The following is a 53,747-nucleotide window of genomic DNA, read 5'->3' on the forward strand; positions in this document are numbered from 1 at the left end:
CTGGCTTTGTCTGGTCAGATCCAACTCATGGACGGCAAATTCGTAATTAGCAGGTCGCATTCACGCTCGGTTCAGAAAAGTACTGGTTCGGTCAAGGTCAAGTCACCCTCCGGAAACCAAAAATATCAAATAATATCAGAGTTTTGCGCCCCAACGCATCTGGGGCACTTTGCGTTCTGGCCTCGCCGAAAACTCTGTGGCAGCATTACGCCATGATCGAGTTCCGACCCCTTCCCGATGACCATCCCGACCTTTAGCGTTCGTCCCGTTGCGTGCGGCGCTGCTGACATTGCGCTACGCGCAGGAGCACGGCGCTATCGGCTTGACCAAGACCAAGGCGTTCAAGCGTGTCTTCGTGCATTGGGCGGTCGAGAACTTTGACTGGCCCGGCAACAGCGCCGAGAAAATGTTCCGCTATAACAAGGTCATCAATGAATATGAATTCCCGCCGCTCGAGGTGCTGCTCTCCCTTTGCCTCGGGCGTTACTTCAGGGGCCGCCGATCTAAAAGGAATCCGTTTTTTAATTCTACATAGAGCGAAGAAGATTAAATGCTTTGTAGGAATGATTGGGACGGTGAATTGAGATCGTTTGTGCATCTCGTCCACTAAAACGTTCCTGTAACGTCATCAATCATGACGTGCCATCGCTACCTGGGACGAGGAGCGCGAGCGTGGGCCTCACTGCCCCTTCCAAGAGTGCCCGTTCCGATCCTACCCTTGCAAGTACACGGACGCCCATCAGGATACAGAGCAAGTGTCGCGCCAAATCCTCCGCTGCGTGTGACGTGGTGATCGAGCCCTCTGCCTGACCTCGGCTGACGCAACGTAAGAAGAAGGCCTCGACGCTCGACAGCATGCCGACGACAGCCTCCTGGAACCTCGGATCGTGAGGCGCCACGTCAAGCACCGCATTCACGAGCATGCAGCCCTTAAGATCCTTGTCGTCGAGCGATCGCTTCACGATCTCCGCGAAGAATGCCTCAATAGCGTCGGAAGGCTCCATGGTCTCACAGTGTCGAATACGCTTGCCGATATTTCCCTCCACATAATGGTCGAGCGCGCGCTGATAAATGGCGCGTTTGTCGCCGAACGCATTGTAGAGGCTTGCGCCAGCCAAGCCCGTTTTCTCAATCAGATCACGGATCGACGTCGCCTCGTAGCCGCGGCTCCAGAAACATTGCACTGCAGCGTCGAGCACTGCGTCCTCGTTAAACTTCCTCGGTCTGGCCATTCTGTTTCCTCTTGGTTCGCATTGACCGCATCTTGTCATCGAACGCTTTTCCATGCATTTTAGAACAACCAAACAAAAATACAAGGCGGCCCCTCGTTGGATCGCGGAACTGCTTCGGAAGGGAACCCTCAATGAACCTCGAACATGAGCTGGCCGCTTACAGGGCCGATTTTGCACGTACAGCGCCGTGCGGTCGGCCGGGTCTGTTCGAGGCCAAGATTGAAGATCTCCGCGCGAATGGCAAAGCGTTGTCGGCGATCAACGGCGACGAGAACTGGGAGCTTCCCGTCCCCGCGACCTATGTGATCGCAAAGGACGGTCGTGTCACGCTCGCTTACCTCGACGTCGACTACCGCAAGCGCCTTGAGCCCGAGATTGTCCTGGCCGCCCTGCGTCTTGCGGGGGCCTGACCCATGTCCGGAACCGAGGCTCCCAATGCAACTCTTGCACCTGACTCATCGCTCGCCAGCTCACGCAACCGCTTCGCTGGCCTCTTTTGGGCGACCCTCACCGTTGCAATCTTCTCTGGATGGTTCGTGATTACGCGCTTCAGCGTCACGCGTGAGCTCAGCATCTGGGATATTACGGCGTTGCGCTTCGGGATTGGGGCGACTTTGCTTGCACCTGTCCTGATCCGGCGTCGAGCCACTCTTCCTCCCGCGGCCTGGCGTGAGGGCCTGGTATTCGCCATGCTTTGGGGCATGCCTTTCGTGCTACTTGTCGCGTTGGGTCTCAGCCTGACCTCGGCTGCACAGGCTGCTTCAATTGCGCCGACCCTCATGCCGCTATTCGCTGGCATCTTCGCCTGGGTTTTCCTCGGTGAGTGGCAGGGCCGTCAACGCTGGATTGGATACGCGGCGATCTTTGCCGGGTTGTCTCTGCTCTTACTGGCAGGAGCCGCCGCCCACGGGCCGCCCAGTCTGGCAGGACTTGGCGCGCTGGCCGCTGCCGCAGCGATGTGGGCAGTCTACACATTGCTGTTCCGGAAGAGCGGACTGACTCCGATCGAGTCCGCCGCCCTCATCTGCTTTTGGTCGGCGACACTCTTCCTGCCTGCGTACCTCCTTCTAGGTCTTAGCCGTCTGAGCCATGCCTCAGCGGCCGAAATTGCGCTGCAGTCAATTTATCAAGGCGTGCTGATGAGCGGTGTCGCAATCTTCACGTTCAACCGCGCCGTCTCACTGCTTGGATCAGCAGCGGCCACTGCTATCATCGCGCTCGTTCCCGCAGTCGCGTCGCTTCTCGCCATTCCCGTTCTCGGCGAGATGCCGTCTGGCGCCGAGTGCGTCGCGATCGCAATCATCGTCTCCGGCGTTCTGTTGGCGTCTCGTCGGCCCGACATTGCCAAACCATCCCAAACCCCACGAAGAACTCTCTGATCCTCTTTTATTTCCATCCGAAACCGAACCCGGCGAAGATCGCTATGTTTCTGGAAGAAACGGGACTGTCCTATGAGGTCATTCTCTTTGATAGCAGCAAGCGCCGACGCTCTGCGCGGCAAAGTCGACATGCGTGCCGTTGCCAACGCTTGCCGGTTGGCCATCAAAAAGCGGCAGAAGCACAAAGGCGATCCGCTCACGCCCGGAGGCGGCAAGGCCGTCTCCTGTGGCCAGACAGGTGACACCCAGCGGTTCGAACAGGCGGGCATAGAAACCGCGAGCGGCGGCGATGTCGGCGGTGCCGAGGCTGAGATGATCGATCATGGTCATGGCATCTCCTTTCGGCTCGGACGGGTGGGTGATGTGCCGGTGCACGGGGTCTCGAGGCGAAATTTGAGAAATCGCGCGGTTTCATGCAGCACTTCGCCAAGCGGCTGCGCGCCTATCCGCGCGAGAGCTCCAAGATGGCGGCGCGAAGGCGGCAGCAGAAAAGTGACGTAAGGGATGCGCACATCGGCGCGGGCGAAGTCCAGAGCTTCTCGTGCGATCGCGAGGCCAAGGCCAAAGGCATCCCCCCGCAGAACAAGGCCGAAATCCCATTCCCCACCGTCGTTCTGGAACCCACCCCAGCCGATATAGCGGCCACCGGATAGGATCGCCCAATGGCCTAATCCGTCACGCTGCCAGTAGGCTTCCTTGGCAGCGACGAAGCGTTGCGCTGTTTCGGCATCCCAGGGTTGGACCAAAAGTGGCATGTGCTGCGCGACGCGCGGATCGGACATGTGATCTACAAGCAATGCAAGCGGAACCTGTGCAAGGCGCGAAAAGGTCAAATTGCGATCTGAATTGGGATAACGCATGGCGCAAATCGGCTCAGGCAGTTCCAAAGGGTCGCATCCGCGCGACCAATACGCCGTCGCGGCGGATCAAGAAGGCACGCAGTTGAGCGTTGAAATCCTTGCCCACTGCATCTCGCACCGACGGTCGGGCCGCAAGAAGCAACCGCCAAGCCTGAACTTTTGGCAGGCCTTCGAAGACGTCAAAACCGTCGATTTCGCTGAAGACATCAAAATAGCGGAAGACCGGTCCGAATGCCACATCTACAAGGCTAAAGTTTACGCCCGAAAACCATGGCTCCGCGCTCATATGGTCTTCGATCAGTCTGAAACGACGGCGCAGCGCGGCGATGCTCGTCTCGAACGACGCGACATCACGCGCAGAATAGACGTCGGCAATTGTCTCGAGCACCTCTGAGGCGAACCCGAGCCATGCGCGATGGCGCGCACGTTCGACGGGATCGACCGGATGCAACGGGTTGGGTTGCGTCTCTTCGAGATATTCAAGGATTGCAGAAGACTCGAAGAGCGCCGCGCCCCCAACCGTCAGAACCGGCGTGCGCCCGAGCGGCGAAATCTCCAGAAACCACTGCGGCTTGTTGCCGAGATCCACAACGCGCAGCTCATGCGCGACGCCCTTCTCGGTGAGTGCGATGGTGATGCGCTGCACATAGGGGCAGAGCGCATGGCTGATGAGTGTGATGGACCGGGTCATGGCATTCTTCTCCTGCCGGGTTCTGAAATCGTGTCATCCATCGCGGTTGCGTACCAGAACGGTGCCCTTCATGTGCGGGTGGAAGGTGCAGACATATCGGTATTCGCCCGGTTCGTTAAAGGTGACCCGGCGAAACGCGGCCCGTTCCAGCGGTCCGGTGTCCCAGGTTCCGTCGAGCGAGGTCGCGGTATGTGGCGCGTGATCACCATTCTCCCAAGTGACATTGTCGCCCACGAGGATTTCAGCCGTTGGTGGAACAAAGGTGAAATCGTCAATCCGCACGGCGACCTCGTGCGATCCGCCATGCGCGAACGCGAGATTCGCCTCTCCGGTCAGGGCGATGGCCGCGCCAAGGCCCTGACCGAAGCGGCGACGCGTGATCTCGCTCAGTTTGCGCATTTCAATCCCGCGACCATGTGGTCAGCGTGTTGTTCATGCGCGCGGAACGTTGCAAGTGCCTCTTCAAGCAGATCCTTCAGCGGCGCCACTGTGACGGTAGGGATAAAGGACTCGGCCACGGTCTTGTTGACGATCTGGTGATAGCCAAGCTCGTTGGTGGCATAGGCGCAATCAAAATCCTTGCCGCGCAGCGTCACGAGTTCGGCCCGCTTGGCGGCAGCCCCCTCGATCAGTGCCTTGCTCAGCGCATTGTCCTGCGGGGTAACGTCCAACTTGGAGATCAGAGCCACGGCTGCGTCATTGACGGCCGAGTGATCGCGGATCATTGTCTGCGCAAAGTTGCGCACAGCATCGTTCTCCGAGATTGCCAACGCGAGATGTGCATAGCGGATATCGAGCCCGCCCGCGGTATAGGCGGAGTGCGCGATCTCCAGATCGTTCATCGGCTCACTCGTGTGGGCCATGAGGGCCGACGAGGCGATGGCCAGACCAAGGGCGAGGGACTTGCAGAGGGTTTTCATCGTTCATTCTCCTGAACAGGTTGCGATGTCTGTCAATTGCCCCGAATTTTCCGGCGTTTGAATGCGGGTGCGTTCGGTTTTTTTGCGCAATCGTCCGGAATAATCGGCGTTTCCCTCATCGATCGATCATCGCGGGTCATGCTCTGGAAGGGGTGGCATGGCCCCTTCCAGAGCTGCAATGCCCGCGCTTCAACGACGCAGTGCCGGATAGCCCTGAAGATAGATCAGCCCCTGATCGCGGACCGGTTCATGGCAGGCCAGGCAGGCATCGCGGTAATCTTCGGTGTTCGTGATCCGGGTCTCCTGTCCCGGAAAGAAGGCCCAACCCCAGCCGTCGCCAAAGCGTGGCCCCTGGCCCAGCTTGCCCTCGCTGTCCCGCACCATAACGAAACGACCCTTGAGCTTGTCGGCATAGCTGGCGCGCCCGGTCGTCAGGTCCTCTGTCTGGGTACCCCACACTTCCTTGACGATCCTCGTCTCCTCAGCAAATTCGCCGTCGCGCAGATAGGCCTCGAGTGCGGGTTTGTCGATGTAGACGGTGTGGATCTCATGCGCGCCGTCGGCAGGGGTGTCCGCGAGTACCGAAAAGGCGCCGATCTGCACCCAATCGGTGCGAAAGTCCTCGGACGGAACCTCAAGCACGGGCTCGACCTGAATGGCGTCGGGCTGCGTCGCCATCTGGGCGAATGCGGGCAGGCTTGCGGCGGACATGATCAGGGCAAAGGCAGAGAATCTCATCTGGGCGTCTCCTTGTGACACTGTGAACGAAAACCGCATGAGCAGGCGGGACCGTCACCTTGCGAATCGTCCGTCGCCCCACGGCAATGCCTGTTCACAGCAAAACTCCTGCGTGATAAATGGCCCTCCGTCCGGAATTCATGCCCGATCGTCCAGGCCTCTGGATTCTGTGGACCGAACCTGTAGGTTGTGTCGCATGTTGGACCTGCTCAGCGATATCCTCACCCGCCTGTCGTTTCGCGGCACGCTCTATTTCCGCACGAGCTTCACCGAACCCTGGGGGGTGCGCGTGCCGGCCTATCGAGATGTGGCCCGTTTCCACTATGCCCATCGCGGTGAGGCGCTGGTGCGTGTTGCGGGCCAGCAGGCGCCGGTGATCCTCGCGCAGGGCGATCTCGTCATCATTCCGCATGGCGAGCCGCATGTTCTCTCATGCCGCCACACCGGACCCGAGGAGGCCTTGCCGCTCGACGACGTGTTGTCCCGCTCGGGGTTTCCTGGATATGGCACACTGGTCTGGGGCGGAGAAGAAAGCCCGCGCGACACGCAACTCATCTGCGGGCATTTCGCGCTGGCCGAGGGCTCGCGACACCTGCTCTTCGACCGGCTCCCGCCGTTCATCCATCTGCGCGGCTATGGCGAAGAGGCCGGGCCATGGCTCGACGCGACACTCAAGGTCATCGGGGCCGAGGCGGGGGGCGCGCGGCTTGGTGGCGATCTTATAGCGCTCAAGATGTCCGAGGCGATCTTTGCCCAGGCCATCCGTGCCTTCATCGAACAATCGCCTGAGGGGATACCGGGTATCGCGGGTTTCGCCGATCCAAAGATCGCGCGCGCGCTGTGCATGTTTCATCGCGACCCTGCTGCCGATTGGACCGTTGCCAGCCTCGCGCGCGTTGGAGGTTTGTCGCGCACCGGTTTCGCCGAACGGTTCTCGGCCCGGCTTGGGATCACTCCCATGAGCTATGTGACTGCATGGCGCATGCAGATCGCGCGTGAGGCTCTGGCGCAGCGCGGCCTGTCGGTGGCTGAGGCTGCCGAGGTCTCGGGTTATGCCTCGGAATCGGCGTTCAGCCGGGTTTTCAAGAAAGAAATCGGCGTTACGCCCGCAGCAGTCCGGCAAAGCCGAGCGTGACGTCCTTAATACGGTGTGACGGCGGCGCAACCAGCAATAATCCGTCAGGCGCGACCAGACGATGCCGCAGCCCTTGCTACCTGTCGTACGCGCTGGCGTTTCATGCCGCAGATCACGATCCCGACGGCGACACGTCGCTGATTGTCGAGGACTGTTTCGGACACGAGCGATGGCTAGACGTCCTTGAGACTGAACTTGGTGACGTGATCCCCTATGGCCGCCACTTCGAACTTCATACCCGACAAAAGACCCTCTGACCCGCCGATCTGATCGTGGCAGAGGGCGCTAGGGGGCAGGGGGTGGAACCTTTCTGGGGCAGGCGGTCAGCCGCCGCGCGTTGGAACTTTGGGTCTGCGACGTCTCTGCTCGATCTTTTTACGACCGCGCGGGCGCCCATAGGGTGATCGATGTCGAAATTCGGGTGATCGATCTGATGTCGCGGTGAGGGTCGTCGCAGCAGTGGACGAGCATTCAGAAACGGAATTGTCCAACCGTATTTCTGGACGATTGCGCATTCTTTCTGGATTTTCTGACATTCACCGTCCCCGTGATTGGGCCTATCTCGTTCTTGCGGCGAGCTGCCGTTTCTGAAACCACGATGAAAGGACCCTGCGCGATGCGCTTTGTTACAAAAAACATTCACGCTTGGCTCGATTACCCGGTTGCCTTCGCGCTCATTGGTCTGCCATTCCTGCTCGGGCTCGGTGTGTCCAATCCGCTGGCTCTGACGATCTCACCCATGATCGGGCTGGCGGCTTTTGTGCTGACGGTTTTCACCGATCACCATCTCGGGATCATCCGGGTGCTGCCCTACAAGCTGCACCTCGCAGTCGATCTTGCGGTCGGGCTGCTCTTTCTGGTGCTGCCATTCGCCCTCGGTTTCTCCGGTCTGGACGCCGTCTATTACTGGCTCAACGGCGCGGCAGTGGTTTCTGTCATAGGGCTGTCCGAGCCCGAACCGCAGATACCCACGGCCTGACGCTCTGCTTTCCCAACTGCCAACGAAAGGACATGATTCCATGGCACGCATCACCCAAGTCTCCGACTCCGCCGCCACCCCTGAGGCAAATGCCCTCTTCAGCGCGATCAAGAGTAAGATCGGCATGGTGCCGAACCTCTATCGCGTTGCGGCGAACCAGCCATCGGTTCTGGCCGCCATGCTCGGCCTGAATGAGACGCTGGCTGGCGGTGGTTTCGATGCCCGCACCCGCGAGGCTATCGCCCTTGCCGTGGCCGGCACCAATACCTGCGATTACTGCGCCTCGGCTCATTCCGCGATCTCGGCCGGGCTCAAGGTTGCGCCAGAGGCGATCAAGGCTCATCTCGCCGGACGGTCCGAAGACCCACGCACGGCGGCGATCCTAAAGCTCTCCGTGGACATCGTCACGGCAAAGGGTATGGTGTCGGACACCGATCTCGAGGCGGCTCGTGCCGCAGGGCTGAGTGAGGCCGACATTGTGGAGACGCTCGCCAATGTGGTGGCGAATATCTTCACCAACTACCTCAACCACGTCGCGGAAACGGACATCGACTTCCCGGTCGTCTCCACCACTCAGGTCGCAGCCTGAGCAAGCAGGCCCGTCGAACCTTCGGCGGGCCTCTCCCAGATCGCCCGCTCATGCAGAAGAATAACCCGTCATGAAACGCGATGCCGAGTCCTGACCCCAGGTTTCTGCGCGTGCTAAATCAAGCGATGTGCATCCTCTGGTGCGACAGGGCTTGCCATTCAGCATTGTCAGACCGCCGTCCGTCCAATCCAGCGTTCGCGTGTGGCGGCCTCGATCGCACGGTCGGTCTGCGTGACCAGCGACAGGTCTGCTTTGCGTTCAACGTCCAGCGGTTCGCGGGAATAGTTCATCGCCATGGCATCGGTGACGTCTGCCGGACTTTCGGAAAATCTCGCAAGCGTGCACATGTCGGGCGACGTTGTGGTGTCCTGCATGGTTTTTCCTCGTTCCTGCGGGCTTCGTTGATCCCGGAGGACCCTTGTTGAAATTAATCGTAGACAAATCACACAAAAGTGCAAAACTACACAAATATCCCCATTCCCGACAGGATCGGGCGCGGCAATCAGAACGGGTTTTCAGCAAAACCCGCACCTGTCCGGGGCAGGCCCGGGCGCAACTCATGTGGACCGACAAGGAGAATAACATGACGATCTGGAGCAAACTCACCACAACTTCCCTGCTGACCCTCGGGGTTGCCTCGATGGCTACGGCCGGGGAGATTACCGTCTATACCGCGCTGGAAGAAGAAGAGGTCGCGGCCTATGTCGAAGCCGCGCAGAAGGCATTGCCTGACACCGAGATCAACGTGTTGCGCCTGTCAACCGGCAAGTTGGGCGCGCGGATCTTGGCCGAAGCGAGCAATCCGCAGGCCGACGTGATCTGGGGTTGGGCGGTGACTGCAATGATGGATCCGCAGATCCTCGAGATGCTGGAACCCTATGCAGCCGAGGGCGTGGACGTGCTGCCCGAAAGGTTCCGTGACGCCGACGACCGCTGGTTTGCACCCATCGGCTATATGGGTGCCTTCTGCGTGAACACAGCCCGGCTAGAGGAAAAGGGGCTGCCAATGCCGAAAAGCTGGAAAGACCTTGAGAATCCGGCCTTTGAGGGTGAAGTTCTGATGCCTGATCCGAATTCATCTGGCACCGGGTACCTGCATGTGAACGCAGTGCTTCAAAGCATGGGAAAAGAGGCCGGTTGGGCACAGCTGGAGGCGGTCGATCCGAACATGGCTCAGTACACCTCTTCGGGTTCGAAGCCCTGCAAGTCTGCGCGTGTGGGCGAATACACGGTCGGTATCTCGCTGGCCTTCACCGCGATGCAGTCCATTCAAGAGGGATATCCCCTAGCGATGGTCTTTCCCGAGGGCGGTGTCGGTTATGAGCTTGAAGCTTCGGGCTTGATGGCAAGCTCGGACAGTAAGGACGAAGCAAAAGCATTCCTCGACTGGACTATGTCAGACGAGGCGATCGGTCTCTATCAACAATACAAGGCGCTGATCACCGTGCCGGGCGTGGATGCGTCGAATGCGTCCAAGGATGCGGGTCTGCCGGCGGACATCTCCACTGTTCTCGCGGATATCGATTTTATCGAGTCGGCCAAAAACCAAGTCGCTGTCAAGGAGACCTGGAAAGAAAAGCTGGGGCGTTAATCCTGGACCCGAGGAGAGGCAGACCACACCCGTGCGTGGGCTGCCCTCCCGCAGCCCGCGCCACCTGAACGAAAGACCCGATCACGATGTACCTGTCTGTCCGCAACGCCACCAAGACCTTCGGCATGTTTACCGCTCTCGACAAGGTGTCAATTGACATCGAGCGGGGTGAGTTTGTTTGCCTGTTGGGGCCGTCGGGCTGTGGTAAAACAACGCTTCTGCGGCTGATTGCGGGGTTGTCCGACCTCGACGGAGGCGAAATCATGGTGGAAGGCGAAGCGTTGTCGTCGCTGCCAGCGCGCAAACGGGGCTTTGGTATCGTGTTCCAGTCCTACTCGCTCTTTCCGAACATGACGGTGGCCGAGAATATCGGCTATGGTCTGAAAATCCGCGGAACGCCCATGGCAGAGGTGACAAGGCGCGTGTCGGATCTGCTGGATCTGGTGAAATTGCCGCGTGCGGCTGACGCCTTTCCTGGACAGCTGTCGGGTGGCCAGCAGCAACGGATTGCGCTGGCCCGAGCAATCGCTGTCGACCCGCGGGTGCTGCTTCTGGACGAACCGCTTTCGGCGCTGGATGCCAAGGTGCGCGCAGAGCTACGCGGCGAGATCCGGCATGTGCAGCGCTCGCTGGGTATTCCCACACTGATGGTGACCCATGATCAGGAAGAGGCGCTGGCGCTGGCCGACAGGATTATCTGCATGAACCACGGTGTCGTGGTGCAGGTAGGTACGCCGGAAGATCTGTACCACCGCCCCGCGACGCGGTTCGTTGCCGATTTTATGGGCATCAGCAACCTTGTGCCAACGGAAGTGGTGCGCCGTGGATGCCACAAGTTGCTGGCGACGCGCCCTGTAGGGTCGGACGCGGCATACATCGCCTGCATCCGACCGGAACAGATCGGTCTGATCCCGGCAGAGGATGGCGAGGCCACAGTGTGCAACATCAGCTTTCTCGGCAACCTGCGGCGGCTGGAGGTCGACAGCCCGCTTGGCATGCTGGTGGTCGAGACCCATGGCGGCAACCCCTTTCGCGAAGGCGACCGGGTGCGTTTAAGTATTGAGCCAGAGGCGTGCACCTGGGTCGCAGATGACATTGCCGGACCCTCGGCATGAGCACGACAGAGACCACGATGCCGAGCGCCCGGAAGGGTGTGGATGCCGACCGCGCGCTGACTCTGGTCTGCGTTGGCTTGCCGCTGCTGGGGTTGGTCCTGTTCTTCGTCTACCCGATGATGATTGTATTCCTGCGTTCGGTGACGGTCGAGGACGGCTACGGGCTTGCGAACTACACTAAGGTTCTTAGCTCGGCCGGATTCTGGCGCGCTACGGGTAATTCGCTGGTCATGGGAGGCGCCACCACGGCGCTCAGCGTGCTGCTTGGATTCGTTATTGCCCAAGGGCTCTATCGTTGTGCATTTCCCGGCAAATGGTTGATCCGGACTGTGATTATCCTGCCGCTTCTCGCGCCCTCACTTGTGCAGGCCCTAGGGCTGATTTTTCTGCTCGGACGCAACGGCCTCGTCAGCCGCGCGCTCGGGGTAGAGATCGAGATCTACGGCTTCTGGGGGTTGCTGATCGCCAACACGCTCTATGCGCTGCCGCAGGCGGTGATGATCATCGGCGCGGCGCTGGTCCTGCTGGACGCGCGCACCTACGAGGCGGCGGAGGTCATGGGCGCGTCGCCCTCCCGTCAGTTCCTCGACCTGACACTTCCCGCTGCGCGGTTCGGCATCCTCAACGCGGGCTTTGTCTGCTTCACCATCACGATCACTGATTTTGGCAATGCTGCCGTCATCGGCGGGGACTATTCCGTGCTCGCCACCGAGATTTATTCCCAGGTGGTCGGGCAACGGAATTTCAACATGGGGGCCGTCGTAGGCATCATGCTGCTGCTACCCACCGTGATCTCATATGCCATCGAGCGGCAGGCAATGAAACGCCAGCAGACCGGGTATATCACCGGCCAAGTGCCCTTTATCCCAAAATTCGCGCCGCTGCGCGACATGTCCATTGCCGTCTTCTCGCTACTGATCTGTGGAGCCATCGTGTCCGTCATCGGCATCGTAGTCTATGCAAGCTTCGTCACACTGTGGCCCTACAACATGGCCCTGTCTCCAAAGCACTACGACATCACGCTTGCGGGGGGATATTCGTCGCTCTGGATCACAATTGTGATCTCAGTGATGGCGGCGGCGGGGGGCACGCTGGCGGTGTTTTTTCTCGCGCTTGGCCTGCGCCGCTTGCCGCAGGCCGTGGCTGCACCGATTCAGCTGCTCGCGGCGATGCCAGCTGCGGTGCCGGGCATGGTGCTGGGATTGGCCTATATCCTGACGTTCAACTCTACCGCGACGCCGCTCTACCTTCTTTACGGGACGGCTGCTTTGATCGGGATCATCAACTTCTATCACTACCACACGCAAAGCTTTCTGACCCTGATGACCGGCTTTCGCCAGTTGCCGCCAGCGCTGGAGGAAGCGGCCGGCAGCCTTGGCGCCGGCCTGGGCCGGGCTGCTATAGATATCGTCGCGCCCTTTGTCGCACCGATGCTGGTATCGGTATTCTTCTTCCTCTTCATGCGGTCGATGGTAACCCTGTCAGCCGTGGTTTTTCTCACGACGCCGGATCTCAGTGTCGCGGCCGTGACCATCATGCGACTGGACGATGCCGGTCTCACTTCGCAGGCGGCGGCCTTTTCAACCTGCGTGATGGCGGTGGTCTGCGTGGCTCTACTGGGCATGAAGGGTTCTTTGGCTTGGCTGCAACGGCACAACCGGCTCAAGGGCGCGGTCTGATGTGGGCGAAGGAGCGTCATCAACGTATTCTGGCGATGCTGGCAACGAACCAGCAGGTCAACGCCAATGATCTGGCCGGGATATTGAGTGTCTCACGCGAGACGGTGCGTCGCGATCTGCTGGACCTTGAAGAAGCGGGACAGGTGAACCGCGTGCATGGCGGCGCGGTGCTGCCCGAGCCGCGATCCGAAGAGCCGTTTCGCCAACGGATGAGTGCACGAATTCGCGCCAAGAAGGAAATTGCTAGGAAGGCGGTTGACCTGATTCAACCCGGACAGACGATCATGGTCGACGCGGGCACGACAACGGCCCTCTTTGGACAGGAACTGGCCAAGTTGACGGGCGTGTCGGTCATTACAAACTCGTTGGACATTGCCATGACACTGCAAAGCGCGGGAAAAGAGGTGCTGATGCTGGGTGGTCGGATGGCGAGGGACGTGCCTGCGACGGTCGGAGAGCTCACTCTGTCCGAGATTCGGCGTTTCCACGCCGACCTCTGCTTCTCCGCGCCGGTAGCGGTGCATCCGACAAAGGGCGCCTTCTTTTATGACCTTCAGGAGGCCGAGATTGCCATGGCCATGTTCGCGCAGGTGCGCAAGGCGATCATCTTGGCGGACCACAGGAAGCTGGGAGAGACCAGCCGGGTACAGTCATGGGAAATTGGTGCCATAGGTGCCCTTGTCACGAGTCGCGGTGCGCGTCCGGAACACATTGAAGCCTTCCGCCATGCGGGTGTGCAGCTTCTCCAGTGACAGTGAAAGGCGCTTCCCGGTGCAGCCCAAGCCGGTATTCATGCGCAAGTACTAACCCAAGCGTCGGCGTTTCATCGCACGGCGACAAAGCTATCACGGCAACATGCTGGGTGCGCTCTCGACCGGGGGAAATGCGTGGCGACGCGCGCCCTTTGCCCGCTTGATGATTGAAACCAGCCATATATCGCCTTGCTATGAATACCGTGGCCGCGAACCGGGCGAGACGCCAGAAGCCTACGGTTTGCGGATGGCGGGTGAGCTTGACGCGGAGTTACAGCGCCTTGGGCCAGAAACGGCCATCGCCTTTGTGGCGGAACCGGTGGTTGGGGCCACGCTGAGTGCGCCGCTCGAAAGTCGATCATCCGGCGCTGCCGGTGACCCTGCCCGAGATCATCGAGACGGCAAAAGTTGTTAAACAGCGGGGGCTGATGGCTACACCTGCACCTGTGCGATGGCGCTGAACTCTGGCGCACGGCTGGTGTCCGTGGCGCTATGTGAGATGGTTCAGGACACCGACGATGCGGTTGCTAAGGCTTCTTACATGGAATGCCGAACGCGGAACTTCGCGGTCCAGCATATCCTGCACAATTCCGCCGATTTCGATCTCTTGGTGCGCCTTTTGTCCCTCAAGATGTTGCATAAACCGGGGAGTCAACTCATTTTTGTGCTGGAGTGCCAGGCCAACGATCAGGACAGCAGACCCAGTGACCTGCATTCGGGCCTCAATCGAATGAACGGCCTGGGCCTTAGCCGGACTGGGCCACTTGCGCTTTTGGCAGAGCGGAAACGACTGCCTGACAGAGACGCTTCGTTTGGGTAGTAAGGTGAGGTTCGGTTTCGAGAACTCGTTGTGAAATGCCGACGGCGGGGTTGCTCAGAACAATGCCAGGCGTGTTCGGGAAGTTCGACGTGCTTTAGGCTGATTGTCGCATTTGACTGAACGGTCTGAATTGATGCCGTTGATGCCCCCCTCCCAACGGCATCAACTCAGCCACTCTCCAAGGCGCAGGTTTTTCTCAAGCCACGCAGAATTTGCAACAGACCCTCGCGCTCTGGTTTTGCTGCTTTTTTACTTAAAAAGAAAATAACTTGCCTATTAGGAAAAAGACGATAACCTGAATCTCGCGTTTCCACGAGTGAAACGAAATCAGGGAGGAGAAAATGGCTCAGGATATCACGAGCCGGATTGAAACGACCTATCGCAAGGACGTGATCTTTGCCCTCGGCTTTGTCGGGGTATTATGGCTGGTCGTTCTGTTCGTGCTTTTCAGTATTGGTTCACATGTGGGCGGCGGAGGCATCCAGATGGTGCTTATCGTATCGGCTGCATTGGTTCTGTTGTTCAATACAGCCGCAATTATCGCCATGGTACGTCACTACGCTCATGACAAGGATGCGATCTATCGCATCGACATCATGCATTATGACGAGATGCAAGCCGCCAAGCGGAAAGGAAACTGAATCATGGGCAAACGTTACGATCCCCCAAAGCAAAGCGGCTTCGGTCAGCTCTTTGATTCTATTTTTCTGTTGGCATTGGTTTATCTGGTGCTTTTCATTCCGTTGATTTTCGGCCTCACCGGGGCTGACAGCACCAGCGTTTTGCCCGACACCGTCAACTGGGAAACACTTGGCCAGAACACGGTAATGCAAGAGCAGTGGGAAAAGCTTGGCTATACCCCCGAGAGCGCGGCAGAACTGATCACTCAGCGGTTCGATTACACCATCGACCCTCTGATGCTTATTCTCACCGCTCTGATCATCATCGGATATTTCGTGTTCCTCGTCCGGGTCTCGGACAAAGAGTTGCGTGAAGTCATCCGTGAAAAATTTGATACCTGAGCCAGAAGGGAACTCTGAAAATGTGGGTTGCATTTGAATATCTCGCCTGGGCTCTCTCGGCGATCATGCTGTTGTGGATGCTGGCCGATGCCATGCGCGTCAACCGCGAATTTGACGAAGATACACTGCTTTCGTCTAAGGAAGGAGTCGATGAACTCTTGGAGCACGGTGCCCTAAACGCCAAATCGGAGGGCAAGCCATGACTGATCAAACATCGACTGCCGGTGATGGTGAACGCATCGGCCTGTTGCGTGTGCTCGGCCCCGTCCATGTCTGGGCGCTTGGGGTCGGAATCGTGCTTGTGGGCGAGTTCATGGGGTGGAACTTTTCGGTCGGCAAAGGCGGCGCGTATGGGGCCCTGATTGCCTGCTGGGTGATCGGCCTGCTCTACACCTGCGTGGCCATGATCGACTCCGAGGTGACATCGACCGTTGCCGCAGCCGGAGGCCAATATGCCCAAGCTAAACATATCATGGGACCACTGATGGCCTTTAACGTGGGCCTATACCTCGTGATGGCCTACACCATGCTCGAAGCCGCTGATGCCCTCATCGTCGGAGATCTTCTGGTCATTCTGGCCGAACAGACAGGATATGATGCGCTGGACCCCAGACCCTTTGTGGTTCTGGTTATCGCCTTTCTTGCCTTTCTGAATTATCGCGGCGTTTTCATGACGCTGTCGCTCAACTTCGTGATCACCGCTGCGGCATTCGTGTCGATCATCATCCTGTTCATCGGGGTTCAGCCTTGGATACCCGGCGCGGTTCTGAAACATTCCGAGCTTTTGACTGACTTGCCTTATGGCTGGATCGGCGTCATCGCCTCGTTTCAGTTTGGCATCTGGTACTATCTTGGCATCGAAGGCACTTGCCAGGCTGCGGAAGAAGTGCGCTCGCCGTCGCGGTCGCTGCCTCTTGGGACCATGACCGGTATTATTACCTTGCTGATTGCGGCCACGTTGACATGGTATATCTGCACCGGACTGATCCCTTGGGAATATCTCGGGCAGGCCACCGTGCCGTTGTACGATGCCGCGCGTCTGACCGGGTCAAGCATGCTTCAGGTATTCTTGTTCGTGGGTACGCTCTTTGCGGCGACCGCCTCGGCCAATGGCTGCATCAACGATGCGTCGCGGGCCTGGTTCTCGATGGGGCGTGACCGGTATATGCCGCAATGGTTTGGGGCTGTGCACCCGCGCTATCGCACGCCGTACCGTTCGATCCTGTTCCTGATCCCGATTGCCGTATCCTTTGCCTTTACCGGGCTTCTGGATCAGGTCATCACCTTCTCGATCCTGTCGGGGCTTCTGGGCTATACGTTCATGCCGATCAACATGATCCTGTTCCGCCGAAAATGGCCCCTCGGGTCGATTAAGCGGGGCTATGTCCATCCCTTCCACCCCCTGCCTGCGGTCGTGCTGATGCTGCTTTGTATCACCACGTTCTTTGCCACCTATCTTGGCTTCGGGTTGCAGCTTTTGGCGATGATGGCCTTTTATGTTGTGGTTTCGGTCTGGTTTGCCAAACACCGCTACAAATACGTCCGGCGTGCGGATCAGTTCACGATGAATTGGCCCAAACCGGTCGGTTATTAAGGAAAGGACCAGATCATGTTCGACAAGGTACTCTGCGCCATTGACGGTTCCAAAGCCGCAGATCGAGCCGTCGCCTTCTCGGTCGGGCTTGCGGCCAAGTTTGGTGCCGAACTGCAGTTTGTTACGGTGACCACCGTGACCCAAAGCAGCGCCGCCAAAAGTCCGTTCTGGGATACCCGCCTGTTCAATGCGGGTGAAGACCTGATTGCAAAAGAGCTATCCGATGCGATGCGGGCCGCCCAGATTGCCGGGCTGGAAAAGGTTAGTTGCGTTACCATCTCGGGGCGCGACATCGCCGATGCCATCCTCGGCTATGCCGATGAGCAAGGCTTTGACCACATCGTGATGGGGTCGACCGGGCATTCCGCCTTTGGTCGGCTGCTGACCGGATCTGTGGTTGATGACGTACTCAACCACCGCCACCCTCCGGTGACGGTCGTATGACGGCAGGCGTGGCGGCAGCATTCGCGGTGGCAGGCACCGCCGCGCTTGGCTGGTTCTACCGCCGCGACCATCGGCGCGCTCAGGCGCGCCGACATGGTTTTTTTGATGACTGTCGCGGCTTGCTTGATCAAGCGGAGCTGGCGCAGGATGCGATAGATTACCCGAGCTTGAGTGGCTACTACCAAGGTCACAGTGTCGAACTGCGCGCACTTGCCGATACGATCCAGTTGCGCAAACTGCCAGTCCTTTGGCTGCTCGTCACCATTCATCGTCCGATTGCCGTTCACGGAATGCTCGATGTGATGATCCGCCCGGACAACACCGAATATTATTCGCACCACAACAATCTGCGCGATTGGCACGCAACCCCACCCGACTGGCCGCAAGAGGCTGTGATACGCACAGACGACCGCGCCACAACCGCGTCTCTGATACCGCCGCTTACGCCGTATGTGGCCCGCTTTACCTCGGGTCAGCGTGGCAAGGAGATCTTCCTGAGCCCCAAGGGAATCCGCCTTGTCTATCGCCTTGATGAATCCCAGCGTGGCCATTACCTCTTGATCAGGCAACCGCTGTTCGACTGCGCGACACTTGAGCGTGGCATTGCGCAGGAGTTGTTGCAACTTGGCTTTGACATTGCCCATTCCTTGGATACAGCCCAATGAGCGATAAACAGATCGACACACGCCCGCCGTATCACCCCTATCTGGTTCTTGCGGTTTCAAGCGTTCTGACTGGAATGGGCCAAGTCATGAACAATCAGGCGCATCGCGGGCTTATGCTGGCCTTTACTGCGCTCACTCTCGCTTGGGTCAGCTATAACCTTACCACCCCGGAGCATAGCTTTGTCGGCCGCTATGCCGGTGGTTTCATGATCCATGCCATCGCCTTGATGGACGCCTACAAGGTCGCACGCATTCGGCGCGCCGAATGGGAACGCGCGCGCCAGAAGTGAACATGCAGGCCCACTTACGATCCGCAGCTTCGCCATGGCGAATGAGTGCTTCACCAAAGATCATAGGGCCAAGATCGTAGAGGCCGCAGGCCGGTTGGTTCGCCCAAACAGCTTGATCTCGAAATCAAGCTCAGGATCTTGGATCACTTTTGTTGCATCGGGTTGCGAACGTCCCAGATTGCACGCAGCATTTTGGGTGTTTCCGTGTAGGCCTATCGCGACCGGCAACCTGAGTTGGAGTAATTTCAGGCAGGTCAGGGCTTGGTCAACATTGCGGGGATGATATCGGGCGCCTCAGTCTCGCCTCAGGTTGTGATAGGCGCGCAGCGGCGCTTGATCGCGGAAATGACACTCATCGCTGCAAGAGCAGAGCTGCGCGGATTGTCTGGCAGTGCCTTGCCCTCTATCCGAAAGGAAAAACTGCCGAAACTGCCCGTGGCCTGAATTTCGTGAATATTGGCGGTCACGTCAGGGTCCGCAATCAATTTGACCTTCGTCTGATCAAACCCCAGCCCTGCAATGGCCACAGCGGCGGCGACATTCGCATTTTTTGGGTATCCGCTCGCCGCCTGTCGCGCGGTGCCTTCGAAATGTGTTGCTGCGGCTGTCAGTCCCATCAAGTCAATACGATCCTCCGCCGGAGACCCCTGCCAGCCCTCAGGAGGCTTGCGGCCTGTGTATGTAACCTCGGTCAAGCCGCCAACCCGCGCTGCCTGTAGACAATCCAGTGCCCCAATGGCCCCGCTGGCCAAATGCAGCTGCGCATTACCGTCCAACGCGGCGCGCGTCAGGTCTTGCTCCAGATCCTGATCCGCAAGTGCGCCCAGCGACACCGTGATCAGATCTATCCCGCGGCGCAGGATGGCCGACCCGTGCTCGACCAGGGCCGCATGTCCGGCACAATCGACCATGAGGTCAATGTCATCAGGAATATCAGACAAGCTCGCGACGCGTGGCACCTGCCCACTATTCGCCTCGTTCAGCCGCGCAAGACGCACCAGCAAAACATGCGGACCAAGCCCAGTTGAAACAAGATGTTTTGTAACATAACGCCCGATAGCACCGTCACCAATCAATCCAATCTTCATGCGCATCTCCTTTGACAGGCCCAAGCATCGAAGCTCTGGCCACATTGGTATCGAATTTTGGATATCCCTTCAGGGTAATCGTGTTGGCTTTCTCGCCTTTGCCAGACTTAGTAGCCGCAAAACAACCGCTCAATCGCATGCCGGAGACTGTTCCTTAAAAAATGTTGAATACAATGCCAAAGCTTATGCCCGCGAAACCATGCGCGGTATCTGGGTGGCGGCACTGAACTCATTGTTGAGGATCTGGCGCTGAACGAGGCAGGACTTCGCCGCAACATCCGGCACTGGATTGATGATCGGGGCATTCAAGGCCTGTTCATTGCAGGTAAGCAGGGTGAGTTATGGTCAATGACGCTGGAAGCGCGCAAGCGTAACACGGCCAATTCTGGTCTCGACTTCGACCGAGTATGACTGGGTTGGCAGGTGTATCTGTGCTCATCGCCACCCTACAATATAGAAATTGGCGCGCAAAACTTTTTCCAGCCAGAACTGTGCGGGAGGCGAGAGAGATAGTTTTGGGGAGTAGACAAAACTTGGGGGCATGCAGGGGCCCTGCGGTATGCGCCAGTTAACCTGCCATCGAGAACAACGGCCCGGACAAGAGCGCCTCGGTGAGCCCCCTTTGGTGACCTCAGATCGGTGGCGCGGCGCGTTCGGTGATCAACTGTCTCGCGGTGACTCTCTCGCGATGGATCATATAGAGGCCTGCGCCGATGATGATGGCGATGCCCGTGAGGGTCAGCACATTGGGAAAATCGCGGAACACCAGATAGCCCAGCAAGGTGGCCACGGGCAGTTCCAGATATTGCAGCGGTGCCAGCGTGGCCGAGGGGGCCAGCGACAATGCATAGGTCATCATCATATGGCTCAGCGTCGCGAAAAACCCGACACCCAGCAGCCAGAGCCATGCAATGCCTTGCGGCCAGACCGGATCAAGCAGTTCAGCCCCCGTGCCTTGGGCCAAGATCATCACAGGCAGGCACAGCAGGCTGGCGATAAGGCCGGTGTGAAATTGCAAGGTCACGGGATGAACCCGTCGCGATAGCCCACGTGTCACAAGAATATAGAAGGCAAAGCCTACCGCCGTGCCCAGTGGAAAGAGCGCCACCGCGCCAAAGGCCGCGAAACTGGGCTGGATCACGAAAAGAACACCGACAAAGCCCACCAGTGCCGCGCCCACGCGGCGCGGGCCGACATCCTCGCCCAAATAGAACTTGCCCACCAAGAGCACGATGAACGGGGCCACGAACACAATCGCCAGCGCATCGGCCAGCGGCATGACGCGGATTGCGGCGATGAAACAGAAGGTCGAAACAAAGAGCAGCCCTGAGCGAAACAGCAGCGCCAGCCATTGCTCCCGTGGCACCCGCAACGACAGCCCCATGATCCAGACAAACGGTGCCATGAGCGCGCATTGCACGATAAACCGTGCCGCGGTGATCTGTCCCACCGGCACGCTGGTCGATGCCAGTTTGGCGGCCACATCCAGAAGGGGGGCGGTCACGCAAAACCCCAGCATCAGGGCGACACCGGCAAGTATGCGGTCGGGGGGCGGGGGGGCGGAGGTAGTGCTTGTCATGGACCCCGCATAGGGTGTCCACCCTCACGCGTCTATCCCCTTTACGACGCGTGATCGCGCTCAAAGGGCCGTACCTCCGCATCGGCAGTTTGCAGTCGTTGGCATGCAATGGAGGGATCGTTGTTTGGGGATGCCGCAAGGCCGCAGCCGCTTCTGCATCAGCTTGTGGTGCCTCAGGGCAATGCTTGGATGTAGCACGGGGGTAAACCCCAATCCTAACGAGGTGCATTCCTGGAACTTATACAACCATTTTCAGGGTCATGGCGGGTATGATGCCTATGTTTGGCTGGTCATTGCTCTTGGTCCAGAGCCATTGCCACACTACAGGATTTCCGTGCGACACGCGGCCCCAGATTGACGTGTCAGGAATGCCTTGCTGCCACGTAAACAACGGGATCAAAGCAACACAAAAAAAGGCGATGTTCCCAAATGGACAGTTTAGAAAAAGATATCCGCCAATTCGGCCTCCGCATCTTGCGAGGCGATTTCCAGGGGAAAGGAATGCTCTGGCATACCCGAGAAAACGCGGTCGTGAATTCGACGTTCGGAGTCCATCGTGTAGATCGCGTAAAGCTGGTTCAGCCGGTCCTGTTCTGATGGCAGTATGTCATAGGCGGTGCGTCCTGCGTTGGCGGAGCTAATCAGCCCTCGGAACCCTGAAATGAAGTTTCCAAGTTCTGATTTGGCCGTTTCGAGAGAGGACAGTGAGGTTTGGCTCGCGCACAGGGCGGTACTGAGCGCGTGGCCCTTGATGGCACAGCCCTGTTTGGCCGCGTGGACCGCCTGATCTGTGACGTGAAGTCGGTCGGAAATATCCTGTGCGAATGCAACCGTGCGCAACATCTTTTCCGCAGCTTGCGAGATATCGGGCATGATCGTTGCAGCCAAGGCGCCTGTCGTCGAGGCAATCTGGTCGAAGATTTCGTTGGAAGTCTTGGTTAACGACAACACTTGGCGAGAAAGTTCCTGGAGAGCCCTGGCCTCGGGTCCCATGTTGCAACACACGATGAAGGTATTGAGTCCGAGCACCCGAATATGATGATCCAGTTGCCCCATCTCGGCGGCAATGGTTTGAATCTCTTCGATATGCTTCTGTGCCGTAAGGCCGATCCGATTGAGAGTGTCCAGATTTGAATTGGAGGACTGCAAGGCGGACGACAGTCTCTTCGCGCAGTTGATCATTGCAGAGACCCGTTTTCTCTGCGTGTCGTTCGGATCGAGATAGACCTGTTCGGCGGTCTTCAGAACTTGTTCAGATTTGGCGCGTATATCCGCAAGCCGATGTAGGACGGAGCCGACATCGCGCGCAATCTCGTCCCGGCTTCCTTCGGCCTGACAGATCGCGAGATAGGCCAGAGAGTCGCTGGCGTCTGGCCGCTCTTGAGCGACTGCGGCACTCCGAGAGGCGCGTGCGATGACGTCAGTATGCTCCAGACGCTGCCGGACGGAATCGCCTGTCTGAAGTTCGCCCACAATTGCCGAGACTTCGGCGAAGATATCACGCATTCCTTTCTCGATCACGGCGTTGCCAGAAGCCAACTCATGGCGGTCATTCTGAATTTCGCAAACCTGGGTTTCCAGACCGCCAAGGGCGGGAACGATCGTGTCTGCCATGTCCCGTGAGAGATTCAGGGAAATCAGATCAAGGTCCGTCATTTCAGCCTCGATGATGTCAATATGGGTTTGCAGCGATTTGAGCTGCTCTCCGGCAGAAGCTGCGATGCGCGCCAGTTCGATCGAGAATTCGTCGATCTTTGGTTCCTGAGTCGTCAGGGATTTCCCCAAGATGCGCGAAATGGGCGCAGAGGCAGACATGGTGCGGATCACCACGGACAGATGGCTGACGTTGCTCTGGATTTTGCAGATCCCCGCGTGAAAGGTCTCGGCCATCCGAACAAACGCCAGCACGTCCTCGTTGATCTCGGAACTGTTCTCGACGGATTGGAGGCATAGCGCACTAAGCGCTTGGGTTTCGTCCGGACCCAGAACCACACTGAGGCGGGACAGCACCTCGCGCAATTGCATCAAATCCTCAACGCTCATCCCGAGTTCCCGCCCGGTTTTCAGAAAGATTGTCTCGATGTTGCAGGTCGCCTTGTGGAGCGAGAGCAGATAGTCGTTGGACAGAAGGGTAAGCACTGGAAGATGCATTGGGCCTACCTCGTGCGAAGTTGGTGGCTGCTGGCAAAAGATGCAATAGCGCCAGGAACCTCGGAGAGGGCGACAACACGCGTTGCGGCCCCCATGCGGATCGCTTCGCGCGGCATGCCGAAAACCACGCAGCTTTCTTCAGTCTGGGCGAGGGTTGTGGCACCGGCATCGCGCATTTCACGCAAACAGCGTGCTCCATCATCGCCCATGCCTGTCAGGATGACCCCGAGGGCATTTGGTCCGGCCGTCTGGGCGGCAGTGCGAAACAGGATATCGACGGAGGGGCGATGGCGACAGATATAGGGCCCCTCCACGATCTTGACAGCGTAGCCGCGCCCGTGCCGCGCAAGCATCATGTGATAATTGCCGGGTGCAATCAGAACCTCGCCGGGGGCGCAGACATCCCCATCGGACGCCTCCTTGACGTTGACTTGGCACAAGCCGTTGAGGCGGCGCGCGAAGGCAGCAGTGAACCCGGCGGGCATGTGTTGCACGATAACGACGGGCGGGCATGTCACCGGCAGGTCGACAAGGATGGATCGGATTGCCTCTGTGCCCCCGGTTGATGCACCGATACAGACGATCGGTGACGTGTGGGCAAAGTTTTTGGGTCGTGCGGGCGGGATCAGGGCATCCGCCAAAAGCTTGGTGCCGGTCTCTCTGGGAGTGGTATCTTGGCGGGTCTTATTGACGCCCGTTTCTGCGGCGGCGTGGATCGCGTCACAGATGGCGATTGCGGATTCCTGAAAATCGGTGTCGGTTTTGGGCGCCGGTTTCGAGACAACCTCGACCGCGCCGCTGGCAAGGGCTGTCAATGCAAGGTCGGATCCGGCTGCGGCATGGCTGGAGCAGATCACCACGGGAATGGGCCGTTGGGCCATGATTTTGCGCAAAAAATCGAGCCCGGACATGCGCGGCAGTTCCATATCAAGCAGCATGACATCGGGCAGGCCCGATCGCATTTTTGAGACGGCGATGAATGCATCTGCCGCCGTGCCGAAGAGTTTCAGTGTCGGATCGGTTTCCACAATTCGCATGAGCATGGCGCGCGCTGAGGCGGAATCGTCCACAATCAAGACAGAAATCTGAGGTTTGCAGGCTATGTCCAGCATCGCGGGGTCTACTCTTTTTGAAACACAGCCGTGGTTAGCTGTTTGAGGTTAGGCTGCTTCACGGACATGGATTCCGAATGCCCGACCACCAGATAACCTTTGGGCGCAAGGTGGCGTGTGAGGCGTGTGATCACCTTGGTCTTATCCTCAGGGTCGAAGTAGATGAGGACATTGCGCAGAAAGATGATGTCCACGTCCTGATCTACGGGGTAGTTTTCGTCCATCAGGTTGAGATGCGTAAAGTGTGTCTTGGCTCTGAGGGAGGGCACAATTCGTGCCATGCCACGCATGTCCTCAGTCTGACCTTGCATGGCGTAGCGCGTGCGCAGCGGTGCGGGGACTGGCGCGAGGGCCTGGGCTGAATAGATCGCGCGTCTGGCTGCTTCGACCATGCGGGTGGAAATGTCGGTGCCAAGGATGGCGTATTGAAAGGCTGGCCCGCTACGCGAGGCTTCTTCGAGCAGCATGGCTGCCGTATAGGCCTCAGAGCCGTCCGAACAGGCCGCGCTCCAGAACTTGAGCGCGATGGCCTTGTTGTTCTGTTGTTTGCGGTGGATGATGTCGGGGAGCATGTTATTGATAAGACACTGGAAATGGGACGGTTCCCGGAAGAAATCGGTCTTGTTGGTAGTGATCAAGTCAATGACATTGCTGCGTTCCGCACCAAATCCACCGTCCTCGAAGAGGTGGCGTAAATACTCCTCGAGCGAGGTGAACCCGAGCGTGTGCACGCGGCGGCGCAGACGGCTCTCGATCATCATCTTTTTGCCGGAGAGGAGTTTGATCCCGGTCTCGCGGGAAATCACCTCTGCGAAGTGGTCATAGTAGGATTTGGCGAGGGACACGCTCATGATAGGGAAAACTCTTCTGGGGCTTCAATGGGGCGTTGGGTTGCGAATTCGGGCAGTTTTCGCCGAACGCCTTCTCCAAAGAGTTTCTCGAGATTGAGAATGCAGACAAAATCACCGTTGCGGCGGCCGATGCCGGTGAGCACACTTTCATCCCAAGTGGTGATGCCGGCTTCGGAGGGGGATTTGACCCCCCCCTCGTCCAGTTCCGTCACCTCGATCACCCGTTCGGTTTTTAGGCCGACGGTCGAGGTATGCCGACCGTTAAAAAGGCTCAGGATGAGAATACGCGTCTCGGATGTGTCCTTGGTTGGCCCTCGGGACAATAACTCCGAGAGGTCGGTGACGGCGATGCTCTCGCCTCTGACGTCAATCAGCCCCAAGAGTTCCGCCGGGCTGTTCGGCAGTGCTGCGATCGGTTGGGTGTCGAGGATCTGCTGGACCCGGTTCACGGGTACAGCAAAGAGTGAGCCACTTGACTGGAAGGTGACGACCTGAGTGTTCTCATTCATCGTTCAGGCCTCACGCCGCGTCGCGCGATGAAAAGCCATGGTCGAGTTCATCCTTCTCGGCGCCTAGATTAAAGGAGAAACCACCGGAGCTTCGCGCGGCTTTGCCCGAAGTGGGTTTCACCGCACGAACAGTTGCGCGGGCCGGGGCGGGCCGTTCCTGTATTGGAACAGCGGCCTTTTCAGACAGGACAAAGTAGGAAACTACACCCTGCAACTGCTCGGATTGGCTCGAGAGCTCTTCCGCTGTTGCCGAAAGTTCCTCGGCGGCCGAGGTGTTCTCTTGCGTCACCTTGTCGAGTTGCTGGATGGCCAGATTGATCTGAGCGGCACCAGAGGAGAGTTCCTGCGAGGCTGCGGAGATTTCACTGACGAGCGCCGATGTGCGTTCGATATCCGGCACAAGACCTTGCAGCATGGTGCCTGCGTTTTCTGCTGATCGGACAGTGGTGGCTGAGAGGCCAGAGATTTCCGTCGCCGCCGTTTGGCTGCGCTCAGCCAATTTGCGCACCTCTGCGGCAACCACCGCAAAGCCGCGCCCATGTTCCCCGGCGCGCGCGGCCTCGACTGCCGCGTTAAGGGCGAGCAAGTCGGTCTGGCGCGCAATCTCTTGCACGACCATGATCCGGTTGGCGATGTCCTGCATGGCGGTAACGGCCTCGGCAACGGCCTTGCCGCTCTCGCGGGCATCCTGCGCGGATTTGACGGCCATACGCTCGGTTTCGGCGGCGTTTTCGGCGCTCTGCTTGATATTGGCGGACATCTGTTCAACCGAGGAAGATGCCTCTTCGGTTGAAGTTGCCTGTTCGGTGGCACCTTGTGACAGCTCTTCCGACGTGGCGGCCATTTGCTGACTGCCGGACGAAACATTGCGGATGGCCGAAGTGACATCTCCCACGACCTCACGCAGTTTGAGAACCATTCCGTTGACCGATTGCAAGAGATCGCTGATCTCGTCATTGCCGCGCACTACTGCGGTTTCGGTCAGGTCGCCGGAGGCGACCTTGCCGGTGATGTCAATGGCGGATTTCAGGCCCTTGGAAATTGAGAATGTCACCCAAGCGGCGGCAGCGATACCGATGACTGCTGCGGCAGACATCAGCGCGACCAGAGTGGTGCGTGACGTCGTGAACCGCGCATTGGCATCCGCAAGCATTTTGGTCATGATGTCTTCATTGAGATTAACGATCTCATACAACTTATCGCTAATCGCATCCGCCGTTTGCTTCCCTTCGGACTGGAGATAGCGAAACGCCTCTAGTTGCTGGTTCATGTCCTTCATGGACATGGCCTTGGCGGTGACTGTCAAAAAATCTTGATCAAGACGGATATAATCCTTCAGCAGCGCCTGTCCTTCGGGTTCAGCAATGGACGAGAGACGATCTAAAGGCGCCTTTCTCTCTTCCATATCCTTTTCAATCTCTGCCTTGATCTCACGCTTGGTGACAGCATTCTCGGCAAGAATATAATTAAGTGTCTCGCGTTGGAGGCGGGTTTGTGCCGAAATCAGCTTTTCAGACATATGAACCTGTTCGCCTGCTACGTTCATGATGATGTCGAGGTCACGATTGAAGTCCCCCAAGTTCCGCAGTGCAAGAGTCAAGGCAAAAGCTGCCATGACCAAAACCAGCAGGAATGTTGCGGCCAGTTTCGTTTTGATTGTCAGTCTCATGATATGATTTCCCTGAATTTAGAGAGCGTTGGCTGTCGCGATATGTGCGGCAAAGATGTTGTTGAGATCGGGCAGTATTGTGATTCCTTCGGGCCCTTGAACGAGCCCCCGGACATAGTCGGCGGGCCAGATTGTGCCGGTGGGTGGCAATGGCTCGATGCGGTCACAGTCGATAGTGATCACTTCGCGCACCTCGTCAGCGGAAACGCCTACGATGATTTGTTCGTTCTCGATCGGTATTTGCAGAACCAGAATGCGCGTGTTTTCATCGACGGGGGGTGTTGGAATGCTGAAGATCACGCGTAAATCGGCGAGTGGCACAACCCCTCCCCGGACATTGATGACGCCTTGTGCAAAGGCACCGCCATGAGGAACGCGGGTCGCGGGGATGGGCGACAGAATTTCCAGAACCGCGCTGGTTTCGATGGCGAAAATCCGTTCACCAAGACGCAGCGCAACCACTGTGAGGATCTTACCTGATCCATTGAGTTCTTTTGTCATGCGGCTTTCTCGATCTTTCTGAGGTCGGTCCGGGCAAGCTCGACGAGATTGCCAACTTCGAGCACGAGGGCGACAGAGCCGTCCCCAAGGATGGTCGCGCCAGAGATGGATTTGACGCCCGCGTGCAGCCGCGACATCTGTTTGACAACCGTTTGGTTGGTTCCAAGGATACGGTCGACCACCAACCCAACCCGCATGCTCGAGGCGGAGACGACGATCACATTCTGAAGCGTGTTGCGTTCCTCGGCACAGTCCAGAAGCGTTCTGAGACGCAGGAACGGCACCAGAGAGTCGCGTATCTGCAGAAAGCTGGAGGTGCTGTCGGCACCCGTCTGACAGGCTGGCAATTCCACGATCTCTTGCACCGCGGCCATCGGGATGATGTAATGATCGCCACCGACCTCGACGAGCAGCCCGTCGATAATCGAAAGCGTGAGCGGCAGGCGCAGGGTAAAGGTGGTGCCGTGCCCCGGTTCCGAACTGATCACAATCCGGCCCCTAAGTCCCTCGACCGTGCGTTTGACGACGTCCATGCCAACGCCGCGCCCCGAGAGTTCCGTCACCGTGCTTGCGGTTGAAAAGCCCGGCTCGAGGATGAGCGAGAAAAGCTCGGCTTCAGAGGGGGTGGCGTCCGGCGCCAAGAGACCCTGTTCGATTGCGCGTGCACGCAGTTTGCTCCGATCAAGGCCGCGCCCGTTGTCCTTGACTGAGATGACCACCTCTGCGCCCAGATGTTGGGCGCAGAGTTCGATTGTGCCGCGATCCGGCTTACCTGCGGCGGCGCGGACCTCATCCGTCTCGAGGCCGTGATCAATCGCGTTGCGGATAATATGTACGAGCGGATCGCCCAGGCGTTCAATAACCGTCTTGTCGAGCTCGGTATCCGCGCCAGTGACGACAAAGTTGACGCTTTTACCCAAGCCTTCGGAGAGGTCATGCACGAGGCGGCGAAACCGGCCGATGATCGAGCTGATGGGCACCATGCGAATACTCATCGTGGTATCGCGCATTCGTGCGGCGAGGCGCTGAATATCTTCGGCGGCGGCCATCATGGATGGATCCTTGCTGTTGTTGGCCAAGGCGCAGAGGCGGGCCTCGGCGATGACCAGTTCGCCCACCTGATCCATAAGTTCGTCCAGACGTTCGGCAGGCACGCGCATGGTGGCACTTTGCGGGGCAGGTTGGGGGCCGGTGGCTTCGGTCGGTTGGAACTGGGATGCCGGGGCGTCTGGTGCGGGCGAGGCGAGGTTGACGAGGGCGAGATCCATGTTGCCCTCATGGAACATGAAGACGCCTCTGATATCGTCCTCGCTGGCGGTATCAGGCAGCTCCATCGACCAACTCAACAAACAGGCCTGTGCATCAATCCGGTCTAGGGGGCAAATGAGACTGGTGTCCGCCGCGAGGTTGAAGGCCCCAAGATCGCGCAACTCGTCCAATAGTGCCTCGGGACGCGCGCCAAGTTTCAGGGCATCCGAGGCGAGCCGGAAGGTCAGTCGCCAGCCTGTGTCAGAGGGTGTGTCGATAGATGTCTGACTTGGTGCTTGGCTTGATGTCTGGCCCGGGCTTACGGCCAGTTCGAGATCGTTGAGAATTGCCTGACGCGCGGGCGACATTGCGGCGTCACCGTTGAGATATCTCTTTATTTCGTCGACGGCGCGCAGGGCCACGCGGATCAGCGGCGCGCCGACCTTGATTTGCCCAGAGCGGACTTTCTCGAACGCGGTTTCGAACTTGTGGATAAAGGCCGCAAGCTCGGTGAACCCGAACATGGCGCCGGACCCCTTGATCGTGTGCAGGTCACGGAAGGCCGCGTTGATCAGATCTTGATTGTGGGGGCTCGCTTCAAGCTTCAGAAGGCCTTGCTCAAGGCTCTCAAGAAGTTCGCTGGCCTCTTCGAGAAAGACCGCAGAGATGTCATTTTCCATCATCCCAGAACCTTCTGAATGACGCTGAGAAGTTGCGCCTGTGAAAAGGGTTTGACCATCCAGCCGAGGGCGCCAACCGAGCGCGCTTCTTGTTTCAGGGCATCGGCCGAGTCGGTGGACAGAAAGATGACCGGAATGCCCTGACTGCTGGGATGGGCGCGAAAGGCGCGGATAAAGCCCAGACCATCAAGGTTCGGCATGTTCTGATCAGTCAGCACCGCGTCAATCTTGAGCGTCGTGGCCTTCTCAAGGGCGTCACGCCCATCAACAGCCTCAACCACGTTATAGCCCGCACCGCGTAGGGTCAGGCCAACCATTTGCCGGATGGACGGAGAGTCGTCGACAGCAAGAACCGTTTTCATGCCGCCACCTTCACAGTCTGACCGTCCGCGACCCCGACGAGTGCGCCATTCTCGATGACAACCTGTGGCAAGAGCGCAAGACGCTCGAGCGCGGTTTCAAGAACGCCGCCCGCAGGCAAATCGACGGCAAGCGCGCGGCCAAGGCCTTGGGCTGTGCGGAAGGCTGCAAGCAAAACCTGAATACTGGCGGCATCAATATTTGCGAGTGCCTTGGTGCAGAGTGTTAGATCTCCTGACGCAAGGGCGGTATTCAATTGCCTCGAAAGGTCTTCTGCCGTGGCAATCTTTAATTCCCCTGTCAGAGGCAGTTTCTTGGTCATTGGATTCGTGGTCCGTACTTTGGGACGTATCTAAGACGGGTCGTGTCGGTGATCGCGTCTGATCCGTCAGCTGCAACAGGTATCTTTTTGAACAACGGTCGCGGCCCACCATTGTTTAAGAACGCTTAAGATCAGTCTGGACACGCTAAAGATCATGGCTGAGTGGGAGGTGAGTATCCTTGGGAGATGTCATTTGTGGCAGGCAGCCCGTGGCCCGCGCCTGTCGGCGCGTTGCCATCCAGCACATTCAGCTGGGATAACCTCAGCGCAATGCCTCTATCGAGCGCGACAATTGCACGGTCCGGCGCGAGTGGTTGGACCAACACATCTTTGAGCGTATGGGCAGTATTACACCCGCATGAGAATGACCGCGTAAGGTCTACGACCGCACCCCGTTATAAATGGGGGAGTAGCCACGCCTCAATTCTTTCCCAATCCGAACGATCTCGCGTATCAAGAGGCCGAGATCCTCATCTCGGGTGCGGTGATTGCAGATCGCGACGCGCAGGCAATGTCGTCCACGAAGTGTGGTGTCGGAGATCACCGCCAGGCCGCTTTCCTGAACACGCAACATGATCTCGGTGTTGTGCTCGCGCAGGCCCGTCTCGTCCATATTGTCCGGTTTATGACGGAAACAGACAATCGTGGTTGCTGTTGGAGCCATCAGTTCCAGTTCGGGCTCGGAATTGATGAGGTCGGTCAAGAGTCGCGCTTGCGCGATGCTGCGGTCGAGTATGCGACCAAAGGTTTCAACACCGTGGTGGCGTAGCATCATCCAGACTTTTAGCGCCCGAAAACTACGCGTTGTTTCGGGACCATAGTCGTGCAGGAACTCTGCCGCCGCGAGACCACGCGTCGCTACCTGAAGGTATTCGGCGGTTTCGGCAAAGGTCGTACGGTGCAGCCGCCTGTCGCGGATCAGCGCGCAGCCGACGTCGAAAGGCGCGTGCAGCCCTTTGTGCAGATCAAGCGCGAGGGAATCTGCACGCTCAATTCCGGCGACCAGATGCCGGTTCTGGGGGGCGATCGAAAAGAGCGCGCCAATGCAACCGTCAACATGTAACCAGACGCCTTCGTTGCGGCAGAAATCAGCGATGGCACCGAGGGGGTCGATGGCCCCGGTGTTGGTGGTCCCCGCTGTGGCGATGACACAGGCAGGCGTGACACCCTGTGCCCGATCTTGAGCGATGGCAGAGCGCAAGGCGTCAAGGTCCATGCGGAACGCGTCATCGGTTGCCACGCGGCGCAGCGCTTTGCTGCCTAAACCCAGCAGGTTCATCGCTTTGGTATGGCAGTTGTGCACCTGATCTGAGGCATAAAACCGAAGTGGCATATCCATGTCGGCTATGCTGTGTTGGTGCAGATCCACGTTGGCTGCGGCGTTTCTCGCAGCTGTCAATCCGACAATATTGGCCATGGAACCACCGCTGACCAATGTCCCGCTCGCGCCGTCTGGAAACCCCATCATTTGCCTCAGCCAATCAGTGACCTGACAGTCAACAAGATTCGCCCCGGTATCGCCGCCACCGAGGTTTGAGCCGTCGATTGCGGCGAGAAAGTCGGCCAACGCACCGGTCACGCAGCCAGAACCCATGTACCAAGCCCAGAACCGGGGGTGGCTGTTTCCCATCGCATAGGGATAAACCGCGCTGGTAACATCGCCATAGATCGCCTCTAAGGGCGTCGGGGCCAAAGGGACTGGCCCGGTGAAATCCGCACGCATTGCGTCAGGCATCGGCTGCCAGACAGGTCTGTCGCGCAGGCCCTGAACGCGATCGAGCGCATCGTCCACCATTCGGTGCGCCAACCGGCGCATCTCATCCCAGTTCTCCGGGTCGAGCGTTTCTGCGGCATCAGCGGCATGAAGTTCTGTCATGTTGTTCTCTCTTTTCCGAATTCCGGTTTTTGCCCATAAAACACGTGACTGGGCATCGGGATGCAAACGTCATGGCCGATGAGGAAGGCGCGGGCGGTGCGGTCGAATTCTGCGCGGATGGCGCGCTGAACGGTCTCTGTTTGAGGGTCATGGATTAACGCAAAGCGCACGCTGAACCGATAGAAAAAGTTGAACAGCCCATCGGCTGGAACCTTCAGAATGTTTTGCACATCCCGCACCCCAAGCGTGTCGAACCCGGCCTCGCGTAGCATGGTTTCTGCAGCTTTCGGTGCGGTGAGGGCAAAGGCATCCGGGGCCTTTGGGGCAAGCGTCATGTCGGCATGTGCGGTGAGCGTGCCGAAAATCAGATTGAACGCAGGATTCCTGTCAGGTGGCAGCCAGACGCTGAAGGTATAGAACCCGCCAGGCACCAGCACGCGGATCGCCTCGCGCATGGCCCGGCCGGGATCCGTCACATGATTTAGGCCAAAGTTACAGACCACCGCATTGAAGGATGCGTCGTCGAAGGGCAGGTTTTCGGCATCGCCTACGTCAAAAGTTGCGGCGGGAAACCGCGTCTGCGCTGCCCGTACCATGCCGGGTGCAAAGTCGATGCCCTGTGCCTCGACGCCAAGCGCCGCTGCCGCCCCGGTGGCGTAACCCGGACCGCAACAGACATCGAGCAGCCGAAGTCCGGGCGCGAGTCGTGCTGCCGCCAGAAGGTCCGGGATCGACTGAATTGTCGCTCGCGCGGTCGCCGTGTCATAATCATCGGCGCGCGCATCCCACCCCTGCAATTCACCGGTCCTGAATGCGTCGTAGGTCATCATGCTTGCGCCTTTCTTACCTGTCGGGACGCATTGCGTTGCCGGGAATCAATCCGGGTCTGGCCGCACCACGACTGTGGCACCAATGGGTATGATGTCGTCCCCCGGCATGCCGACGCAACGTGCATGGTCGCGCAGAGCTGTTTCGTCTACCGCCTCATAAATACAACAGGTACCTAACCGCCCGTCATGCTCATTGAGCACATAAGAACGTATCCAGCGCACCTTGTCCGACATCTCTTCATTGCCGATGCGGGCCGAAATTTCAGCTGTCTTTTCGAGTTCGGCCTGATTTGCCCAGGCGCTGGGTCTACGGATCATATAAAGTTGCATCGTGATGCCTCCTGTTTGAAATCGGTTGGTTCGTGACGCGTTGTTACGGTGCCTTTTTGGCCTCGACCGGGACCATGACATGCCAGAGCGGCGTATCGCTCCACATGACATAGGGTCCGCCGGCGTAGGGATCGGTTGGCAGGCTCGCTACCATGTTCTTGTCCGGGAAAAGGATCATGAGATGCGGACCTTCCTGAACCCAAAGCCCGCCATCGTTGATATCTGTTGCCGCCGGATCCGCATTGTTGACCATGGCGTCACCGGCCAGCATGTAGGATATCCCAAGAACGTCCGTCGAAAATGGCTCGTCAGAGGATACTGCCTTTATCCATTTCATCCATACGGCGTCATTGCACAGCGGATGGGTGTCGCCCGGCTTCAGCGGGACACCGGGAAAGCATACCCAGCCATTTGTGCCCTGCTGCAGAAGGGTGCCATCGAGATCCAGAAACGTTGCCTGTTCGGTGATATCTGACGGTGCTGCCGTTTTGGCTCTGGTTATCTTTTCCGCATTGGTTTCCGCATTGGCCCCGAATGCCATCAGCGCAAAAAATGATGTTGTGACCACAGATCTGATGGCCGTATCTCTTGATCCAGGCATTGTATTCGCTCCTTTTTCAGACAGGATGAACATCACTCCGCCGCGAGCCGGTATCCGGGCGTTGAATTGGACAGTGCATGCTCCTCGTCGTCCATGTCCTCGGGAATGTCTTCGAACAGCGGCGTGGACAGGTAGCGTTCGCCGGTGTCTGGCAGCATGGCGAGGATCACCGCCCCCTTGGGTGCGTGTTCGGCGATCTGCATGGCGACGGCAAAGCTCGCCCCGCCTGAGACGCCGGTGAGGATGCCCTCGCGTGCCGCAAGTTTCCTCGCCCAGGCCATACCGTCGGCACCAGTGACTGGGATCAAGTCGTCATATCCGCCGGTGTCCAGCGTTTCCTGGAGGACCAGCGGAATGAAATCCGGCGTCCAACCTTGAATGGGGTGCGGTTCGAATGCGGGGTGGCTTGCGCTTGGCTCGCCGTGTTTGCCGCGCTCCTGAGCGACTCCGCTGGTGATCAGCGCGGCATTTGCCGGTTCGCTTAGGATGATCTTGGTCTCGGGGCGTTCCTTGCGCAGAACCCGCGCAAGCCCCGTGACGGTGCCGCCAGTCCCGTATCCGGTCACCAGATAGTCCAGCCTGTCGCCGGCAAAATCATTGATGATCTCACGGGCAGTGGTGGATTCGTGGATGTTGGCATTTGCAGAGGTCTCAAACTGCCGGGCGAGGAACCATCCGTTCTTTTCAGCCAGTTCCATGGCCTTCATATACATCCCCATCCCCTTGGCGGCGCGCGGTGTCAGCACAACCTTGGCCCCGAGCATCCGCATCAACCGTCGCCGTTCGACGGAAAAGCTGTCAGCCATTGTGACGACCAATGGATAACCTTTCTGCGCACACACCATTGCAAGCCCGATACCGGTGTTGCCGCTGGTGGCCTCGACGACTGTCTGGCCGGGTTTGAGTGTGCCCGCGCGCTCGGCGGCTTCTATGATGTTCAAGGCCAGCCGGTCCTTGACGGACGCCGCAGGGTTGAAGAATTCGGCCTTGACGTAGAGCCGCACGCCCTCTGGCGCGAGGTTGTTGATACGGACAACAGGTGTGTCGCCCACCGTGTCAAGGATCGAGTCGAACAGGCGTCCACGCCCTTTGGTGGTCCGAATTGTTCCAGCAGTCATGAAATTTCTCCTTCAATTTTGATATCGGCACGACGGTGACGCCTTTGAATTCAATCAGTGTGCACCTGCCCGCAGATGTTTGCTTGAAGCAATTCTGAAGATTTCCTGCAGAAATCGAGAAAATTGCGGTATGCTGAAAACATGTCTTGGAAAATTGGTGAGTATCGACTGAATCCAGAGCGGTTCGAACTCGTCCACAGGGGCGCGTCTGTGCATGTCGAGCCACAGGTTCTCTCGTTGATCATCCACCTTGTACGTCATCGGTCTCGTATGGTTAGCAAGGAAGAACTCGCCGAGGCCATTTGGCCTGATCGTGCGGTGTCGGACGCCAGCATTTCCAGCCGGATCCGTTCCGCGCGACAGGCGCTGGGTGATACTGGAAAAAGGCAATCGGTTATTCGAACGGTCCACGGAAAGGGGTTTCGACTTGTGGCCGAGGTCGTCGATGCTCTGGCGGTTAAGTTAGAATACGCCGATCATCCGGCTGCCTCTGAAAATGCGGACCTGTCGCGTCCCTCCGTTGCCGTTCTGCCCTTCCGGCCTCTCGGTACGGAGCCTGACCTTGCAATCCTTGCTGCGGCTATCCCCCACGAGATCATTCAGGCGTTGTCCCGTCTGCGCTGGCTGGCGGTGATTGCGCGGGGATCATCCTTTCGTTTCCGAGAGTGCGCGGGGAATGACCTTAATCTGATCGGAACCGCGCTTGGGGCGGGCTATGTGCTGTCGGGGGTGATCGAGTGTCTGGCACGCACAGTTGTTGTGGTCATTGAGCTTGCCGATACCAACCGGAGCGAGGTGATCTGGGGCGACCGCCTGACGGCCCCACTGGACGGGATAGAGGATCTGCGCCAGAGGATCGTCGCGCAGGTCGTCACTGCGCTTGATCTCCATGTGCCTCAGAACGAAGTACGTCTTGCGGGTTTGGGCGGCTTTGACCAGCTTGATGCTTGGAAGACATTCCACCTTGGTTTGAACCAGCTTTATCGCTTCACACCTGAAGCAAATCAAGTCGCCAAGTTTCATTTTGAGAATGCGATCACGCTCGATCCGCGATTTGCGCGTGCACATGCGGGGCTATCGTTCACCCGCTTTATTGACGCATTTCTTCATCTCGGGCCAGATGATCATGAAGCTGCGGCGGCAGCCCGTCGTCATGCCGAGCGTGGTCTGGAATTGGACACGCTCGACCCCTTTACGCATTACACGATGGGGCGATCATACTGGCTTACAGCCGAACCCGAAATTGCCGATGGCTGGTTTGAACGCGCGATTGAACTCAACCCAAATTATGCGCAAGGCTTTTATGCAAGCGCCTTTACGGCACTGATTAATGGGGACATCGCCAAGGTCGACGCAGGGCTCGACGCGGCACTCCAACTGAGCCCGCTGGATCCGTTGCTCTATGGTATGCATGGCGTGCGTGCACAGGCGTTGATCCAGACCGGAGACATTCGAGGTGCCGCGCGCTGGGCTGACCGTGCTGCCTCTACGCCGGGCGCACACTATCTCATTGCCATGATCGCGGCGGTGGCAAATGGATTGGCTGGCCGCAATCAACAGGCCAGCCGGTGGCAACAGGATGCCCGGCGCCGCAAGCCCGATGCATCGAGTGCCCAGTATTTTGCTGCGTTCCCAATTCGCAACGGCCCGGTGCGCCGTCTGATTGCAGATGAGCTGGAACGTCAGGGGTTCTGATTTTTGACAGCCCGCTGGGCATCCAGAGAGACAATTTGCATTCCGTCGGCCACAATACGCGCCACGGTAATTCGGAAATGTTCATAGAGGGCTTCGGATTTGTCGGATGCGCCGAAACCGGACATGCCGATGAAGCGGTCCTCCGGGCGCAGCCACCTTTCCCAGCCAAACTCCATCGCGGCCTCGATTCCGAGGCGCGGGGCGGTTCCCAGAACCATATCCCGGTAGGCTTTGTCTTGTGCGCTGAACAGCTCCCAACAGGGCATGGACACCACGGCGGCGTTGATGCCGCGCGCGCTAAGGGCTGCCTGTGCCTCGATCGCAAGCCCGACCTCGGTGCCGGTTGCCAGAAGGGTCAGATCACGCACGCCTGGGGCCTCACGCACAACATAGGCACCGCGCGCGCTCAGGTTCTCGTCGGTCTTTGTCCGTATCTGTCGGGCGGGTTGTCTGGACAGCGCCAAGAGGCTGGGACCGTCAGTAGTGCGCATAGCGATATCCCACGCCTCGGCAGTTTCCACCGCATCCGCGGGGCGAAAGACGCGCATATTTGGCATGGCCCGGAAGCTGGCCAGCACCTCGACCGGCTGGTGCGTCGGCCCGTTGCTCCCTACGCCGATGCCGTCATGGCTGAACACGAAAAGTGCGGGCAGGCCCATCAGTGCGGCCATGCGCATCGCGGGGCGCTCATAATCGGCAAAGGCGAGATAGGTCACGTTGACCGGACGCAGACCGCCATGCGCGGCGATCCCGTCGCACATCGCGCCCATGAGATGCTCGCGCACGCCGCAATGCACATAGCTGCCGGCATGGTTTCCGGTATCAAAGGCCACGCGTCCGCGTTTGTGATTGGTAGGGGCCTCCAGATCGGCGCACAGCACGGTGAGTTCGGGCAGGGGAGCGCTCAACGCATCGCAGACATCTCCTGACGTGGCGATGGTCGGGCGCGGCGCGATATTGGTGGCCTGCTCATGTGTAATCCGACGCAGGATCTGGTCCCAGTCTTGCGGTAGCGTGCCACTGATCCAGCGATGGAACTCCTCGACTTCGGGATGCTGCGCCAATCTGGTCGTCCAATCTGCACACGCCTGCGCACCGCGTGTCATGGCCGTTGCCCAACCGGCGCGGATAGTGTCGGGGATGACGAAGGGCGCGTGACCCCAGCCAAGCATCGCGCGCGCGTCGGTGGCGTCCGCAGGGGTTAAGGGCGCACTATGGCCGCCGCGCTGGCCCTGAAGCCGGGGAATGCCGCGCGCAATGATGGTCCGGCAGGCGATGAGGGACGGGCGGGGATCGGCCTTGGCCGCGTCCATCGCCGCCGAGATGGCCTCAATGTCATGGCCATCGACTTCGCTCACATGCCAGTTCGCGGCGCGAAAACGGGCGGGCACGTCTTCGGAAATTGACAGCGCGGTGTCGCCATCGTCGGTGATGTGGTTGTCGTCCCACAGAAACGTCAGCTTGCCGAGGCGCAGATGCCCGGCGAGCGAAATCGCCTCTTGGCCGATACCCTCCTGCAAACAGCCATCGCCGACAAAGGCCCATGTGCGGTGGTCCACCAGACTCGTGCCAAAGTGCCCGGCCAGCCGCGCTTCGGCCACAGCCATGCCGACGGCGCAGGCAATGCCCTGCCCCAAAAGGCCTGTGGTGATTTCAATGCCTGCCGCTTGCTCGATCTCAGGATGGCCCGCGCAAACCGATCCCAAGCGACGAAAGGATTTGAGCGCATCGGTGGTGATATGCGCGTAGCCCGCTAGGTGCAGTAGCGCATAGAGCAGCATTGAGCCATGCCCGTTGGACAGGATCACGCGGTCGCGGTCGGGCCAGAGGGGCGCGCTCGGGTCAACCTTGAGGTGGCGTGCATAGAGCGTGGCGGCAATCTCCGCCATGCCGAGCGGCACGCCCTGATGCCCCTCGCCAGCGTTCAGAATAGCATCAAGCGCGGTAAAGCGGATGGCATGCGCCATGGATTGGATATCGGTCATGTGATCGCCCAATTGTCAGAGTCAGGCCCGTCCTACCCGATGTTCGGTCCGAAAGTTGTTTAGTTTTACTAACGAGGTTTTGCATATTTCGCACAATCTATCGCCACCCATCGGTGTTAGCGTTCTGTGAGGTCAACAGACCGGGAGGATTAGATGACTATTGAAACCCGACCCAATGCGCTCTCCAACACCTCGTTGGAAATGCGGGCGTGGAACATCCGCCGCAAGGCGCTGCGCATGGGCGAAGTGCAGGGGCAGGGCTATATCGGGCAGGCGTTCGGCGTCGCCGATGTGCTGGCCACCTCGTATTTTCATGCGCTGGAGTACCGCCCCGAAGATCCCGAATGGGAGGGGCGTGATCGGTTTCTTCTGTCCATTGGCCACTACGCTATCGCGCTCTATGCCGCGCTGATGGAGGCGGGTATCCTGCCCGAGGACGAGATCGACACTTACGGCATGGACGACAGCCGAATGCCAATGTCGGGCATGGCCTCTTACACGCCGGGCATGGAGATCACAGGCGGTTCGCTGGGGCAAGGGCTTGGAATTGCCGTGGGCATGGCGCTGGGCCTCAAGCGCAAGAACAATCCGGCCTTTGTCTATAACCTCATGTCGGATGGTGAATTGGGCGAAGGATCGACTTGGGAGGCGGTGATGTCGGCCACGCAGTGGCGGCTCGGCAATTTGATCTGCATCGTTGATTTCAACAATCAGCAGGCGGACGGGCCCAGCCGTGACGCCCTTGCTGTAGGGGCCGAGGCCCCGAAATGGCAGGCGTTTGGCTGGCACGCGCAAGAGGTGGACGGCAACGATCTGGGCGCGCTGGTCGCGGCCTTTGATGCCGCCCGCAGCCTGAGCGACACCAGGCCCCGCGTCATCATCTGTCACACCAAGATGTGCAAAGGCGTCGATTTTCTAGAGGCGCGCGAGAGCAATCACTTTATCCGCGTCGAGGCGGATGAATGGGCCAAGGCGCTGGCCGTGCTGGAAGAAGGAAAGCCACAATGACCCTCGCCTCCATGGCCCGCAAATACGAGCCGCGCCAAGTGCCGGAAACCAAGATCGCAACCACGGCAATGATCGCCTCATTGGCGGCTGAGGGTTATGACACCGTCAGTGCCCCCTTTGGTCATGCGCTGGTCGAACAGGCCAAGAAAGATCCGCGTATCGTCGGGCTGTCGGCGGATCTGTCAAAATACACCGATCTGCATATTTTCGCCAGCGCGATGCCGGACCGGTTCTATCAGATGGGCATGGCCGAGCAGTTGTTGTTCTCTGCCGCCGCTGGTCTGGCGCGCGAGGGGTTCATTCCCTTTGCCACCACCTATGCCGTGTTCGCCAGCCGCCGCGCCTATGATTTCATCGCCATGGCGATTGCCGAGGAAAACCTGCCGGTCAAGATAGTCTGCGCCTTGCCGGGCCTGACCACCGGCTATGGCCCCAGCCATCAGGCGACCGAGGATCTGGCGATCTTTCGCGGGCTGCCTAATATGGTGATCATTGACCCCTGCGATGCGGATGATGTGGCGGGTATGGTGCCTGCGATGATCGCCCATGACGGGCCGGTCTATGCACGGCTCTTGCGGGGCAAGGTGCCGACGGTGCTGACGCGGCACAAGCCGGATTACAAGTTTCAACTGGGCCGCGCGCAAATGATCCGCGAGGGGCGCGACGTTCTCGTGATCTCGTCTGGGATCATGACGATGCGTGCCCTTGATGCTGCCGAAAAACTGGCTGCCGACAAGGTGGATGTGGCGGTGCTGCATGTGCCGACGATCAAGCCTCTTGATATGGCGACGATCCGCACCGAGGCCGCCAAGAGTGGCCGCCTTGTCGTGACCGCTGAGAACCACACCGTGAATGGCGGGCTGGGCGAGGCGGTGGCGGGCTGCTTGATGACCGCCGGGATAGCGCCGCAGTTCCGGATGATCGGCCTGCCCGATGAATTCCTTGAGGCAGGGGCGCTGCCCACGTTGCACGACATCTACGGCCTGTCGGTGGACAAGGTCGCGGAACAGATCAAAGCCTGGCTCTGAGCCAGATCAACAGACAATCGGAGGAGGATGGGCAATGGGCCTGTTAGACGGAAAAATCGCGATCGTGACCGGGGCCGCCAGCCCGCGCGGACTGGGCAAGGCGACGGCGCAGCTCTTTGCCGAGCAGGGCGCGACGGTGGTGATCACCGATCTCGATCTGGCGCAGGCCGAGGCGGCAGCGGCGGACTTGCCGGGCAAGGGGCATCTCGGGCTGGTGGGAAATGTCGTGGACAAGGCAGCCTGCCTGACTGTTGCCAAGGCGGTGATGGACACCTTCGGGCGCATCGACATTCTGGTCAATAATGCGGGCATCACCCAACCGCTCAAGCTGATGGATATCGGCCCGGACAATTATGATGCCGTCACCGACGTGAACCTGCGCGGCACGCTCTATATGTCTCAGGCCGTCATTCCGGCGATGCGGGCCCAGAAATCGGGCAGCATCGTCAATATGTCCTCAGTCTCCGCGCAGCGCGGTGGCGGGATTTTTGGCGGGCCGCATTATTCAGCGGCCAAGGCCGGTGTTTTGGGCCTGACCAAGGCGATGGCGCGCGAACTGGCCCCCGACAATGTGCGCTCCAATGCGATCTGCCCCGGTTTTATCGCCACCGACATCACCGCGGGAAAACTCACCGACGAAATGCGCGCGCAGGTGCTCTCGGGCATTCCGATGGGACGCGCTGGCACGGCCGGGGATGTGGCGGGCTGCGCCCTCTTTCTCGCCTCTGATCTCGCGGCCTACTGCACCGGCACCGAGGTCGATGTGAACGGCGGATCGCTCATTCACTGAACCTACCCCGTTGAGGAGCGGGACAAAATCTATCAGTCTTCAAAAAGGGAGGAAACCACCATGAAGACCAATCTTCTGGCCGTTCTGGCCACGACCACCGCGCTTGCGGGCACCACGGCCAGCGCCGAGGTGATCTTTGCCCATGGCGCGAATCCGGGCAATCCGCGCTACGCGGCGGCGGAAAAATGGGCCGAACTCTATGCCGCCTGCACCGGCGACACGGTCAATCACGCGCCCTCGGCGACGATGGGCAATGACGTGGAGATGCTAACCTCGGCCAGCGCGGGGATCATTCAGGTGTCGGCCAACAGCCAAGGCGCAATGAGCCAGATCGTGCCGGAAATCGGTCTCTTGGGCCTGCCGTTCCTGTTCAAGGACCTGCCGACCGCATGGGCCGTGATGGATGGCGATGTGGGAGACATGCTGGACACCCGCGCGCAGGACGCCGGGCTGAAAATTCTTGGCTTCTGGGACAATGGCATTCGCAACGTGACGCATATGTCCAAGAATGTTTCGGAGCCTGCAGACCTGAGCGGCATGAAGATCCGCACGCCTCCAGATCAGATGACGGTGGATATTTTCGAGGCGCTTGGCGCCGCCCCTGCTCCGCTGGCATGGTCAGAGTTGCCTACGGCGTTGCAATCGGGCGTGTTCGACGGGCAGGAAAACCCGCTGACCAATATCTATAGCGCCAAGTTGCACGAGATCACGCCTTTCGTGACCATGACTGGCCATAAATACGAATCGACCCCGGTGGTTGCGGGGCTGGCGTGGTGGTCTGGGCTGGACGCGGCCACGCAGGCCTGTGCGCTGAGTGCGACCGCAGAGGCGGGCGCGCTGCAACGTCAACTGTCACTAGAGGGCGACGAGACGCTGAAACCCAAGATGGAGGCTGAAGGCGCCACCTTTGCCGATGCGGACCGCGCCGCCTATATCGCCGCCACCGCATCGGTCTATGATAAATACGCGGCCGATTTCCCGGACTTGGTGGCCGCGCTCAAGTCGGCGGTCGGTCAGTAATGTCGGGCGCGGGCGATCCCACCCCGCGCATGGAGGACAGAGCGCACGCTCTGTCCCGATCCCTGCGGGTCCCGGTCACGGTGCTGGAATGGAGCGGCAAACTGATTGCCGCGGTCACGCTGGTGTCCATGTTTGGGGCCCTTTTTGTCAACGTGGTGCTGCGGTATGCGGTCGGGTCCGGCATCCCTTGGGCCTATGAGATTCACGCCGTTCTGCTGCCTTGGCTGGTTGCGGGCGGCATCGTGATCGCTGCTGCGCGAGGGCAAAACATCTCGATCAGCCTGCTTCCCGATATGACTGGGCCTCAGGCACGGCGGATCATTCTGGTGATGGTAAATCTCATAATTCTGGTGATCGCCGTCAGCGTGCTCTGGTCTAGCCAGCCGATTCTCAGGGCGTCACAGTTTCAACGCCTCTCGACTCTGGGGATCAAACAGGTCTGGGGCTATTCCAGCCTGGTCTATGCCTTTGCCGCGATGGCGGTGATTGCTGCGCTCGATGTGGCGCAGGGGCTGATCGGCCCCGCCCCAGAGGCCCAAGACCCCACGAAATCAAGCCTGAGCTGAGGAGCGCGAATATGTCCGCGACCATGATCTGGATTTTCTTTGCCTGTCTCGCGCTGTCGGTACCGGTGGCACATGCCATGCTGGGAGGGGTCGCAGCTGCGCTCTGGCTCGACGGCAAGCCGATGGCGGTGATCGCGCAGCGGCTCTATTCACCGACGCAGAGCTTTCCGATGCTGGCTATTCCCTTCTTCATCCTTGCGGGCAATCTGATGATGTCGGGGCGCTTTGGCGTCTACCTGGTCAACATCGCCCGTCTGGTGGTGGGGCATATGAAGGGCGGTCTGGGGCAGGTGTCGATCATCGGCTCGGTGATGTTCGGCGGCGTGTCGGGTTCTGCAGTGGCCGATGCCTCGGCGCTGGGCAATGCGCTCATCCCGGTGCAACAGCAAGAGGGCTATCCCGGTGGCTTTGCGGCGGCGATCAACTCGGCCTCCTCCACCGTGTCTGTCTTGATCCCGCCGTCCATCCCGCTCATTCTCTATGGGTTGGTGTCCAACACTTCGATTGTTGATCTCTTTATCGCGGGTATCTTGCCCGGTGTTCTGCTGGGCGTGGGCATGTTTGCCGCCGTCTGGTGGGTGGCGCGTCGCCGCGATCTGCCGCGCTCGCCGCTTGCCGGGGGCTTTGCCGCCTTCAAGGGGCAAATCATCGCCGCCATTCCCGCACTTCTGATGCCGGTTTTTGTGATCGGCACGCTGCGCTTTGGCGTGGCAACCCCGACTGAAGTCAGCGTAATGGCGGTGGCCTATGCACTGATTGTCAGCGGCGGTATTTACCGCGACATCACGATCCCCTCGCTCTGGGCCGCGCTTGTCGAGACCGCGATGATGACCGGGGCGGTCATGTTCATCATCATGGCGTCTTCAACCATCCAATGGGTGCTGACCGCCGAGCGCGTGCCGCAGGATCTGGCGCTTTGGGTCGCCGAAACGATCCGAGAGCCGTGGATGGTCATACTGGCGCTCAATGTCGTGATGCTGGTGATCGGGGCGTTTCTCGACCTGCCGGCGGCGGTTCTGCTGCTGGGGCCGCTCTTTGTGACCATTGGGCAGGCGATTGGCCTTGATCCGGTGCAACTGGGGCTGATGATGGTGGTGAACCTTTCGATCGGGCTTTATACGCCGCCCGTCGGAACGACGCTTTTCATCTCGGCGGCGATTGCACGGGTAGGGCTGTTCGAGGTGGTGCGTGAGTTGCTGCCGTTCTACCTGGTGGCCTTGGCGGTCTTGATGGCGATTTCCTATATCCCGGCACTCACGATCTATTGACGGGTCTACAGCGACCAGGGTGTCACTTCCTTCATTTCCGACACTTCGCCAGGACGGAACTGACACCCTGCATCCTCCAGCACATCGCGGGTGCGCGCCTCGGTCTGCCGCGCCTCTTGCATCACCCAGTCGGAGAACCGCTTGACGATCCGCCGGTTGAGATGCCGGGGCGGGCAGACGATCCAATAGGCATCAAACGAGATCACCGGAAAGGTGGGAGCGAGCGGCACCAACTCGCCCCGCTCCAATTCCCCGAGACAGAGCACGGCGCTGTCAAGCGCGACACCGCCCCCCTGTTTGGCCATTTCCACCGACATCGACGAGCGGTCAAACCGGAAGGGATAGGACAGATCCGGCAGGTCGATCCGGTTCGCCGCAAGCCAGATATCCCAACGATAGATCGTCTTGACGCTGTCGATCAGCCGCGCATGGCGCAATTGCTCTGCCGGATCGGGGCTGATGGCGGTCAGCTTTTTTAGATAATCCGGGCTGCACATTGGCAGCGCCATGTCATTGAGGATCGGCTCTACTGTAAGACCAGCCCAGCCCCCCAATCCATAACGGAGGTCGAGATCGACCGCCTCTGTCTCAAAGGCAGTGAAATCAGGCGTCGCATCAATACGAATGTTCCAGTCTGGATTATCCGCCGCAAAGGTGGCAATGCGCGGCCCCAGCCAGCGCACGCCGAAACTGGGGCTGACGCGGATCGTCAGACTGCGCATGTCACGCTGACGGCCTATCGCGCTGCGGGCATTGCGCAACGCGCCAAATGCCTGCGTCGTGGTCTGAAACAGGCGGTCGCCATCAAGAGTAAGAATAAGACGCCGCTTTTCGCGCCGAAAGAGTTTGACCCCGAATTGCGCCTCCAGCGCGCTCAACTGCTGGCTCACGGCGGATGGCGATACCCCTAATTCCTGCGCAGCCTTGGTCACGGTGCCCAGCCGGGCCACCGCCTCGAAATACTCTGTCGCTTTGAGATTGATATCGCGCATGGACCAAGAGTAGTGGGATCGCTCAGAGGATGCTACGGTATTTCACCTTCAGAAATATTCCGGATAACGCTCCATGATCCGCCCGACCTGCGCGAGCATGCCCGAGAGATGTTCGCGCACCACCGCCTGCACGCCATCCGTATCGCCCGCAGCGATAGCGTCGAGAATGCGCCGGTGACAGTCCATGATCGAGGCGGATTTGCCGGGGTCCGGCAGGTTGAGATTGCGCAATCGGTCGATATGACCGGACCGTGCTGCGACGATCATCCAGAGGTTCTCGACACCGGCGGCCTTGTAGAGAGAGGCATGAAAGGCGCGATCAAGGGTCGCGAACTGGTCAAGATCGTTCACCGCAAGCGCGGCCTCTTGACGGGCGTAACAGACCCGCGCATCGGCAAGGCGCGTGGCGTCCTTTGCTACCGCCAGACAGCGCGTGACCTCAAGCTCGATGGAGAGGCGCAAGAACTGGGTTTCCTTTGCGTGGAGAACGTCAATCCGCGAGACCTCGGTCTTGGATTGTGGGAAAATCACCAGCAACCCCTCTTCCTCCAGCTTGATTATCGCATCGCCCGTGTCGATCCCCTTTTCCTAGGTGTTCGGCGCGCTTGAAAAGGGTATCGTCGATGCCGCTGGCGCTTCGGCCTATGTGAACAATGATGCGACCGGCTTGCATGACGTGGCAGCCTATCCGCTCTATCCCGGCATCCATTCAATGCCCGCGATGCAATTCACGGTGAGTATGGACCTCTGGAATGAACTGGACCCTGCCGATCAGGCGGCGCTGCGGACGTGGTGGTATGATGCAATGTACGCCAATGGCCGGCGAAGTCACCAAGCTCGATCAGGAACTGGCGGCACGCGACGATGCCAGCGATAAAATCGAGGTGATCGACGGGGCGCAAGAGGACCGCGATCAGTTGCGCGTCGTCGCCCGCAAGGAGTGGGAAGCCTGGCGCAGAAATCTGACCTGGCGCAACAGGCGCTGGATGCGCATATCGCCAATGTCCGCCCGGCAGGCAAGGACTACCTGATGGAGGAGTCTTACTACGCCGGTGGCTTGCGCGCGCTGATAAAGCAGATCGAAGATCGGCTTGACACTACGGCGCTGACCGTCACCGGTAAGAGCTTGGGCGAGAACCTTGAAAGAGCCGAAGTCTATAATGACGATGTGATCCGTCCCCTGTCGAACCCGATCTATCACGAGGGCCCCGCGCTGGTCTTTGACAGCTACGCAGAAATGAAAACGGCGGTCGATGACGAGAGCCTCGACATCACTTCCGATCACGTCATGATGTTGCGTAATGCCGGGCCGCAGGGCGGGACGGGGATGCGGGAATGGGGCATGTTGCCCACCGACAGCGCAAACCAGCGTTTCGGACCAAAGGAGGCGCGACGGTGCGTGTGACCGACAGTGACATGGACATGGACGACAGCGGAGCTCCTATGCGCGGCGCTCCGGGCTCAGAGTGAGTTGCCCCGGAGGCGATTACGTCGCCGTGCGCGTTCTGCCGCAGATGAAAGAGCGAACGAGCGGGACATTTCGGATCCGTCAGTTGGGCGTGCGTTCGGCTTCGGCAATAAGATGCTGCACCCAACGGGCTGCGGCCCATGTCGCAGGCAGGCCGAGCGGGATCGACCAGAGAACCGCAGCCATGGGGGTGATTGCGGTGACGCCAACCGCCTGAAATATCAGGAACAGCAGGAACAGGTTGATTGCCACCGCCGCTGCCACAAACGGATAGAGGCCGAAGAAGAGCTTCCACGAAGGGAAAGGCTTGCGCAGTTTCATGGGGTCATTTCCTCTAGTCGGGCGATCTGGCGCAAGGTGCCTTGCGCAATCAGTCCAGGGGTTTCTTCCCATTCGATGAATGGGGGCAGGACGGGGCCTTGGAACCCAGCCTCGATGAAGGCTCGGGGCAGGTCGCCGTCTACATGGCCCGAACGCAGGGCGAAGAAGGCAAGGCACAGCGCCTGTCCCAGATCGCGCGCGGCATTTGTCAGAAACGGCCCCTGTTCGACAAACCCGGTCGACACGCGGCGAAACGAAAGCATGCGTTCGAGGGTCCGGACAAAGGCCAGAGGCGCGTCGGCGCTGGTTTTTGAGCGGGCACTGCCATGGGCCGCCAGAAGCAGAGCGGTGTCATGGCTGACCCAGCCTTTGTCCCGAATGGTCGCTTCGATCCGCGCGGCGGCGCGGGCGGGCAGGGCTGGATCGACGCCGAAGGGCGCAAGCTGGAACAGGCCCAGTTCTGCGGTTTTACGGGCAAAAAAATTGTCGGTGAACCAGCCCTCAGACATGAAGAACGGATAGACTATGGGGCGCCCCATCCGCCCGACGGCGGCCTCGAATGCACCGTCCGCAGCCAGTGTCGCCCCTTCAACACGCCAGTCCGGCAAGCGCCCGGCCACGGCGCGGGCCAGCGCGCGCAGCGCCTCTTCCTGTGGCTTCGGCTCGGACGGGCTGCCATGCGCGACGATCAAAAGCGTGCGGTCAGTGGCTGGTGCCATCCGAAAATGTGATCTTGTTCCAGACATTGTATTTCCCCGACGGTTTGCGCATCGGCAGGCGGCGAACCTCTTCAAGCGTCTTTGCATCGTAAACGATCACTGCACCGTCATCTTCCCAGATCGAAACGAGGGCGTATTTGCCTTCGCGGGTAAACTCGATATGTGCCACGGTTTTTCCCGGTGCCGGGTTCAGAGTCTTGACGATTTCCAATGTATCCTTGTCGATGATGTGCATCTTGTCCTTGTTTGGACCAAAAAACACATCGGCCCAGACATAAGGCGTGTTCTCGTGGCTGCGCAGAAAAAAGCCGGGGCCAAGCGTCTCAATCGTCTTGACCAACGACCAGTCGGACGTGTCGATCACGCTCAGTCGGCCTTCACGCAAATGCGGTGTGGCCATGACCTTGCGGCCCTTGCTTTCCCACGAGATGCCCGACCCAAGGTGTGGCATCCCCGGCAGGGGCAGCGACGCAATCTCGCGGCCCACGTCGAGGTTAACCACCACCCCCTTGTCGCCTGAACGGCTGGTGCCGATCAGATTGCGGTAATCGGGGGTAAAGAAGAAATCATCCAGCGGCTCTTCCACGTCAATCCGGCGACGGGCGAAGAGGCCCTGCTCGGCACCGAGCGACTCCTTCATGCCTGCCTCGTGGCTGTGCACGAAACCGTCATAGAAAGGGCCTGCATCCTCGCGCGTGCCGATCTCCCAGATCTCGGGCGCGTCCTTGAGCGCGAGTATGAAGCTTTCGCGCTGCGGTGCCTGATAGACGGCGGAAACACGGCTTTCGTCTCCATCGCGCGCAACGACACGGCGCACCTGCGCAGGACTCAGGTCTTTGGTCGACAGAATTGCGAGCGTATGCGGCAGGTAATTCGCTACGGCCAGCCAATTGCCGTCCGCACTCATTGCTATATTGCGGGAATTGACGCCGGCGCGGGTGCGGCCCACCTCTTGCAGTGACCAGATATCGTATTTCTGCACCCAGCCATCGCGGGACATGACAAAAACATAACGCCCGTCGATCGAGAATTTGGGCCCGCCATGCACCGCGAAGGGGGTGGGAAAACGGTCAAGCACCTCAAATGTGTCGCCATTGAGCACGCTGACGTGGTGATCGCCGGTCTCCACCACGAGGGTGATGTTCATCGGATCTGCGTCAAAACGGGGCTTGTCGGCGGCGACGTAATCCGGGTTCATTTGCCGCGCGGCGAGGATGTCATCGGCTGTCCAGTCCGGGACATGGTCAAGCGGTGCCTCGATATAGGCTGCAACGGCAGAAATTTGCTCTGCTGTCAGTTGATCCGAAAAGGCCGGCATTTGGGTGGCCGTGCGGCCATGCGCGATCACCTCTTCCAGTGAGGCGCCGCGCAGGCGGGCAAGCGACTCTGGGATGAGAGCCGGACCGATCCCGCCGAGGCGGCTCTCCGCATGGCATGAAGCGCAAAGATCGCTGTAGAGCGTTTCGCCTAAATCATCGGCGGCGAGGCGGTCCACAGCGGCGGTAAGCGAGAACCCCGCCAGCGCCAACATGATCCCCCCCCGGCGCAGGCGGTCAGAAAAAGCGGTGTTCCGGATCATGTCTCTTACCTCGGAATGGTGTAACGGTCAGCCGTCCGGTGTCGGACAGGGTATCCTGATCCAAGCCAATTTCGGCGTTGGAAAGATAGCAGGCCGGATCTTCGGCCCAAGGATCGCCGGTGATCTGCAAGGCTCGGATACGGGTGTTGCCGCCACAGACATCCTTGAATGCACAGGCACCGCAGCGTCCTTTCAGCGGGCGGGGGCGCTGGCGCAGGGTGGCCAGCATCGGGTCATCGCCTGTCCACAGCTGGGTAAAGGGTGTCTGCTTGACGTTGCCCACGGTGTAATCCGACCAGTAGGTATCGGGATGCACCGCGCCGGTGGGGGCGATATTGGCCACGCCCAGCCCACTGGAATTGCCGCCCCAAGCGCGCAGGTGCTCCTCGACATGGGCGATACGGTCTTGGTCAAAGTGCTTGCGCGCCCACTGCAGGAAATAGACCGCATCGGCATCGTTGTTGCCCGTGACAATTTCCAGTGGCTCATCCTCGGCCACGGCGATCCAGGCGCGCTCGATCAGGGCATCCATGGCACGGCGGGTGCGTTTGTGATGGGTGTCTTCGCCCCGGTTCTTGTCGCCCCGTCCGGCATAGACCAAATGCGAGAGATAGAACTTGTCGACCCCTTCACTGTCGCAGAGGTCAAGCATGTCGTCGAGCATGTGCGCATTACTGTCGGTGATGGTAAAGCGCAGTCCCACTTTGATGCCGCGCGCCTTGCATTCGCGCAATCCGGCCAGCGCTTCGTCAAAGGCACCGTCCTTGCCACGGAACCAGTCGTTCTGCTTGCCGATCCCATCAAGCGAGATGCCGACGTAATCGAAGCCGATATCGGCCACGCGTGCCGCCGTGTCCCCCACCAGCTTGGTGCCATTGGTCGACAGCGCCAGGTAGCGGAAATCCAGCGCGCGCGCACGTTCCGCGATATCGAAAAAGTCAAACCGTGAAAGCGGCTCACCTCCGGACAGGATCAGCGCGGGGATGCCAAAGCCCGAGAGATCGTCGAGCACGTCCATGGACTGCTCGTGGCTCAGCTCGAACGGAAAATCCACATCGGCTGAGACGGTATAGCAATGCCGACATTTCAGGTTGCAACGGCGTGTCAGGTTCCAGATCACCACTGGCTTTACCCCGCCGGTCCCGCGTCGAACACGCACTGGGGTAGGGGTGACCAGTTGCTCCATGTATTGGGTCAGGCGAAACATGTCTCAGCCCTCCGTCTTGAGGCGCATTCCGGTCTTTTTCAGGATGCGCGTTGAATACAGAATGTCGTTGGATCGGCAGGCATCGCCCAAGATCGCGGCGATCACACTGCGGTAGGCCTCGACCGCGTCACGATCAGGCCCGTGGATCATCGCGAAAAGGTTGTAGGGCCAGCCCTCGGCCCGAGGCCGCAGGTAGCAATGGCTGACAAAATCGAGCGCGCCAACCTTTGCGCCCAGCGTTTCGGCGTCAGCATCGTCCACGTCCCAGACACTCATCCCGTTGGCGACCATGCCTAGGGCATAGTGGTTCGGGGCGATGGCGATCCGGCGCACCACGTTGTCTTTCATCATCCGCTCGAACCGGGTGATCACCTCAGCCTCGGTAAGGTCGAGCCAGCCCGCCACCTCGGCATAGGGCGCGGGAACAAGCGGTAAACCGCCCTGTGTCGCTGAAAGGATCCGTCTGTCTGTTGCGTCGATCATGCGCTCACCCGGAAGCCGATAAAGAATTCCTTCAATTTAGGAAAGCGCAGCACGGTCAGACCCGTTTCCGCCTCAATCCGGTCCGCCGTTTCATCAATCCCGTCCGGCCTGTCGCAGGCCAGGACGAACCACATGTTCAGCCGGTGGACACGGTCATAATTATGCGCCACCTCAAGATGCGCATTGACCAAAGTCATGACCTCGTCAAAACGTGCTTCGGGAACCTCCATCGCGCAGAGGCAAAAGGCCCCACCCATCGCGGCGGCGTCGAGAAACGGGCCAAAACGGGTGATCGCGCCCAGTTCCCGCAGCAGCGCGATCCGGGCCAGCACTTCGGATTCCTCTAGGCCCAGGTCTCTGGCGATTCCGGCGAATGGGCGCGGTGTCAGAGGAATACCCTCCTGCAACCGGTTGATCAGCTGTCGGTCGGTATCGTCCAGCGCATCGGGGGGCAGGGGCGCGCGTCGCATGTCAGGCTACCTTTTCCCGTGATTTCGTCAAAAGCGCGCCGGTCTGCTTGAAACAGCGCGTCGAGAACAGAACCTGATGATCCGCGCCGATCAGCGTTGGCAGGGCGCGGGCGCGGGCCAGAACCTCCTGCGCCTCATCGCGGGTCCGCGCGTGGATCATCGAGAACAGACCATATGGCCAGAGGCACGGCACGGTTTGCCGTTCGTAACACAGTGTCACGCCGGGCAAGGCCGCCAGTTCTGTGCCTGCGGCGTCCATCCGGTCCGGCGGCACGTTCCAGACGACCATGGCATTCTCTTTCCAGCCGATCCGGCGATGCCGTACGATCACGCCAAACCGCGAGATGATTCCGGCCCGTATCAGGGCTTCGGTGCGCTCCCTCACCTCTGCCTCGTCGCGGTCAAGCGTCCGGGCCACCTGTGCAAAGGGCCGGGGACAAAGCGGCAAGCCGCGCGAAAGCCGGTGCAGCAATGGGCGGTCATCTGGGTGCAGCACGCCCAGGTCGATATCCTGACGGGTTTGCGGGCGATAGCCGCCGCCGCCGATGGCAAAGCCCAGATCGATGTTGAACGGCCGCTTCAACCGCAGATCCAGAACGGCCAGCCCGGTCTCTTGCCGGATGTCGCTCAGTGTGGCCTCCAGATGCGCGGTATCGCAGGCGGTGACGACGAACCACAGGTTCCAGTCGTTTTCACGCAGGTAGGAATGATTCACCTCGTTATGCGCGCCGATCTGTGCACCGACCTCCTCCAAGCGGTCTTTGGGCACGGTCAGCGCGGCCAAGGTCGAAGCGCCTGCCGTATTGGGGCGCACCGTGGCGCCGACGCGGGTGATGGCGCCTTGGTCCCGCAGGTCACTGAGGCGGGTGATCACCTCAGCCTCGCTCAGCCCAAGCTGGCCCGCGATCCACTCGAATGGCTGGGCGACCGTCGGCAGGCCGCGTTGGAAATCGTCCAGCAGGCGGCGGTCGAGAGGGGTAAAATCGTCCAGCATCACGCTCACAGCCCCGGCTGATGCGCGCGGGCCGTAAAGAAGATGCCCGAGGGGGATTGCGCCGGAATCTCGGCTTTCTTCTCAAAGGTGCGGGTGTCGTAAACAATGATCTTGCCATCATCGCGCGAACTGACCCAAGCCTCGGCCCCGCGCGGCGCGAATTCCATGTGCAGGATCGCGCGGCCGGGTTCCAGCGTTTTGACCACCTCATGCGTGCGCGAATCCACCACCTGTACCACGCTGTTGAGCGGCGTCGCGAAATTCACCCAGACATAAGGAGAGGCGGGTTGCGCGATGACAAAGACCGGCTGGCCATGAACCTGTGTGCGACCGACTTCCTCTAGCGTTTCACGGTCTACCCAGAGAAGCTGGTGACGTCCGACCGCAGGCAGAACGAATTGACCTTCGGTAAAGGCCCAGCCCTGAAGGTGCGGCATCTTATAGACCGGCATGTCATCTTCGACCTTGCCGTAATCCTTGAGGAACTTCACCGGTTTCGGATCGTCTGACCAGAGGTCAATGGCGGTGACGCCCTTTTCGCCAAAAAGCCCGATCAGGTAGGTGTGCGCATCGTCCGTCACCACCGCGTCGAAAGGGTTCTTGCCCACCTCTCCCAGATCGGTAATCACCGGGTCCTTTCCAGAGAAATCGCCCAAGAATGCATGGCCAGTGTCCCAGACTGTCCAGACGAAACGGCGGCCCGGCAGGTCGGCCAAGCCGATGGTTTTGCCGTCGGCTGGAATATCGGCCAGCAGATCAAGGGTATCGGCATCAAACACCTTTACCCCGCCGGGGGTATAGTTCGACACCGCAACCAACTTGCCATCATCAGAG

61 protein-coding genes and 3 pseudogenes (1 of these 64 running past the window's edge) are annotated in these 53,747 nt (G+C 59.5%); 28 read left to right on the plus strand and 36 right to left on the minus strand.

The features are described 5' to 3' along the window. Window positions 1-212: 212 nt before the first annotated feature. A pseudogene (locus ACN0SW_RS12125) lies at window positions 213-496 on the plus strand (hypothetical protein); the annotation flags it as partial. A gap of 136 nt (window positions 497-632) precedes the next feature. On the opposite strand, the gene ACN0SW_RS12130 reads toward ACN0SW_RS12125, so the two are convergent. Then, a complete protein-coding gene (locus ACN0SW_RS12130; protein WP_417728193.1) occupies window positions 633-1,232 on the minus strand; it encodes a TetR/AcrR family transcriptional regulator in 600 nt (199 codons plus the stop codon). A gap of 131 nt (window positions 1,233-1,363) precedes the next feature. Here ACN0SW_RS12130 and ACN0SW_RS12135 point away from each other — a divergent pair, with 131 nt between their 5' ends. Both ACN0SW_RS12135 and ACN0SW_RS12140 read left to right on the plus strand, forming a co-directional pair. Then, window positions 1,364-1,642 (plus strand): hypothetical protein, encoded by a 279-nt coding sequence (locus tag ACN0SW_RS12135; RefSeq protein ID WP_417728194.1) that lies wholly within the window; start codon window positions 1,364-1,366, stop codon window positions 1,640-1,642. Between the two features lie 3 nt (window positions 1,643-1,645). Continuing rightward, on the plus strand, window positions 1,646-2,611 hold the full coding sequence (locus ACN0SW_RS12140; RefSeq protein WP_417728195.1) for a DMT family transporter: 966 nt from the start codon (window positions 1,646-1,648) through the stop codon (window positions 2,609-2,611). 78 nt (window positions 2,612-2,689) lie between these two features. Here the strand turns inward: ACN0SW_RS12140 and ACN0SW_RS12145 are convergent, their stop codons facing one another. The 6 genes from ACN0SW_RS12145 to ACN0SW_RS12170 all read right to left on the minus strand — a co-directional run bounded on the left by ACN0SW_RS12145 (window position 2,690) and on the right by ACN0SW_RS12170 (window position 5,820). Next, window positions 2,690-2,941, minus strand: coding sequence for a hypothetical protein (locus ACN0SW_RS12145; protein WP_417728196.1), 252 nt, complete (start codon window positions 2,939-2,941; stop codon window positions 2,690-2,692). Next, window positions 2,938-3,471 carry a GNAT family N-acetyltransferase gene (locus tag ACN0SW_RS12150; protein WP_417728197.1) on the minus strand — a complete coding sequence of 178 codons (534 nt, stop codon included), beginning with the start codon at window positions 3,469-3,471 and terminating at the stop codon, window positions 2,938-2,940. Before ACN0SW_RS12150 ends, ACN0SW_RS12145 begins: the two co-directional genes overlap by 4 nt. A gap of 13 nt (window positions 3,472-3,484) precedes the next feature. Next, window positions 3,485-4,162 (minus strand): glutathione S-transferase family protein, encoded by a 678-nt coding sequence (locus tag ACN0SW_RS12155; RefSeq protein WP_417728198.1) that lies wholly within the window; start codon window positions 4,160-4,162, stop codon window positions 3,485-3,487. 33 nt (window positions 4,163-4,195) lie between these two features. Further along, on the minus strand, window positions 4,196-4,561 hold the full coding sequence (locus tag ACN0SW_RS12160) for a cupredoxin domain-containing protein (protein ID WP_417728199.1): 366 nt from the start codon (window positions 4,559-4,561) through the stop codon (window positions 4,196-4,198). Further along, a complete protein-coding gene (locus ACN0SW_RS12165) occupies window positions 4,549-5,082 on the minus strand; it encodes a DUF4142 domain-containing protein (RefSeq protein WP_417728200.1) in 534 nt (177 codons plus the stop codon). The genes ACN0SW_RS12160 and ACN0SW_RS12165 overlap by 13 nt, the downstream gene beginning before the upstream one ends. 189 nt (window positions 5,083-5,271) lie before the next feature. Beyond that, window positions 5,272-5,820 (minus strand): cytochrome P460 family protein, encoded by a 549-nt coding sequence (locus ACN0SW_RS12170; protein WP_417728201.1) that lies wholly within the window; start codon window positions 5,818-5,820, stop codon window positions 5,272-5,274. 196 nt (window positions 5,821-6,016) lie between these two features. On the opposite strand from ACN0SW_RS12170, the gene ACN0SW_RS12175 reads away from it, so the two are divergent. From ACN0SW_RS12175 to ACN0SW_RS12185, 3 genes are all read left to right on the plus strand, one after another. Next, window positions 6,017-6,955 carry an AraC family transcriptional regulator gene (locus ACN0SW_RS12175; protein ID WP_417728202.1) on the plus strand — a complete coding sequence of 313 codons (939 nt, stop codon included), beginning with the start codon at window positions 6,017-6,019 and terminating at the stop codon, window positions 6,953-6,955. Between the two features lie 616 nt (window positions 6,956-7,571). Continuing rightward, a complete protein-coding gene (locus ACN0SW_RS12180) occupies window positions 7,572-7,934 on the plus strand; it encodes a hypothetical protein (protein ID WP_417728203.1) in 363 nt (120 codons plus the stop codon). A 40-nt stretch (window positions 7,935-7,974) separates the two neighbouring features. After that, on the plus strand, window positions 7,975-8,523 hold the full coding sequence (locus ACN0SW_RS12185; RefSeq protein WP_417728204.1) for a carboxymuconolactone decarboxylase family protein: 549 nt from the start codon (window positions 7,975-7,977) through the stop codon (window positions 8,521-8,523). A gap of 167 nt (window positions 8,524-8,690) precedes the next feature. Here the strand turns inward: ACN0SW_RS12185 and ACN0SW_RS12190 are convergent, their stop codons facing one another. Beyond that, window positions 8,691-8,897 (minus strand): hypothetical protein, encoded by a 207-nt coding sequence (locus ACN0SW_RS12190; protein WP_417728205.1) that lies wholly within the window; start codon window positions 8,895-8,897, stop codon window positions 8,691-8,693. A gap of 209 nt (window positions 8,898-9,106) precedes the next feature. Between ACN0SW_RS12190 and ACN0SW_RS12195 the strand changes: the two genes are divergently transcribed. From ACN0SW_RS12195 to ACN0SW_RS12250, 12 genes and pseudogenes are all read left to right on the plus strand, one after another. Beyond that, window positions 9,107-10,114 (plus strand): ABC transporter substrate-binding protein, encoded by a 1,008-nt coding sequence (locus ACN0SW_RS12195; RefSeq protein WP_417728206.1) that lies wholly within the window; start codon window positions 9,107-9,109, stop codon window positions 10,112-10,114. A gap of 86 nt (window positions 10,115-10,200) precedes the next feature. After that, a complete protein-coding gene (locus ACN0SW_RS12200; RefSeq protein WP_417728207.1) occupies window positions 10,201-11,229 on the plus strand; it encodes an ABC transporter ATP-binding protein in 1,029 nt (342 codons plus the stop codon). Next, window positions 11,226-12,908 carry an ABC transporter permease subunit gene (locus ACN0SW_RS12205; protein ID WP_417728208.1) on the plus strand — a complete coding sequence of 561 codons (1,683 nt, stop codon included), beginning with the start codon at window positions 11,226-11,228 and terminating at the stop codon, window positions 12,906-12,908. The genes ACN0SW_RS12200 and ACN0SW_RS12205 overlap by 4 nt, the downstream gene beginning before the upstream one ends. Continuing rightward, the gene (locus tag ACN0SW_RS12210) at window positions 12,908-13,660 is read left to right on the plus strand and encodes a DeoR/GlpR family DNA-binding transcription regulator (RefSeq protein WP_417728209.1); all 753 of its coding nucleotides are present in this window, start codon (window positions 12,908-12,910) and stop codon (window positions 13,658-13,660) included. Before ACN0SW_RS12205 ends, ACN0SW_RS12210 begins: the two co-directional genes overlap by 1 nt. Before the next feature lie 55 nt (window positions 13,661-13,715). Continuing rightward, window positions 13,716-14,003: pseudogene (locus ACN0SW_RS12215) on the plus strand (aspartate aminotransferase family protein); the annotation flags it as partial. Window positions 14,004-14,821: 818 nt separating this feature from the next. Continuing rightward, window positions 14,822-15,121, plus strand: a complete 300-nt coding sequence (locus tag ACN0SW_RS12220) for a hypothetical protein (protein ID WP_417728210.1) — start codon at window positions 14,822-14,824, stop codon at window positions 15,119-15,121. 3 nt (window positions 15,122-15,124) lie between these two features. After that, entirely contained in the window at window positions 15,125-15,502 is a 378-nt protein-coding gene (locus tag ACN0SW_RS12225) for a hypothetical protein (protein ID WP_417728211.1), read from the plus strand. Window positions 15,503-15,522: 20 nt separating this feature from the next. Beyond that, window positions 15,523-15,705, plus strand: a complete 183-nt coding sequence (locus tag ACN0SW_RS12230; RefSeq protein WP_417728212.1) for a hypothetical protein — start codon at window positions 15,523-15,525, stop codon at window positions 15,703-15,705. Next, the gene (locus ACN0SW_RS12235) at window positions 15,702-17,096 is read left to right on the plus strand and encodes an APC family permease (RefSeq protein WP_417728213.1); all 1,395 of its coding nucleotides are present in this window, start codon (window positions 15,702-15,704) and stop codon (window positions 17,094-17,096) included. Before ACN0SW_RS12230 ends, ACN0SW_RS12235 begins: the two co-directional genes overlap by 4 nt. Window positions 17,097-17,111: 15 nt before the next feature. Beyond that, window positions 17,112-17,540 carry a universal stress protein gene (locus tag ACN0SW_RS12240; RefSeq protein WP_417728214.1) on the plus strand — a complete coding sequence of 143 codons (429 nt, stop codon included), beginning with the start codon at window positions 17,112-17,114 and terminating at the stop codon, window positions 17,538-17,540. 8 nt (window positions 17,541-17,548) lie between these two features. Then, entirely contained in the window at window positions 17,549-18,205 is a 657-nt protein-coding gene (locus ACN0SW_RS12245; RefSeq protein ID WP_417728215.1) for a hypothetical protein, read from the plus strand. Then, entirely contained in the window at window positions 18,202-18,495 is a 294-nt protein-coding gene (locus ACN0SW_RS12250; RefSeq protein WP_417728216.1) for a hypothetical protein, read from the plus strand. Before ACN0SW_RS12245 ends, ACN0SW_RS12250 begins: the two co-directional genes overlap by 4 nt. A gap of 60 nt (window positions 18,496-18,555) precedes the next feature. Here the strand turns inward: ACN0SW_RS12250 and ACN0SW_RS12255 are convergent, their stop codons facing one another. From ACN0SW_RS12255 to ACN0SW_RS12335, 17 genes are all read right to left on the minus strand, one after another. Beyond that, on the minus strand, window positions 18,556-18,723 hold the full coding sequence (locus ACN0SW_RS12255; RefSeq protein ID WP_417728217.1) for a LysR family transcriptional regulator: 168 nt from the start codon (window positions 18,721-18,723) through the stop codon (window positions 18,556-18,558). A gap of 77 nt (window positions 18,724-18,800) precedes the next feature. Further along, a complete protein-coding gene (locus ACN0SW_RS12260) occupies window positions 18,801-19,583 on the minus strand; it encodes an aspartate dehydrogenase (protein ID WP_417728218.1) in 783 nt (260 codons plus the stop codon). A 631-nt stretch (window positions 19,584-20,214) separates the two neighbouring features. Beyond that, complete coding sequence (locus ACN0SW_RS12265) at window positions 20,215-21,162, minus strand: DMT family transporter (protein WP_417728219.1); 948 nt, start codon at window positions 21,160-21,162, stop codon at window positions 20,215-20,217. Between the two features lie 438 nt (window positions 21,163-21,600). Next, window positions 21,601-23,313: a transducer-like protein, TlpC gene (locus ACN0SW_RS12270; protein WP_417728220.1), complete on the minus strand. Its 1,713-nt coding sequence runs from the start codon at window positions 23,311-23,313 to the stop codon at window positions 21,601-21,603. 5 nt (window positions 23,314-23,318) lie between these two features. Next, on the minus strand, window positions 23,319-24,425 hold the full coding sequence (locus tag ACN0SW_RS12275) for a protein-glutamate methylesterase/protein-glutamine glutaminase (protein WP_417728221.1): 1,107 nt from the start codon (window positions 24,423-24,425) through the stop codon (window positions 23,319-23,321). 8 nt (window positions 24,426-24,433) lie between these two features. Further along, window positions 24,434-25,276, minus strand: a complete 843-nt coding sequence (locus tag ACN0SW_RS12280) for a CheR family methyltransferase (protein ID WP_417728222.1) — start codon at window positions 25,274-25,276, stop codon at window positions 24,434-24,436. Further along, the gene (locus tag ACN0SW_RS12285; protein ID WP_417728223.1) at window positions 25,273-25,785 is read right to left on the minus strand and encodes a chemotaxis protein CheW; all 513 of its coding nucleotides are present in this window, start codon (window positions 25,783-25,785) and stop codon (window positions 25,273-25,275) included. The genes ACN0SW_RS12280 and ACN0SW_RS12285 overlap by 4 nt, the downstream gene beginning before the upstream one ends. A gap of 10 nt (window positions 25,786-25,795) precedes the next feature. After that, on the minus strand, window positions 25,796-27,454 hold the full coding sequence (locus tag ACN0SW_RS12290; protein ID WP_417728224.1) for a methyl-accepting chemotaxis protein: 1,659 nt from the start codon (window positions 27,452-27,454) through the stop codon (window positions 25,796-25,798). An 18-nt stretch (window positions 27,455-27,472) separates the two neighbouring features. Continuing rightward, window positions 27,473-27,955: a chemotaxis protein CheW gene (locus tag ACN0SW_RS12295; RefSeq protein WP_417728225.1), complete on the minus strand. Its 483-nt coding sequence runs from the start codon at window positions 27,953-27,955 to the stop codon at window positions 27,473-27,475. After that, a complete protein-coding gene (locus ACN0SW_RS12300; protein ID WP_417728226.1) occupies window positions 27,952-29,886 on the minus strand; it encodes a chemotaxis protein CheA in 1,935 nt (644 codons plus the stop codon). Before ACN0SW_RS12300 ends, ACN0SW_RS12295 begins: the two co-directional genes overlap by 4 nt. Next, on the minus strand, window positions 29,883-30,245 hold the full coding sequence (locus ACN0SW_RS12305) for a response regulator (protein ID WP_417728227.1): 363 nt from the start codon (window positions 30,243-30,245) through the stop codon (window positions 29,883-29,885). The genes ACN0SW_RS12300 and ACN0SW_RS12305 overlap by 4 nt, the downstream gene beginning before the upstream one ends. After that, the gene (locus tag ACN0SW_RS12310; RefSeq protein ID WP_417728228.1) at window positions 30,242-30,565 is read right to left on the minus strand and encodes an STAS domain-containing protein; all 324 of its coding nucleotides are present in this window, start codon (window positions 30,563-30,565) and stop codon (window positions 30,242-30,244) included. Before ACN0SW_RS12310 ends, ACN0SW_RS12305 begins: the two co-directional genes overlap by 4 nt. 379 nt (window positions 30,566-30,944) lie before the next feature. Beyond that, the gene (locus ACN0SW_RS12315) at window positions 30,945-32,441 is read right to left on the minus strand and encodes a pyridoxal phosphate-dependent decarboxylase family protein (protein ID WP_417728229.1); all 1,497 of its coding nucleotides are present in this window, start codon (window positions 32,439-32,441) and stop codon (window positions 30,945-30,947) included. Next, entirely contained in the window at window positions 32,438-33,271 is an 834-nt protein-coding gene (locus tag ACN0SW_RS12320) for a class I SAM-dependent methyltransferase (protein WP_417728230.1), read from the minus strand. The genes ACN0SW_RS12315 and ACN0SW_RS12320 overlap by 4 nt, the downstream gene beginning before the upstream one ends. 45 nt (window positions 33,272-33,316) lie before the next feature. Further along, the gene (locus tag ACN0SW_RS12325) at window positions 33,317-33,601 is read right to left on the minus strand and encodes a nickel-binding protein (protein ID WP_417728231.1); all 285 of its coding nucleotides are present in this window, start codon (window positions 33,599-33,601) and stop codon (window positions 33,317-33,319) included. Window positions 33,602-33,644: 43 nt separating this feature from the next. Beyond that, a complete protein-coding gene (locus tag ACN0SW_RS12330; RefSeq protein ID WP_417728232.1) occupies window positions 33,645-34,235 on the minus strand; it encodes a hypothetical protein in 591 nt (196 codons plus the stop codon). After that, entirely contained in the window at window positions 34,235-35,320 is a 1,086-nt protein-coding gene (locus ACN0SW_RS12335; protein WP_417728233.1) for a PLP-dependent cysteine synthase family protein, read from the minus strand. Before ACN0SW_RS12335 ends, ACN0SW_RS12330 begins: the two co-directional genes overlap by 1 nt. A gap of 141 nt (window positions 35,321-35,461) precedes the next feature. On the opposite strand from ACN0SW_RS12335, the gene ACN0SW_RS12340 reads away from it, so the two are divergent. After that, complete coding sequence (locus ACN0SW_RS12340; protein WP_417728234.1) at window positions 35,462-37,015, plus strand: winged helix-turn-helix domain-containing protein; 1,554 nt, start codon at window positions 35,462-35,464, stop codon at window positions 37,013-37,015. On the opposite strand, the gene tkt is transcribed toward ACN0SW_RS12340, so the two are convergent. Further along, the gene (tkt, locus tag ACN0SW_RS12345) at window positions 37,003-39,000 is read right to left on the minus strand and encodes a transketolase (RefSeq protein ID WP_417728235.1); all 1,998 of its coding nucleotides are present in this window, start codon (window positions 38,998-39,000) and stop codon (window positions 37,003-37,005) included. The two genes, ACN0SW_RS12340 and tkt, sit on opposite strands and share 13 nt — an antisense overlap. A gap of 153 nt (window positions 39,001-39,153) precedes the next feature. Here tkt and ACN0SW_RS12350 point away from each other — a divergent pair, with 153 nt between their 5' ends. From ACN0SW_RS12350 to ACN0SW_RS12375, 6 genes are read left to right on the plus strand one after another with little or no spacing between them, the layout of a single operon-like run. After that, on the plus strand, window positions 39,154-40,008 hold the full coding sequence (locus tag ACN0SW_RS12350; protein ID WP_417728236.1) for a transketolase: 855 nt from the start codon (window positions 39,154-39,156) through the stop codon (window positions 40,006-40,008). After that, on the plus strand, window positions 40,005-41,036 hold the full coding sequence (locus ACN0SW_RS12355) for a transketolase family protein (RefSeq protein WP_417728237.1): 1,032 nt from the start codon (window positions 40,005-40,007) through the stop codon (window positions 41,034-41,036). The genes ACN0SW_RS12350 and ACN0SW_RS12355 overlap by 4 nt, the downstream gene beginning before the upstream one ends. A 34-nt stretch (window positions 41,037-41,070) precedes the next feature. Then, window positions 41,071-41,826 (plus strand): SDR family NAD(P)-dependent oxidoreductase, encoded by a 756-nt coding sequence (locus ACN0SW_RS12360; protein WP_417728238.1) that lies wholly within the window; start codon window positions 41,071-41,073, stop codon window positions 41,824-41,826. 60 nt (window positions 41,827-41,886) lie between these two features. Further along, window positions 41,887-42,846, plus strand: coding sequence for a TRAP transporter substrate-binding protein (locus ACN0SW_RS12365; RefSeq protein WP_417728239.1), 960 nt, complete (start codon window positions 41,887-41,889; stop codon window positions 42,844-42,846). A gap of 29 nt (window positions 42,847-42,875) precedes the next feature. Beyond that, window positions 42,876-43,412 carry a TRAP transporter small permease gene (locus tag ACN0SW_RS12370; RefSeq protein ID WP_417728240.1) on the plus strand — a complete coding sequence of 179 codons (537 nt, stop codon included), beginning with the start codon at window positions 42,876-42,878 and terminating at the stop codon, window positions 43,410-43,412. A gap of 11 nt (window positions 43,413-43,423) precedes the next feature. Further along, complete coding sequence (locus ACN0SW_RS12375; RefSeq protein WP_417728241.1) at window positions 43,424-44,680, plus strand: TRAP transporter large permease; 1,257 nt, start codon at window positions 43,424-43,426, stop codon at window positions 44,678-44,680. 5 nt (window positions 44,681-44,685) lie between these two features. Here ACN0SW_RS12375 and ACN0SW_RS12380 read toward each other — a convergent pair whose 3' ends face one another. Next, window positions 44,686-45,672, minus strand: a complete 987-nt coding sequence (locus ACN0SW_RS12380; protein WP_417728242.1) for a LysR substrate-binding domain-containing protein — start codon at window positions 45,670-45,672, stop codon at window positions 44,686-44,688. Window positions 45,673-45,720: 48 nt separating this feature from the next. Continuing rightward, window positions 45,721-46,203, minus strand: a complete 483-nt coding sequence (locus ACN0SW_RS12385) for a GntR family transcriptional regulator (protein ID WP_417728322.1) — start codon at window positions 46,201-46,203, stop codon at window positions 45,721-45,723. A 115-nt stretch (window positions 46,204-46,318) separates the two neighbouring features. Here ACN0SW_RS12385 and ACN0SW_RS12390 point away from each other — a divergent pair. From ACN0SW_RS12390 to ACN0SW_RS12400, 3 genes and pseudogenes are all read left to right on the plus strand, one after another. Beyond that, window positions 46,319-46,402, plus strand: a pseudogene (locus ACN0SW_RS12390) (hypothetical protein); the annotation flags it as partial. 22 nt (window positions 46,403-46,424) lie between these two features. Then, window positions 46,425-46,703 (plus strand): hypothetical protein, encoded by a 279-nt coding sequence (locus tag ACN0SW_RS12395; RefSeq protein ID WP_417728327.1) that lies wholly within the window; start codon window positions 46,425-46,427, stop codon window positions 46,701-46,703. Further along, window positions 46,703-47,077, plus strand: a complete 375-nt coding sequence (locus ACN0SW_RS12400) for a dihydroxy-acid dehydratase (protein ID WP_417728323.1) — start codon at window positions 46,703-46,705, stop codon at window positions 47,075-47,077. The genes ACN0SW_RS12395 and ACN0SW_RS12400 overlap by 1 nt, the downstream gene beginning before the upstream one ends. A 144-nt stretch (window positions 47,078-47,221) precedes the next feature. Here ACN0SW_RS12400 and ACN0SW_RS12405 read toward each other — a convergent pair whose 3' ends face one another. The 8 genes in view from ACN0SW_RS12405 to ACN0SW_RS12440 are tightly spaced (at most 5 nt apart) and all read right to left on the minus strand, a layout consistent with a single transcriptional unit that may run on beyond the window. Continuing rightward, on the minus strand, window positions 47,222-47,461 hold the full coding sequence (locus ACN0SW_RS12405) for a hypothetical protein (RefSeq protein WP_417728243.1): 240 nt from the start codon (window positions 47,459-47,461) through the stop codon (window positions 47,222-47,224). Continuing rightward, window positions 47,458-48,180: a cobalamin biosynthesis protein CbiX gene (locus tag ACN0SW_RS12410; RefSeq protein WP_417728244.1), complete on the minus strand. Its 723-nt coding sequence runs from the start codon at window positions 48,178-48,180 to the stop codon at window positions 47,458-47,460. Before ACN0SW_RS12410 ends, ACN0SW_RS12405 begins: the two co-directional genes overlap by 4 nt. Then, window positions 48,164-49,759, minus strand: coding sequence for a cytochrome D1 domain-containing protein (locus tag ACN0SW_RS12415; RefSeq protein WP_417728245.1), 1,596 nt, complete (start codon window positions 49,757-49,759; stop codon window positions 48,164-48,166). Before ACN0SW_RS12415 ends, ACN0SW_RS12410 begins: the two co-directional genes overlap by 17 nt. Continuing rightward, complete coding sequence (gene nirJ, locus ACN0SW_RS12420) at window positions 49,734-50,966, minus strand: heme d1 biosynthesis radical SAM protein NirJ (RefSeq protein ID WP_417728246.1); 1,233 nt, start codon at window positions 50,964-50,966, stop codon at window positions 49,734-49,736. Before nirJ ends, ACN0SW_RS12415 begins: the two co-directional genes overlap by 26 nt. A gap of 3 nt (window positions 50,967-50,969) precedes the next feature. Further along, complete coding sequence (locus tag ACN0SW_RS12425; RefSeq protein WP_417728247.1) at window positions 50,970-51,449, minus strand: Lrp/AsnC family transcriptional regulator; 480 nt, start codon at window positions 51,447-51,449, stop codon at window positions 50,970-50,972. Continuing rightward, window positions 51,446-51,919, minus strand: coding sequence for an Lrp/AsnC family transcriptional regulator (locus ACN0SW_RS12430; RefSeq protein ID WP_417728248.1), 474 nt, complete (start codon window positions 51,917-51,919; stop codon window positions 51,446-51,448). Before ACN0SW_RS12430 ends, ACN0SW_RS12425 begins: the two co-directional genes overlap by 4 nt. A gap of 1 nt (window position 51,920) precedes the next feature. Then, window positions 51,921-52,913, minus strand: coding sequence for an Lrp/AsnC family transcriptional regulator (locus ACN0SW_RS12435; RefSeq protein ID WP_417728324.1), 993 nt, complete (start codon window positions 52,911-52,913; stop codon window positions 51,921-51,923). 5 nt (window positions 52,914-52,918) lie between these two features. Continuing rightward, window positions 52,919-53,747: the 3' portion of a cytochrome D1 domain-containing protein gene (locus ACN0SW_RS12440; protein WP_417728249.1), read on the minus strand. The gene runs 329 nt beyond the window's last position; 829 of the gene's 1,158 nt are visible here — the last part of the coding sequence; its start codon lies off the right edge, out of view; its stop codon occupies window positions 52,919-52,921.

Source organism: Roseovarius sp. (genome assembly GCF_048262375.1).
Taxonomy (GTDB): Bacteria; Pseudomonadota; Alphaproteobacteria; order Rhodobacterales; family Rhodobacteraceae; genus Roseovarius.

Bases quoted from the DNA above. Each gene is read 5' to 3' on its own strand.
- ACN0SW_RS12130 (WP_417728193.1), bottom strand. From the start codon at position 1,232: ATGGCCAGACCGAGGAAGTTTAACGAGGACGCAGTGCTCGACGCTGCA.
- ACN0SW_RS12135 (WP_417728194.1), top strand. From the start codon at position 1,364: ATGAACCTCGAACATGAGCTGGCCGCTTACAGGGCCGATTTTGCACGT.
- ACN0SW_RS12140 (WP_417728195.1), top strand. From the start codon at position 1,646: ATGTCCGGAACCGAGGCTCCCAATGCAACTCTTGCACCTGACTCATCG.
- ACN0SW_RS12145 (WP_417728196.1), bottom strand. From the start codon at position 2,941: ATGACCATGATCGATCATCTCAGCCTCGGCACCGCCGACATCGCCGCC.
- ACN0SW_RS12150 (WP_417728197.1), bottom strand. From the start codon at position 3,471: ATGCGTTATCCCAATTCAGATCGCAATTTGACCTTTTCGCGCCTTGCA.
- ACN0SW_RS12155 (WP_417728198.1), bottom strand. From the start codon at position 4,162: ATGACCCGGTCCATCACACTCATCAGCCATGCGCTCTGCCCCTATGTG.
- ACN0SW_RS12160 (WP_417728199.1), bottom strand. From the start codon at position 4,561: ATGCGCAAACTGAGCGAGATCACGCGTCGCCGCTTCGGTCAGGGCCTT.
- ACN0SW_RS12165 (WP_417728200.1), bottom strand. From the start codon at position 5,082: ATGAAAACCCTCTGCAAGTCCCTCGCCCTTGGTCTGGCCATCGCCTCG.
- ACN0SW_RS12170 (WP_417728201.1), bottom strand. From the start codon at position 5,820: ATGAGATTCTCTGCCTTTGCCCTGATCATGTCCGCCGCAAGCCTGCCC.
- ACN0SW_RS12175 (WP_417728202.1), top strand. From the start codon at position 6,017: ATGTTGGACCTGCTCAGCGATATCCTCACCCGCCTGTCGTTTCGCGGC.
- ACN0SW_RS12180 (WP_417728203.1), top strand. From the start codon at position 7,572: ATGCGCTTTGTTACAAAAAACATTCACGCTTGGCTCGATTACCCGGTT.
- ACN0SW_RS12185 (WP_417728204.1), top strand. From the start codon at position 7,975: ATGGCACGCATCACCCAAGTCTCCGACTCCGCCGCCACCCCTGAGGCA.
- ACN0SW_RS12190 (WP_417728205.1), bottom strand. From the start codon at position 8,897: ATGCAGGACACCACAACGTCGCCCGACATGTGCACGCTTGCGAGATTT.
- ACN0SW_RS12195 (WP_417728206.1), top strand. From the start codon at position 9,107: ATGACGATCTGGAGCAAACTCACCACAACTTCCCTGCTGACCCTCGGG.
- ACN0SW_RS12200 (WP_417728207.1), top strand. From the start codon at position 10,201: ATGTACCTGTCTGTCCGCAACGCCACCAAGACCTTCGGCATGTTTACC.
- ACN0SW_RS12205 (WP_417728208.1), top strand. From the start codon at position 11,226: ATGAGCACGACAGAGACCACGATGCCGAGCGCCCGGAAGGGTGTGGAT.
- ACN0SW_RS12210 (WP_417728209.1), top strand. From the start codon at position 12,908: ATGTGGGCGAAGGAGCGTCATCAACGTATTCTGGCGATGCTGGCAACG.
- ACN0SW_RS12220 (WP_417728210.1), top strand. From the start codon at position 14,822: ATGGCTCAGGATATCACGAGCCGGATTGAAACGACCTATCGCAAGGAC.
- ACN0SW_RS12225 (WP_417728211.1), top strand. From the start codon at position 15,125: ATGGGCAAACGTTACGATCCCCCAAAGCAAAGCGGCTTCGGTCAGCTC.
- ACN0SW_RS12230 (WP_417728212.1), top strand. From the start codon at position 15,523: ATGTGGGTTGCATTTGAATATCTCGCCTGGGCTCTCTCGGCGATCATG.
- ACN0SW_RS12235 (WP_417728213.1), top strand. From the start codon at position 15,702: ATGACTGATCAAACATCGACTGCCGGTGATGGTGAACGCATCGGCCTG.
- ACN0SW_RS12240 (WP_417728214.1), top strand. From the start codon at position 17,112: ATGTTCGACAAGGTACTCTGCGCCATTGACGGTTCCAAAGCCGCAGAT.
- ACN0SW_RS12250 (WP_417728216.1), top strand. From the start codon at position 18,202: ATGAGCGATAAACAGATCGACACACGCCCGCCGTATCACCCCTATCTG.
- ACN0SW_RS12260 (WP_417728218.1), bottom strand. From the start codon at position 19,583: ATGAAGATTGGATTGATTGGTGACGGTGCTATCGGGCGTTATGTTACA.
- ACN0SW_RS12265 (WP_417728219.1), bottom strand. From the start codon at position 21,162: ATGACAAGCACTACCTCCGCCCCCCCGCCCCCCGACCGCATACTTGCC.
- ACN0SW_RS12270 (WP_417728220.1), bottom strand. From the start codon at position 23,313: ATGCATCTTCCAGTGCTTACCCTTCTGTCCAACGACTATCTGCTCTCG.
- ACN0SW_RS12275 (WP_417728221.1), bottom strand. From the start codon at position 24,425: ATGCTGGACATAGCCTGCAAACCTCAGATTTCTGTCTTGATTGTGGAC.
- ACN0SW_RS12280 (WP_417728222.1), bottom strand. From the start codon at position 25,276: ATGAGCGTGTCCCTCGCCAAATCCTACTATGACCACTTCGCAGAGGTG.
- ACN0SW_RS12285 (WP_417728223.1), bottom strand. From the start codon at position 25,785: ATGAATGAGAACACTCAGGTCGTCACCTTCCAGTCAAGTGGCTCACTC.
- ACN0SW_RS12290 (WP_417728224.1), bottom strand. From the start codon at position 27,454: ATGAGACTGACAATCAAAACGAAACTGGCCGCAACATTCCTGCTGGTT.
- ACN0SW_RS12295 (WP_417728225.1), bottom strand. From the start codon at position 27,955: ATGACAAAAGAACTCAATGGATCAGGTAAGATCCTCACAGTGGTTGCG.
- ACN0SW_RS12300 (WP_417728226.1), bottom strand. From the start codon at position 29,886: ATGATGGAAAATGACATCTCTGCGGTCTTTCTCGAAGAGGCCAGCGAA.
- ACN0SW_RS12305 (WP_417728227.1), bottom strand. From the start codon at position 30,245: ATGAAAACGGTTCTTGCTGTCGACGACTCTCCGTCCATCCGGCAAATG.
- ACN0SW_RS12310 (WP_417728228.1), bottom strand. From the start codon at position 30,565: ATGACCAAGAAACTGCCTCTGACAGGGGAATTAAAGATTGCCACGGCA.
- ACN0SW_RS12315 (WP_417728229.1), bottom strand. From the start codon at position 32,441: ATGACAGAACTTCATGCCGCTGATGCCGCAGAAACGCTCGACCCGGAG.
- ACN0SW_RS12320 (WP_417728230.1), bottom strand. From the start codon at position 33,271: ATGATGACCTACGACGCATTCAGGACCGGTGAATTGCAGGGGTGGGAT.
- ACN0SW_RS12325 (WP_417728231.1), bottom strand. From the start codon at position 33,601: ATGCAACTTTATATGATCCGTAGACCCAGCGCCTGGGCAAATCAGGCC.
- ACN0SW_RS12330 (WP_417728232.1), bottom strand. From the start codon at position 34,235: ATGTTCATCCTGTCTGAAAAAGGAGCGAATACAATGCCTGGATCAAGA.
- ACN0SW_RS12335 (WP_417728233.1), bottom strand. From the start codon at position 35,320: ATGACTGCTGGAACAATTCGGACCACCAAAGGGCGTGGACGCCTGTTC.
- ACN0SW_RS12340 (WP_417728234.1), top strand. From the start codon at position 35,462: ATGTCTTGGAAAATTGGTGAGTATCGACTGAATCCAGAGCGGTTCGAA.
- tkt (WP_417728235.1), bottom strand. From the start codon at position 39,000: ATGACCGATATCCAATCCATGGCGCATGCCATCCGCTTTACCGCGCTT.
- ACN0SW_RS12350 (WP_417728236.1), top strand. From the start codon at position 39,154: ATGACTATTGAAACCCGACCCAATGCGCTCTCCAACACCTCGTTGGAA.
- ACN0SW_RS12355 (WP_417728237.1), top strand. From the start codon at position 40,005: ATGACCCTCGCCTCCATGGCCCGCAAATACGAGCCGCGCCAAGTGCCG.
- ACN0SW_RS12360 (WP_417728238.1), top strand. From the start codon at position 41,071: ATGGGCCTGTTAGACGGAAAAATCGCGATCGTGACCGGGGCCGCCAGC.
- ACN0SW_RS12365 (WP_417728239.1), top strand. From the start codon at position 41,887: ATGAAGACCAATCTTCTGGCCGTTCTGGCCACGACCACCGCGCTTGCG.
- ACN0SW_RS12370 (WP_417728240.1), top strand. From the start codon at position 42,876: ATGGAGGACAGAGCGCACGCTCTGTCCCGATCCCTGCGGGTCCCGGTC.
- ACN0SW_RS12375 (WP_417728241.1), top strand. From the start codon at position 43,424: ATGTCCGCGACCATGATCTGGATTTTCTTTGCCTGTCTCGCGCTGTCG.
- ACN0SW_RS12380 (WP_417728242.1), bottom strand. From the start codon at position 45,672: ATGCGCGATATCAATCTCAAAGCGACAGAGTATTTCGAGGCGGTGGCC.
- ACN0SW_RS12395 (WP_417728327.1), top strand. From the start codon at position 46,425: ATGAACTGGACCCTGCCGATCAGGCGGCGCTGCGGACGTGGTGGTATG.
- ACN0SW_RS12400 (WP_417728323.1), top strand. From the start codon at position 46,703: ATGGAGGAGTCTTACTACGCCGGTGGCTTGCGCGCGCTGATAAAGCAG.
- ACN0SW_RS12405 (WP_417728243.1), bottom strand. From the start codon at position 47,461: ATGAAACTGCGCAAGCCTTTCCCTTCGTGGAAGCTCTTCTTCGGCCTC.
- ACN0SW_RS12410 (WP_417728244.1), bottom strand. From the start codon at position 48,180: ATGGCACCAGCCACTGACCGCACGCTTTTGATCGTCGCGCATGGCAGC.
- ACN0SW_RS12415 (WP_417728245.1), bottom strand. From the start codon at position 49,759: ATGATCCGGAACACCGCTTTTTCTGACCGCCTGCGCCGGGGGGGGATC.
- nirJ (WP_417728246.1), bottom strand. From the start codon at position 50,966: ATGTTTCGCCTGACCCAATACATGGAGCAACTGGTCACCCCTACCCCA.
- ACN0SW_RS12425 (WP_417728247.1), bottom strand. From the start codon at position 51,449: ATGATCGACGCAACAGACAGACGGATCCTTTCAGCGACACAGGGCGGT.
- ACN0SW_RS12430 (WP_417728248.1), bottom strand. From the start codon at position 51,919: ATGCGACGCGCGCCCCTGCCCCCCGATGCGCTGGACGATACCGACCGA.
- ACN0SW_RS12435 (WP_417728324.1), bottom strand. From the start codon at position 52,913: ATGCTGGACGATTTTACCCCTCTCGACCGCCGCCTGCTGGACGATTTC.